The organism is Niallia circulans NBRC 13626 (assembly GCF_001591585.1).
GTDB lineage: Bacteria > Bacillota > Bacilli > Bacillales > Cytobacillaceae > Niallia > Niallia circulans.
In genome coordinates, this window is sequence record NZ_BCVE01000011.1 from 57672 (window position 1) to 115342 (window position 57671).

Sequence of the window (57671 nt, forward strand, 5' to 3'; positions counted from 1 at the left end):
GTCTTGTCGCATTTCCTGGATGATATGCTAACGGAATTTCTTCTATTTCTACAAGTTCAATTGTTTCCACTTTTGCACCAGCTAATATTGCTTGCTGTTTCGCTCTTTCTTCCGCATCTTTTCGCGCCTCATCACGAGGAGTTTGTGAATAGATATATATTTGCTCATATTGTCCGCTGATTTGCGAAATAGATGCGCCTATTGCATTGGCAACCGCACCATTCTCATTATGAATGATCTCTTTTACCCCTTTTAACTGTCTTGGGATAATGATGCTGCCGCCTCCTACTAAAACAACCGTGGCATCATTATTACTTGTTTTCATTTTATCAATTGCTTCTTCCGTCATTGCTGCTATTTTCGCGTATGCTTGTTGAGCGAATTCTTCATCAATATGTTTCACTAATTCTGGATTTCCTATCTCTGCAACTCCTAAGCGTACTGCAATGTCCGTTGTTGTGAGTGTTCCCCCCCCGAAGACAAGTGCTTCTTCAGTAATTCGGTAACCTACGCTGTCTGGTCCAATCGTTACTTCATTATTCACGTTTCGGACAATACTTCCCCCGCCTAATCCAATGGATACAATATCCGGCATACGGAAATTTGTTCGGACTCCGCCCACATCTACTGCAAGCGCAGACTCACGCGGAAATCCGGCTGTTAAGACACCAATATCCGATGTCGTTCCACCTACATCTAATACCATCGCATCTTTAATCCCAGCTAAGTAAGATGCCCCACGAATACTATTAGTTGGTCCACATGCAATCGTTAAAATGGGGAATTTTCGAGCATACTCTATCGACATCAATGTTCCATCATTTTGGCAGAGAAATACTTGCGCATCTGTTATTCCTTCTTCTCTTAATGCATTTTCAAAGCCATTGCTTGTTGCTGCAATAACCTTAAATAAAGCACTATTTAATATAGTTGCATTTTCCCTTTCAATTAATCCAACAGAACCAATTAAGGAAGAACAAGATACTGGGGTTTCTTCTCCCATCACTTCTGCCACTAAATCGGCTACTCGAAGTTCTTGATCGTTTTTCAAGGAAGAAAAAACACCAACAACTGCTATCGCTTCTACTTTTCCTTTCCATTCCTTTAAAATGGAGCGTATTTCTTCCTCTGAAAAGCTAGACAGTACTTGTCCATCATACTCATACCCGCCTCCGGCTAAATGATACTCTCCCGTTAAGGCAGAGACCATTTCCTTTGGCCAAGCAGTATAAGGAAGGACAGAGGCCGTTGCTGGATACCCCAGTCGAATCACACCTACTTTAGCCAGTTTTTTTCTTTCCACAATAGCATTTGTACACTGAGTAGTTCCTAACATCGCATGGGTTACTTTTTTTCTATCAATCCCTGCTTCTTCTAATACTCTTTTTAAGGAAGAGACAATCCCTGACTCGATATCTTCACTTGTAGGCATTTTTACTTGATGGATTAAATTTAAACCTTCATCAAGTATAATAGCATCTGTATTTGTTCCCCCAACATCAATTCCTACTTTATACATCTATCACACTTCCTTTCTCACAAGATCCTCTAATGGTGTATAGGAAATATCGTAACCAAAATACTTTGGTCCTACTGTTTCAATCCCTTTCTCTGTTCTCCACTGGGGATCAGAAGGCAATGCCAGCAGCCTCACTCTTTTTCCATATTTCAGCGCTTCTGTCGTAACTGGATTTAATGTTTCTAAATCTACTAAACAAATGAGGTCAGGAGTCACAGCTAATGGTTTTCCATTTTTTTGGGCTACTAAATTTTCATTTTGGAAAAATACTTGTACTTCTTCTCCGGTAAATTGCTCCAATCCATCTAATGTTACACAGCCCCTATTAAACCCTCCCATTGTGTTTCGTTCAACATCTATAATTTTCCCATCAAACAAATGATATCCACTAGTAGTATCTAAGAGTTCGTGTAGTTTGGTTAATTCATCCTTTGTATTGGAGCGGATAATTTGTCCAATTTTTTCAGATAAGGTAATAATATTTTTCACACTATATTTTTTCAACTGCTCCCCTGTACATGGATATATACTAACTAATGAACTTGCACCCATTTCAACGGTAGCTACTCTAGCAATCCGTTCTGTCCATTTATTATCAATTGTCTCCATAATACCAATATTTCCTTTTTCATCTGTTATAGCCATCGGTGTAGAAGAAACGCCATTTAGATGGAAGGTTACCATTTGTAGTTCTGGAAATGCCCGTCCCATTCCATCACAATCAATGAGCGGCAATCCTAACTGGGCAGCAACTACAATAGGAATCATGGAATTGACTCCCCCTGCTTCCATGGGAAATGTTCCCTTTACTTCTTTATTTAAATATTGACCTAGTTTTTTAAATACACGTACGAATTCATCACCTTTTGGAAATTTCTCTATCAACACAGATGGAGCCCCCATCATTGCCGCTGGGATAAAAAAATCATCATTTTCTACTTCTTCGGGTGACAAAAGTTGAACGGGACCATTTTCTTTTATCGCTGAAAGAGCCATCATTTTTCCTATGTAAGGATCCCCTCCACCCCCTGTACCTAGAAATGCTGCTCCAACTGCTATATTTTCAATCGCTTCTTCATCTAAATATCGCATGTGATTCCCTCCAGTTGTGATTATTGATTAATAGATACTTGTTTTTGAACGATAATATTTCTGGCTACTAGATAACATACAAAGGAAATAACCATTCCAATCAATGGCTGATTTGGCAGCTGTGGTAAGCTTGGAAAAAAAGAGAAGATAACAGGAATGCCTGCAATCGCTGCCCCAACAAGCCAAGAGATTACTCCTAAGAAATTTATTCCTTCTTTACTAGCCCATTTTGATTTGTCCCCTTTTTGAATAACCCAATAAGAAGCAATCATTACCCCTGCGACAGGAGGAATCATGGCAGAAAGCACGGACATAATCGGAACAAAATAATCTAAAATTCCAACCACAGCAAGAAGTGTGCCTACACCACCTGCAATCGCAACTGCTATCCGTTCTTTTTCTTTTGAAATATTAAATACATTGATAATGGCAATTCCACCAGAAAAGGCATTTACTGCATTCGTAGTCCAGGTTGCTAAGATAAGAGCAATAATTCCCAAAACAGGTAGTCCTAGTTCTGTAAATACACTTGTAATATCAGCAGTTCCAGCAGTAAGGGTCAATATAGCCCCAACAGTGATCATTAAGACTCCAGAAGGCAATATCCCAATAAATGCAGCTTTGCCAACATCTTTACGTGATTTCGCATATTGAGAATAATCCCCTGCAATAACTGCACCTAACGCAAATGAACCAATCGTAATAGAAAGTCCAGATAAAAAGGACATGGATCCAGCCGGCATATAATTTTTTATTTGTGCAACACCGTCACCCATTAAAGAAACCGCAACTGCATAGACACAGACTGCAAGCAAAATGGGAACTGCAACGTAATTTAGAATATTCAGTATTTTAATCCCGTAAATGGCTGATAACAGCATAATGATGCCCCATATGAGGGAAGAAAGCGGTACTGGCAGGTTAATCCCATATACGCTTAAAAATTGGGAAAATGCTGCCCCACACACATTTGCTTGTATTCCGAACCAGCCCAGACATGCAACAGCTAATATAATCGAAATTATTTTCTTTGAGCCTTGTTCTCCAAAAACTTGCGAAGCGACACTAACGGTCGGCTTGTGTATATCACTGCTTTGTATTCCTTGAAAGATCATTAAAACAACAATAATTCCATACCCTATTAACCCGACAAGGACAGCTTCCCATAAAGGCATACCACTAACTAGTGTACCGCCTATTAATAAACTAGGTATACAAATCATCGAGCCCGTCCATAGAAAAGCTAGACTCTGCCATGATTGTGCCTCCTGATTTCCGTCTCTGTTATCACTCATTTTCACGCCTCCTTTATGTAATTAAAACTTATTATATCGATAACGAAACTATATGTATTTAGCTGAACCGAAAAATAAAAAGAGCATTCTTTGTTTAATTGAACAAAAATGCTCTTTTTTCTATTGCTCTTTTATTTGTGCTAACATTCGATAAACAGCGACAGCTTTGTATAACTGAAAAACTTCTGGTGATTTCGTAACAGGATATTTGAGAATTTCGGTTATCCTTTGAATTCGATATTTTATCGTATTTTTATGTAAGTAAAGAATATCAGCTGTTTCCTGAAAACGATTACTACCTTCTAATAAATATACCGTAAGTGTACTTAAGAGCTCTTCTGCTTGGTTGCCATGTTCTCTTATAGGCGAAATAGGCTGCAATATTTTCTCAATTGCCAATTCTCCGCTATTAATAATCTGAAAACACTCTAAAGAAAAATTCATTTCTTGCAGGGTAAATATTTTTTTATACGGATAAATAATTTTCGCTATCCGTAAATACTCATTACAGTTCGTATATGCTTGCTGAACCTCTGTTGTATTGTTCATATTTTGACAAATAGTTATCGTAAAGTTCTGTTCCTTTTCATCCAACAAAGCTAACAATCGATTTGCTGACTGAAAGGGATCTTCTTGAATAATAGAATCATCTACTAGGATAATAAGAAAACCATTATAAAAATCAACCAATGAAACATGATAATTCTGTCTGACGTATTCTTTCACTTTCTTCAGCAGTTGCTCTTCCTCCATATTGTTCGTTTCCACAATCCACATCATATGTATAGCTGTGACATCAATATTTAATATATTGGCCAGACGTCGCATCTTTACACTTTCATCGTTCATAATCGCCTTCATTAGCTCTGCTGTACTTATTTCATCGTAGTGTTTTCCCCATAAATTAATAAATACTTGCACGACTTCTGCTAGTTGAACAGCTGTATCAAGAACTAAAGGATCCTTTTCCTTCAAAATATATAAATTTAAAAAAGGGATTCCTTCTTGGGCAATTACTTTTTTTGATATATATAAAGGCTGGTCGCCATTTCTTTTCACCAAAACTTGGTCAACAGACAATTCTTTATATTGCTCAACTGTTTCAAAGATATTCATTGTACTTGTTCTTGGCCATGTGACTGCATGGATGACCTGGTTATTTTTATTGGCTAATACAAGAGAAGAACGAGTACGGTCAGCCAGTATTTTTAAGACAGTGTCCATATTTCTTTGAGGAAGTGGTACTCCAGATATTTGCTCAACCATCTCACTTACAAAGCTAGGGGAAGCCATCTCATTCTTTACAATCGCTTCAATGACTTCATATATAACTTCACTATAACGCAAAGACATTTGCTTTTCAGGCATAACAATTAATGTAAAACCGAGTGTATCTGCTAATTCGATAACTTTCTCATCAATTTTCGGGAGAAAAACACCGACATAATATAAGATTAAGCCAATTTCCCCTACTTTATGCAAATGCTCAATTGTTCTGCATTGTGCCTCAACATCATCTTTAATCATGATCAAGGCAGAAATAACAATTTCACTTCCATAAAACTCATCATTATTAAACAAATCTTCCTTCAGAGAAGCTACATCCGTATATTCTAAAACCGAAATAGAGGAAACTAGCTTTGTTAGTCCCTCTTTCCCTGCAACTACTTTTGCCTCACGCAGGGAAGGGAGCTTTAATAATTCTTCTAGCTTTATACTCATCCAAAAACCTCTTTCTTATTTGGCAAATCTAAATCCTTTATCCATAAGACTGGGCTGCAATCGCATAAAGACTGCCATTTCTCTCAGGAAACGCTTCGCTATTTTTAACCATTACCGGAGGACGATCATTTTCTTGAAAATCTAATTCTACGAGTGCTTTTATTATCTCTTTTTTCCCTTCTACTACGTCCATTCTTATCATCCCCCTATTGTTAGAGATGATTGTTTGTATAAGAAGCATAGCCTGTTCATCATTTTGAGCAACAACTGGACCTATTACGAGATTAGCAGGCTTTTTTACCGCAGCAGCGTAGCCGACAATCAAATTACTTTTCTTTATCACTATTACTTCTTTTGCCTGCTCAAGTCTATTCTTTAGAAGCAGGTCTCTCTCACAGCCAAATGCCTCTTTGTCCAATTTGAGCATTTCTTTAAAATCTTTTGACTGATATGGGCTTATCGTATAACCATTTAGCGATTGTCTGCACTGCTGCCCTTCTCCAAGTAGTTTTGTCACATGACTATAATCATTAAATCCCAATTTTTCATAGACTGGTCTTCCTTCTCGTGTGGCAATTAACATAAGGGCAGAATCTTTTGAAACCTGATTCATACATGTAACTAATAACTCCTTGGCTAAACCAATTCCTCTATAATCTGGATGAACAATAACCATACCGATAGATGCCAAATTGCTTCCATATGGAATAATTGCAGCACAGGATATCACAGTACGTTTATCATTAACATGCCCAAAGACCGTCCCCGAAGCAAGTAAGGTGCGGATTTCTTGCTTATCATAATCCCAGCCGACAATAGTCGCTAGAGAAAGCAGTTCTTCCATATGTATTTGATTTAAAAGCTGCATTGTTACGATTCTTTCCTTGTTCATCAGATTCTCCTTCCAAAACAAATCAACAGAATATTATAAATAATATTTCTATTATAATGGGAATCTACAAAAAGTGGGGATTTTTCTTTTATCATTTCGTTTAAAAGAGTTTCCATTCATAAAAAAATCAGAAATAGCTTTGCATCGTGCCGCCCATTTCTGATACTATCTATATATTATTTAGATTTTCATTTCCCGTCCTTTAAAATCAATAAAACCTAATTCACTCGTTCCGACGATTTTCCCTTCTAAAATATCTAATATCCCATTTGCCGACTCGTCTGGATAGCCTGTTGCATCTTCCCCACCCATATCCGTTTTGATCCAGCCAGGATGAATAGCATATACCGTAATATTCTTTTCATTTACATATCTTGATAATTGAACACTAAACATATTCAGTGCCGCTTTGGAAATACCGTACGGAAAATCTCCTCCATAGGCGTTTTGGATACTTCCTGCTTCGGAAGAAATATTAATAATAGCTTTATCCTCGCCTTCATATATAAGCGGAAGAAAATGCTTCACTACTCTCATTGGTCCTAATACATTGACGTCCATCGTAAATTGGACATGCTTGAAATCTAATTCTTCGATCTTTTTCCCTCGTTCTGTTAACACTCCTGCATTATTAATAATCCCATCAATGGCTCCAACATCCTTGGCAGCAAGTTCAGCCGCTTTGATAATTGATTTTTCCTGAGTGACATCAAGGTAATATGTATGTAAATGATCTGGATATTTTGCTTTCAAGAGATTAATAGGAGAAGTTTCTTGAACCGTTCGAACTCCGGCAAGCACAGTATGTCCCCTTTTCAAAGCAGTTTTAGCTAGATGAATTCCCAAGCCTCGATTTGCCCCGGTAATTAAAATTTTCACTTTTTATCCACTTCCATTCCAATTGAATGTAGTTTTATTGACATTTACCCTTTTTCTGGCTGTATCTCTGTATGAAGTGCTTTAAAAAAATGTTGAATATGTTTATAGCTTGAGCCGAAATCACCCAAAGTTCCTTCCTTTGAGCAATAAACATCCACAGCTGATTGCATTCCTGCTAATTTGTAAACAGTCACAATCATTAAGCTTGAGCCTTTGCTGAGTACGATTTCTCCTCTCTCCATATCTACTTTTTTCAGATCCCAATTTGTCAGTTTTCTTTCGACTACATTCTTAATCGTTTCCATTAAGCGATCGCGGCTTTTTTTATAATAACGAGTCTTCAATTCAGGAACCTTAGGCTGTTCCTTTGTTTCTTCAAAACTTTTAAAAATACCAACTAGTACACGTGATAAAGTCAATTGCTTTTCCTCCTTAAAAACATGAAATCCTCTTATTTTGTTAACCGTTTGTTAGTACTCATCTTCTACTAACAGCCGTTTTTCCCTACTTCTTTTTGGTTATATGATTCGAATGTAAGAGCTTTCTTTTTGTTTTTATTATAGCTTATATACGAAAATCAATCTAGGACAAACTATTTAGATAGCTAGTAAACTATAATCATTTCTATTAATATATTATCCTGCCAATTAGCTTATGCCTAAACGGAGCGTGACTAAATGAAGAAGATGAGGAAGTCTAGTCTCATGTAGCTATTTAGTGAAAACCTGCTTCTTCTACTTTGATTTTTAATAAGGAATTTTTCAAAAAATGAATAGACGGAGTTTAATGCCATCACTTTCTCTGCCTATTCTCTTTTTTAATATATCCTTCTTTCTCCGGCCTTTTCTATGCTAAAGCTGGCGGGACACGATGCTTTGTTGCTTGTTCGTAGCTATAGGCCATTTCAATCAGGCTCGGTTCACTATAAGCTATTCCAGTAAAGGTTAATCCCATCGGCTTTCCTTTCGGAGTATAACCAGCTGGTACAGTAATCGATGGATAGCCTGCTTTTGCCGGCAGCTCACAGCCTACATATTTCGCGAATACTAAACCATCTAATTCATATTTTTCTATCGCTGCATCTATTCCTTCCAAAGCGGATAATCGAATATCTGTATCCCGATGTTCCTTATAGGTAGGGTCTTTTAAATCTCCATTTAACGTTTCGCAGTATTCCAAAATAGTCTGGCCATATTTTACAACATCTAAATGATTTTTATTAAACTCAATTACTTCCTTTAATGAATGGACAGGAACTTCTTCTGCACATTTACGCAGGTAATTATCTATCCCATATTTAAACTCATGATAAAGAACAATGGAGTCAAATTTTTCACGGTGGATCGTCATATCTATTAAAATAGCACCTTGCTGTGTTAATTCTTCTAACCCTTTATTAAATAATGCAACTTCTTCTTCCTCTCTTGGTAAGAAGGAACGATCAACTCCAATTCTTTTTCCTTTCAGACCATCTGCTTTTAAAAATGCAGTATAATCCCTAGGCTGACCAATACTTGTTAATGTCACCTCGTCTCTTTCATCCACTCCTGCCATTATTCCAAGTAAGATAGCGGCATCTTGAACCGTTCTAGTCATCGGCCCTGCCGTATCCTGGCTATGCGCCAGCGGAATAATTCCGGTCCGGCTAATGAGACCTAACGTTGGTTTAATACCAACAAGGGAATTGTTGCTAGCAGGACTAAGAATCGAACCAGATGTTTCTGTCCCTATTCCTACCACAGCAAAATTGGCAGCAATGCTTGCTCCAGTGCCAGAGCTTGAACCACCAACATCCCATACTCCTGGCCCATACGGGTTCATTACCTGGCCGCCTAATGAGCTATAACCATTTGGCATATTTAATTCCGTAATGAAATTGGCAAATTCGGATAAATTAGCTTTGCCTATAATAATCGCTCCTGCTTCGCGCAGCTTTTTTACAATAAAGGCATCCTCACTGGCAAAATTATTTGCTAAAGCAATCGAGCCAGCCGTTGTGGCCATCGCATCCTTTGTATCAATATTATCCTTAATGATGACTGGAATACCGTAAAGGGGGCCAATTTGATCCACTTCTTGTCTTTTTTTATCTAGCTCAGCAGCAATTGCTAATGCATCTGGATTAATTTCTCTAATGGAGCATAATGTCGAATCAAATGTCTTGATTCGTTCTATATATTGTTTTGTTAGCTCCCATGAAGTAATCTGCCCCGAATCCAGAGCCTTTTGTACTTCAAAAATAGTTGTTTCTTCTATATGAAATAGATTTTGATTTTCTTTTTCCATTTGTCTGATGCCCCCTTCTTATTTTCTTAAGTATAGCCTGTTCAACTAGACGAGAGGAAGAATAATTTCTCATTTATCAAAATATTTCTATATGTTATGATTAAAAAAAGAGAGGTTTTTCTTTATGTATTCATTTCAACTTATTACCCAAGAGCAAGCAGAGGAAATTGCTTTTAACTGGCATTATGATGGAAAGTATGCGTTTTATAATATGGAAGCGGATGAAGAGGATTTAACAGAATTTCTTGATAGGGATAAAAGAGCTGACTCAGTTTATGCTGTTACAGAAAACAATCGACTCATTGGCTTTTTTAGTATCCATCAGGAAGAAAACGACACCATTGATATAGGCCTTGGTTTAAGGCCAGACCTAACAGGACAAGGGCTTGGCTATACCTTCTTAGCTACTGGAATCACTTATATAAAGGAACGCTTTTCTCCAGCTTTTATCACCTTGGCTGTTGCCGTCTTTAATGATCGAGCCATAAAATTATACAAAAAGGCAGGCTTTAAAGAGGAAGCTACATTCCTTCAGTATACTAATGGTGGAGAATATGAATTTGTAAAAATGATATATCCGTGCAAAAAAAAGTGTTGATTTCAATTAAATGAAACCAACACTTTTTTTACTGCTATTTAAAATCTATTTCCATGCCTGGATATACCAACTGAACGGGACCACTATAAATTTCTTTTGCTTCTTCCACCAGTTTTTCCTGTTCTCCATAATGGGGAAGATGGGTTAATAAAAGCTGCTTTACACCGGCAAGTTCCGCTAACTTTCCAGCTTCTTCACCAGTTAAATGTCCTCTTACCACGCCGAACTGTTCTTTATATATACTTGCTTCACTTATTAAGAGATCCGCATTTTTCGCAAAAACAACTAACTCATCCTTCCACTCTGTATCTGCAGTGTAAAGAATGGTTTTGCCATTTGCTTGGATCTTCATTGCCAAACAGTAGGCAGGATGAATCGTTTCACAAAAAGAAATAGTAAACGGTCCAATATTAGATATTTTTCCTACAGAAATTTCTCGCCCTTCTGTATAAATATCGTTGGTTAATTCCTCAAACTTGCTATCCTGTTTATGTCCATAAATTGGGAAAGTTGCTGCGCGATTTCCAAGTATAGATTCCACTAACATAGCATATTGCAGCACGCCTACATCTGCGATATGATCATGATGATAATGGGAAAGAATGCACGCATCTAAATCTTTTAAATCCACATAGGATTGCATCTTTGCTAGCACGCCGCTCCCACAATCGACCAATAAATGAAATCCAGCGGACTCCATTAAGAAGGAAGAAGTCGGACTTTCTTTCCCAGGATAACCTCCATATTTTCCTAAAAAGGTAATTTTCATCACACTATTCTCCTTTAAACAATCGATATCTATTTATTATTACCGATTTCGATTGACCATATAATCTACTAAGTACCTCAAAAAATTAGTCTTCTTCGGTATAGCATCGACTATATCTAATGCTAAACTATAATGCTCCCACATTTCCTTTCTGGCACCTTCTACACCTAGCACACTTACAAAAGTGGACGTATTATTGTCTTTGTCCATTCCAGACTCTTTTCCTAATATTTCTTTACTTCCCTCTGCATCGAGTAAATCATCCTTTATTTGAAATGCAATCCCAGCATGATAAGCATATTTCTTCAGCAAATCCTTAACCTCTTCTGGAACTTCCGCTAAAATGGCTGGCATGACAAGTGCTGCTTCGAACCCAATTCCCGTCTTATAAAAACAAAGAGTATTCAGCTCTTGAAGAGATAGTTTTTTTCCTCGCGATTCTAGATCCATTATCTGGCCTTTACACATATCAGCAGTAGCTTTCGTTGTATACTGAATCAGCTGTAATATCCTGGATTCATCAAAACCACGTAAATTAGCTTGTTCTTCTATTGCCTTTTGTGTCAGGAATAGTCCAGTTAATTCTGCTGTTGCAGTATCATACACTTCATGCAGCGTTGGTCGTCCTCTCCTCATTGCGGCATTATCCTGTGATGGCAAATCGTCAAATATTAGAGAAGCTGTATGCATATATTCCACTGACCGCAGCAGGGGGGCGATTTGGGCATTATCTAGTCCCCATTCTTTTTCCCCGATAAAACTAGTAATAACCGGCCGTAATCTTTTCCCATTTCCAGTAAGACTATAATTTGCTGCTTCTGTCACGATATCTTTTTTCAATTGTGCATTTTCTGTAATTGGCAGCATATTATCGATAGATACCCTGCTTGATTGAATCATTTCAGAAAACGCTTCTTGTTCTCTGTGATTTTCCTTTAAAATACTAATCATATGATCACGTAATAACTTATCGAAAAAGTCGACATCATCTGATTTTTCCACTATCTGCTGTAATAATCGATTAAAGACGGGAAAATCTTTTGTGAGAATTCCCATTAAATCATTATATTTCTCACTTCCCAATTTTTCCTTTAGTCGTTTTAATCCGTTAACTGCACGGTCTAATAAGACTTCTTGGGTTTTTAAATCAGAATGGTATACATCGTGAATCAAATAAGAAATGACGGTCCAATACATTTCAAAAGGATTAAGTAAGTCCTTTCTCGTTTGATAATAGGTGAGATAATACGTATAAGGCGTTACAGCACCATCCTTTTTATTCTCAAACATATCGGCTAAATCATCTGCCAGCTGATTATAAATTCCATAATAAAATGTTCTTTGATCATAGCCTACATCCTCAGGTGCATTCATTAACGAGCGAACAATCTGTCGCGAAGCAGAAGATTTAAGGATTACAGGGATATATATTTCTTCATTAGAGTATGTGCTAACCGTCAATTTCTTTTTTCTGTCGACCTCTTGTGAATGAAAAAAGATATAGGATTGATTTAAAAATAGCTCCCATGTTTGATTATCATGCTGTTTTTTCATATATTCAAATGCTTCTTTTAACTCATTATGGATGAAGGAAATAAGCTCTTTATTTTCTCCATGCCACAATCCAAAATGTGGGACTATCCCTGTTTCTAAGGTACTTCGGATTAGAGCAGAATAGCGTTCTTCCTCTTCCGGTGATAAAATATGGGCATCAAGCAAATCATCAATTAAAGGATAGGTCAATCCATAATAGAAGCCTAGTTTAATAGCTTTTTCTAGTCGCAGCTGGCGCTCTTCGTCTGAAAGGTCCATGGTTCTTCTTTCTTCTAATTCGTGCATCAAGACCCCTGCAAGAATCTTCAAGATTTTCCGCTGGGCATGCTCCACGCTCATCCCAGCAGGAATATGTGAAGTCACTCGTTTCAGCTTTTCCATAACCCAAATCATTGTATGTTCAACAGCAGCTTTTTTAGCTAATTTGTATATACTGGAGACACTAAAATTATCTTCCTTTGTTTCTTTCTTTAATAAATAATTTTTCACCTTTCCAACTGCTTCATTAACTCTTTCTTGTGTGAAAGGAGAAGAAAGCGTCTTTCCTAAATCGCGCATATATAGATAGGAAACACTTCTATGCAAATAGTTATCTAGTTTGCCTGCATAGTTTAACCACTCTATATAAGGGCGATATCCTTTTACTCGTGGTTTTCTTTTTTTTCGGGAAAAATAACTAAGGATGGATGGAGAATGAATATGGTTTATTTTCCATGTTTGAAAGTCGCTCGTTAAGCGCAACACATAAGCCTTATCCACTAACTGCTTTTGAAGGGATTCGAAGTAACGAGCAGCTTTGTCCTCTGCCGATCGATATTCCTCCTTTTTTTTATCTTTTACCTTTTTATCCATATGAACATTACCTCTGCTTTTACTTAAAGTTCATTTAACTAATCTAATATAATCAGCTTTCCTCTTTATTATAACTAGAATATTCATTATCTCCTATTAATCTTATATATACCATAGAAAAAAACTCTCCTATTATGGAAGGAGAGTCTTAGTATAAAGAGTTTGATTTTTGGATGCAGCTTTTTATCTGTTCCCTTTTTATTCCCGATTATCTTAAAAATGTCTCTGACAATAGCTAGATTTATTAGCAAACACTTTATTACTTTCCATACAATGCTTCCATATTCCCTTTGCTTTTTTCGCATAAATATCGAAGATTTTATTCATTCTTGCTTCTTCTGTTGGATAAAGCTTTTACTCCATCAGAAGCCAGCAAACCATGGTTCATCGCAGAATACTTTGAGTACGAAACTGTAGAAATTTACTTCATTATTATACAGAAGTTGCTCTATGTTTGGTTACCGGAACTGTATCCCCTGATTCTGCGGCCTTTTCCATCACAGATGGCCTTGCAAGAATGAATACAGATATAATCAATAAGGCACCAGCTATCAAGAGAATCCATTGTGCAGGAACATAATCATATAACACACCAAATATAAGTGTTCCAACCGGCATCATTCCCATTGCAAATGTCTCTAATATAGTAAAAACCCTTCCTTTATATTCATTCGCAATCTTCTTTTGCATTAATACCATTATTGGGATATTAACCAGTATATTAACAGATCCAAACAAAAACATTAGCATAAAGTAAAAGATAAATATAGAGACTGCCGGCATCGGAATGAAGATTGGAATAGCTGCAGCTGCCATTAATATTCCTAGCACTATAATTCCTATTTTACTTACTTGGAAGGGTTGTTTAAATTCCTTTCCTAATGAAAGATAAATAGATAGCAATAAAGTTCCAACAGCAAAAGCACCTTCTACCATTCCAAATTGGACAGATGGCATATGTAGCTTTGTATTCACTACATATGGGAAACCAATATTAAAAGCAGTAAAAATAAAATTGACGATAAGACTAATACTAATAATAGCTACTAATAGCGGCTGATTCTTAACATAAACTAATCCTGCCTTCAAACTCATCCAAACCGTTTCCTGTTGTTCTGCCTTTTCTTTTTCCTTTTCAAACAATGTAAAATTCATCGTGGAATCAAGTACAACAGCAATCAACGAAGCAATCAGAAAAATTGTTAAAAAGACAGACATGGAGACAAGACCGAATAATATTCCACCGATAGCAGGACTGGCAATTTGCGCAATGGAAACGGCAATTTGATTCATGGAAGACGCTTTTTGAATGCGGCTTTCATCAACTAATCCTGTTAAAGAAGAAGTAAAAGCATTGCTCGCAAACATCGAGGTAATAGATAAAATACAAGATGTTGTATAAATAGCAGGTAAAGATAATCCTATCGTGACACTGTAAAGCAGCAATCCACCAATAGATATGGTAGAGACAGTTTGCGCTGTAATCGCAATATGTTTACGAGGATATCTATCAATAATAGACCCAGCAAAAGGTGCTACAAGTGTCCGCGGCAAAATATTGCATAACATATTTACGGCAAAACTCATCGAAGAGCCAGTTAAATGCAAAATATATAAACTAATTGCAAATGTATAAATTTGTGACCCAGCTGTGGCAATTAATTTACTACTGACAAATGTCCATAAATGGTAGGCCGCTCTCTTTTCTAACGAATATTCTTTCACCAAAACCTCGTCCCCCTTCAAAAAGTTTAATTAAATTAAACAAATCATATCACACCAAAACTTTCCTTTCAAGGAAAAGTTTAATATAATTAAACTATCGAAAGAAGGAGTTGTACGATTATGCTAGGCGAACGCATTCGCACATTACGAAAACAAAGAAAAATGACCCTAGAGGCATTAGCTGGAGAGAAATTAACCAAAGGCATGCTTAGTCAAATTGAGAATAATAAAGCGCGCCCTTCTATGGAGAGTTTGGAATATATTGCGGAGAGACTAGGCGTTGATATATCAGAGTTATTAGAAAAGGTAAGTATTGTTGAATTAAGAAAAGTATTAGAGGAAGCAGAAAAGATACATGAAGAATTTCGTATTTATTTTAAACACTCTGAGGAAACCATAGAACAATGCTCCAAACTGACCGCCTTAATTGAGCCCTATATCTCTAATTTGAATGAAAGCTATGAATCAGCTCGCTTATTGGAAATTTATAGCCGCAGTCTATTTTGTCTGAATAAAAAGGAATGGACATTATATTGTGATAAAGCAGCATTAATTTATGATTTGCTTAATCTTACTGCTAATCGGGCAAACATTGCATTCTTCAGAGGAATAAACTTTTATTTGGAACACCGCTATCAAGACGCTTTACAATGTTATTTGGAAGAACGACATCATATTGAAACAACCCATATAAAGATAGATCCTATGACTAAAGTCACTATGGATTATCATATCGCTGCCTTATATTCAGCAATCGGAGACATAAAAGCAACTTCAGAAGCAGTGGAAAGCGCATTGGAATACTCGAGAAAAGAAAAACTCTACTACAAAATAGACGATATCTATAAGCTTGCTACAGTGGTTGCCTTGCTAGTGGGAGATGAAGAAAAATTTCATTACTACCTAAAAAAACTAAAGCAATATGGTGAATTTGTAGAAGATAAAATTTTTGAAGAACTCTGTGATGTAATTTATGTGGAATACTTACTGCATGTAAAGGGAGAATACCATCAAGCAATGCCTATCATTGATCAATATTTAACTTTTGACGAAAACACTCAAAAAGTAACCGGTGATAATTGGAATATGCTTCAAAAGGGAAAAGCGATGTATTTTGCTAAGGCATATTCAGAAGCACTCCACATTTTAAAAACAATTTATGTACCAAAACATACTAACCATCCTGTTGACCAAGCTATTTATTTTAGCAAAGATATATTTATTGCTCTTTGTTATAAGGAACTTAATAATATCGATAAAGCGCGAGATTATGCAAAAATTGCTTATGATTGCTATTTCCCGCTGCCTGACTCTATATTTAAGACTCTATGTAACGAAACATATAAAAACATTTGTTTAAGCTAACTATGTAATATTTATAAAAATAAAAATGGGCGTGAATAAATTCCTTCACACCCATTTTCCCTTTTTTATATGGCTAAAATCTCTTTCGTAAAATGAATAAAGTCGGTGAAATAGCCATCCACTCCAAATTCGTGAACTCGTTCTTGTTCCACTTTTTGTGTTTTCTTATTCGTAAAATAGACATGTACCTCTTTTTCCTTTTTATGTAATTCGTCTACCACCTCTTTTGTAATATCTGTAGACTCTATGCCGATGATAGGAAAATCAACCGTACTAGCTTTTTCTAGGGAAAAAGAGCCTTTGCGAAAAAGAAGTGCTAATTCAGTATCTGGTGCCATTTCTTTAATTTTCAATAAACTCTCTTCTGAAAAGGATTGGATCGTTACCAAATTTTTGTCTAAAAGCTCATACTTTTTTAATAGCTGAATTAGTTTTTCTTCCATTGTTAGTTTTCCATCAACGAGCCTTGTCTCAATATAGTACTTTTGTGTATCTTGAAAAGTATCGATTATTTCCTTTAATGTAGGAATTTTTTCCTTTATCTCTTTCCTATTATCCGATTCGATTGTTTGAAACGCCCTTAGTTCTTCTAATGTGTAATCAGAAACCTTCCCTTTGCCATTTGTAGTCCGATCAATTGTATCATCATGCATGGCAACTAACTCGCCATCCTTTGTCATTCTTAAATCTATTTCTAATGAATCTACGCCAGATTGAGCTGCTATTTGATAGGCAGTAATGGTACTCTCGTTGTACCATTCATTTGCCCCTCTATGTGCGATTACCCTTGGAGTTTCTTCGTGTTCTGTCACAGATGGACTGACCATAGTTTGTACTGACTGATTATTTCCGCAAGCAGAAAGGGAGATAATTAAAATCAGCAGGAGGGTGCTTCTATTTAAGAATTTACTCAACAGACACAGCCCTTTCTTGTCTTATCGCTATGGCCATTTCTGGATAATCAGTAATAATAGATTCTACTTCTGCATCGATAAGATTAGTCAACTCTTCCTTTTTGTTTACTGTCCATACTCTTACATGCTTTCTTAATTCCTGCCAATCTTTTAAGTTATCAATCACCATTTCTTTATGTAGATGCAAAGCCTCTAATTCCAAGCTTTTTATATAATCAAGAGGGTTGGAAATGAATTGATTTAATAGCCAGGCAATCGATGCAGATGGATCCAATCCCTTTATTCTTAATAAAGTCGGCAAATGAAAAGAAGAATAAACAATCTTCCGCCCATTTCCAAATTCGTTCACAAGTGCTAGAGTCTTTTCTTCAATTCCTTCATATGCAAATGTATAAGTTTTAAGCTCAATATTTAATTCGATATCGTATGGAGCAAGCAACTGTAATACCTCTTTTAATGTAGGCACTTTTTCTGCAATCCAGCTTTCTTCATAATCAGGAAGGGAGGAAAATTTACTTCCCGCACTAAACTGTTTAAGCTCTTCTAGTGTATAGGATTTTACAAAGCCAATTCCGTCGGTTGTGCGATTTAAAAATTCATCATGAATAACAACTACTTCCCCATCCTTTGTCAGATGGATATCTAATTCAATTCCATCTACTCCTTGTAGTATCGCTTGTTGAAAACCGAGAAGTGTATTTTCAGGAAACCTGCCTTTTGCGCCTCTGTGTCCGTAAACTTTGGTTTGATTCATGCTTCCCTCTCCTTTTTTAATAGCAAAGAAACAGACTAACTAGTATAAAAATTAATCTGTTTCCTAAACTATCTATTATTTTCTAGCTCGATTCGCCTTTTCAATTGCTTCATTAAATTGTTTTACCATATTGCTATACGTCTCCTCGACATCTCCACCGTTATAAACTGTCTCAAGTGCTGTTTCGCTAATGCGACGTCCCTCTGGAATCATATCCATTAAAGCACCTTGTGTAGCATAAGAAGACTTAGTAGACTGTAATTGCTCCACTGTAACTTTTAATTGTGGCATTTTCTGATATGCTTCTGTTACAACTTGTTCACTATAAGCATCTGGATTAATAGCAAAATATCCTGTGCCAACATGCCACTTCGCTTGAACTTCTTTTGTTTGTAAGTACTTCATGAATTCCCAGGCCGCTTTTTTCTCCTCATCACTCTTATCTTTCATCATCCACAGACTTGCTCCACCTATAACCACACCTTTTCTTTCTACAGCTTCTGGATGGGGAATAAAAGCAACACCTACATCAAATGGCGCATTATCAATGACATCTCTGGCACTAGCCGAAGATTGCATAAACATTGCAACATCTCCTGCAAGGAATCCTGCTACCATGTTGTCACCATTCGTACCATAATTAGCAAAGGTTTTAGCATCAATCATTCGTTTTACCCATTGAAAAATCGATTTTCCTTGTTCATCCGTAAAACCAATTTCTGTTGGTGTTTCTGTTCGTCCATTATCATTATTCATTAATAAAGCACCTTGGTTAGCTAATAATTGCTCATATAACCAACCATATGCTTGGAGGGCAAATCCTTTCATTTCTGGGTTTGCTTTTGTTATCGCTTTTCCAGCTTCTTCTACCTCCTCAAATGTTGCGGGAGCTTTCTCGGGATCTAGACCTGCTGCTTTAAAAGCATCCTTGTTGTAATACATAACTGGTGTAGAAGAGTTAAATGGCATCGAATAAAAAGTGTCATCAATTTTATAGTAGTTTGTGATATTTTCTTCTAAACCGCTCATATCATAACCATCTTCATCAATGAGTGTCTGAATTGGTTCCACAAATCCACTATTAATCATCGATTTTGTGCCGATTTCAAAAACCTGCATCATAGTTGGCGCACTTTCTGTCCCTGCAACTGTATGGAATTTTGTTAATGCCTCATCATATGTACCTTGATATTCTGCATTGATTTTCACCTTATCCTGCGAACTGTTGTATTCCTCTACAATACTATTCAATGCTTCTTGAGCTGCTCCGCCCATGGAATGCCAGAATGTAACCGTAGTCGGTCCTTCCTGTTTTTCACCACTAGTAGAGGATTCTGCATTATTGCTGCAGCCTGCCATAAATAAAACGATTGATAGCATGAATATACTGAATAACTGTTTTGTTTTCTTCATTTTCCCTACACTCCCTAAATATCTTATAGTTAAATATTGTAAAAAAATTATTTTAAAGCTCCTTCTGTTAATCCCTTTTGAAGCTTTTTCTGGCCTAAAAATAATAGGATTAATGTTGGCAGAACCACAATTATTGCTCCTGCCATAATAATGCCCCATTCATTTAACTGTTCTTGTGATTGAAGCTGTCTTAACCCTATTTGAACAGTACGTACACTATCATTTGTTGTGGCCAGTAGTGGCCATAAATACATATTCCAAGAAGTAACAAATCCATACACACCTAGTGTAATCAAACTCGTTTTCGCCATTGGCAGAACAACCGTTAAATAAAATTTAAAATCTCCAATTCCCGCAATTTCACTTGCTTCCTTAAGTTCTTTGGGAATTTGTTTAAAATTTTGCCGTAAGAGAAACGTACCAAAGGCTGTTGCAAAAAACGGAATGGTTAAACCATTATAATGATCCAGCCAGTTTAGATTCCTTATCGTTTGAAAGTTTGGGATGATGGATGCTTCAAATGGCACCATCATGGTTGCAATAAAGATAAAGAAGATTACATCTCTCCCTTTAAACTCTAAAAAGACAAATGCATAAGCAGCTAAACTAGCAAGTATTAATTGTCCGAGCATAATAACAAGGGAAACGACAAAACTATTTAATAAATATTGCATTAAGGGAAAGCGTTCAAACACTTTTATATAATTGTCCAATGTTAATCCGGTTGGAATTATTTTTCCTGTCATAATATCCTGTGAAGACATAAAGCTCATTAAAAAAGCGATTATAGCTGGCGAAAAAATGAGCAGTGCCGAAACGATTAAGAAGATGTAAAAGATAATTTTTTTATGAATTGGCAATGTCACTGATAATGGACCTTCCTTTCTCCAAGCTTAAATTGAATAATAGTGAGAACCAGAATGATGACAAATAGAATAATTGCTTGTGCACTTGCTGTTCCATACTGGTAATTCATAAACGCCTCTTGATAGATAGAATAAACGATTAAATTCGTTTCATTTTGCGGTCCACCTCTTGTTAACATATCTACTTGACCGAATGTTTGAAAGGCATTTATTAATGTTACAGTCAGTACAAAAAATAAAGTGGGAGAAAGCATCGGAATCGTAATTCGTCTCAATTTATAAAAGTAGCCGGCTCCGTCTATATCTGCACTTTCATAGAGATAAGAATCAATCGATTGAAGTCCACCTAATAAAATTAAGAAGGTAAATCCGACATTCATCCAAATGGTAGAAATAGATACAGAAAAAAGCGCCCAATTAGGATCGGTCAGCCACCCAATTGGCTCTAAGCCAAATGTTTTTACAATACGGTTCAGCCACCCAATTGTCGGATGAAATAAGAACATCCAAAATACAGAAGCTGCCGCAACTGAAATCCCCATGGAAGAGGAAAAAACGGTTCGAAAAACACCAATTCCACATAACTTTTCATTTGCAAGAATCGCTAGGAATAAGCTGACGATAATCGATCCTGGAACTGTGTATAAAGCAAAAAGAAAGGTTGACTTTAAACTTTGCAGGAAAATAGCAGATTTGAAAATTTCTAAGTAATTCTCCAGCCCTACAAAGACTGTTGGGTCACCTCGATTATCCGTTAAGAAAAAACTTAAAAAGATAGTTCTTCCTAATGGATAAAATAAGAAAACACTAAATAATAGAATAGAAGGTAATAGAAATAGCATTCCTTTCAGCCAATACTGTAACCGCTGCTTCTTTTTTTCTTTTATAAAATCAATGGAAGGTTCCACTTCCTGCCGATATACAACCTCACTCATAGTCCAACAACCTCTTGTTCTTTGGCTGCAATTGCTGGTCGAATCAATGCTCCCGATTCAGAATCGAAAAAGCAAATATTCTTAGAGGACAACTGAACTGGTACATGATCTCCTGCTTGAATCCGCCATTGCCCTAACCATTTAGCTGTCCAAAGCTCCTTACCCACTTCAAAGGTTAACAGCGTTTCATTTCCTAACTGCTCCACATTGATAACCTCTAAAGTATGTGTTTTCTCTTCTGGAGCTGCTGGCAAAATATGTTCCGCTCTTATCCCCATCGTTAAATTTGGATAGGACAACAGTGCTAACATTTCTTCTTTATCCATAGTAATTTGCAACCCACTCTCCAACACTAATTTATAATCTATTATTTTCCCTTTACTTAAATTAATCTTCGGGGAACCGATAAAAGAAGCTACAAACAAATTGGCTGGCTGATTATATAAAGTAATCGGTTCGCCTACTTGTTGGATTTTCCCATCATTTAAAACCATGATTCGATCCCCCATTGTCATTGCTTCTACTTGATCATGGGTTACATAAATCATCGTTAAGCCCAGCTTCTTTTGTAACCGGCGGATTTCTATTCTCATGTGGGCACGGAGCTTTGCATCTAAATTAGAAAGCGGCTCATCCATTAAACAAATTGGAGCTTCACTGACAACAGATCTAGCAAGAGCTACCCGCTGCCTTTGACCGCCAGATAATTGCTTCGGCTTACGTTTTAATAGATCCATTAATCCCATCATCTCAGCTGTTTCCTGTAGTCTTTTTTGCTGTTCTAACTTGTCTATTTTTTTGGCACGTAAACCAAAGAGAATATTTTGTTCAACCGTTAAATGTGGGTATAAGGCATAATTTTGAAAGACCATAGATAAATTGCGTTCCTTTGGAGGCAGGTGATTGACAATCTTATTATTCATCTTCAATACGCCCCCAGAAATTTCTTCAAGACCCGCAATCATTCGTAATAATGTACTTTTCCCAGATCCTGATGGACCAACTAGCACAAAAAATTCCCCTTCTTCTATGGAAAGACTTATCTGATCAATTACCGATTTTTGTCTATCATATGATTTTGAAATGTCCTTCAATTCTACTGCAATCACTAACAAACCCCTCCCCAATTGAATTACATCCCTATTTAACCATACAAATTTAACGAAATAGCCAAATTTACCAATCATTAACAAACACCTAATAATCCTTTGACAAACTTCAAGTTCGCTTTACACTCTTCATATTTTTTTAATTTTCTTTACTAACAAATACAGGGAGGACGGTTCTCCTTATTTCTATTTCTGCCCTCAGCAGAAACGTCCCCATTTCTCTGCATATAAAAAAGCTCAGAGTTTCTCTGAGCTTTAACGGTTCCTTATAATTCAATTGTTTCGTTAATGTCTGTGTTTTCCGCTTCTTTGCCTGCTAGTCTTTTATAAAAATAAACAATGTTTTTTGTAAAGCTGGTATCCCAATATTCTGCTGCTTCTGCCTTTATTTTAATCAAGACGACATTCGGATCGTCGTAAGACGCTTTCATGATTTTTTCGTAGGCCTTACTCCATAACTCTTTTTTCTTTGCAATATCCTCTACAATTTCCGCTCTACCTCTTATCGAAACATAGGATTTACCTGCGTAAGAAATATTCACTTCATTTTCATGTAGAATCTCTTCATACTTATCGGTATCTTTCTTTGTTATAAACCATAAATCACCATCAAACTCTACTTCCTGCGTTTTCATTGGACGAGAGACTAGCCCTTCTTCAGAAACGGTTGTTAACATGGCTGTATCGACATCTTTAATCAGTTCTCTTAACGTTTCAAGTTCTTCTTGTCTAATTGTGTTTTCCATTATAATCACCTCTTGAACTGTTCTAAAAGTATATTACCCTTATAAAAAACTTTTAATCAAAAGTGATTTAGACAAAATTCGCTTGTTTAAAAAAGCTTTAGAATCATAAACCAAATTGCTGGTATTAACAAAGACGGCAACAGATTTAAGGTCTTGAATTTTTTTACTCCTAGTATGCTAAGTCCTGAACTAAGGATAAGAATTCCGCCAATAATCGATATTTCTGCTAATAAATCAGACGTTAAAAAGTTTGCAAGCAAGCCAGCTGTTATGTAAAAAAAGCCTTGCCACACAAATAAGACGAGAGCCGAAACAGCAATTCCTAATCCAAAGGTCGATGATAGAACAATCGATGTGACGCCATCTAAAATGGCATTTGTAAATAGATAAGTATGATTCCCTCTTAATGCACTTTCAATTGGTCCTAAGATTGATAAAGTCCCTGCACAAAAAAGTAAAATCGCAGTCGATAATCCCTCTGCCAGATTCCCCTTCGAGAATTTGCATACAATTCGTTTAAAAGCATTTTCTATATCTAACCTTTCGCCAATCAAACCACCAATAGCTAGACTGACTATAAACAGAACAGGATATTTGCTGTCTGGCATGTATTGAACAATGGAATGGATTCCAAGTGCAGTTGCAGCAAGTCCCATTGCCTGCATTAAAATATCCTGATACTCCTCTTTAATTCCCTTTTTCAAAAAACTGCCTATCATGCACCCTGCTAAAATCATAAAACAGTTAAATAATGTTCCAATCAATTTCTTTTTCTCCTTGGCTTTATATTTAATGAATAGCATACGGTCACTCACTATATAAGCCATTTTATCTTATCTTGCCTACATTTTGGTCATTTTTTTATCGTACATCACTCTTTTCTTGCGGGTTAGTTCTCTTTTGTGCCAGCCGCTAAATAATCCAGTTAAAATAAGGATAATGACTAATACAATAATGGAAGAGCGTAATAGCAAGATGGCAAACAGGATACTTAACATAATGGCCATTCCTTTTAACAACGGTTTTTTTAATAACTTAATTGCTGCACAGAGACCAATTAGAGCATTAGCAATGAAAAAGGCATTTGCCAAGCTGACAAGTTGTTCTACTGACACTAATTTTAATAAGACTAAAAAGGCAAACAGAAGATGGATAAAAACAAGCAAACCAATTGCTTTATATGGTGCTCCATTAGAGAACTTTTTAGTTAGAAAATGGAGAGAGGAAATAGGTTTTGATAACGATGCTATTAGTCTTGCTACTCCACCAACAACCATTAAATGTGTTGTTATACAAAGTCCTGTTGCGACGATTGCCAATAAGCCAATAGACAGCTGCCCAAACAATGGATACATAATCCCCGTTAAACGAATAGTAAACGTACCTGTATATGTTGTCCACTGAACAGCAGCAGAAAGGACTAAATTAACAACCAAAATGACAGCCGCACTAAAAAAGATCGCTCTCCGAATGGTTGTTTTTGGATTTTTCACTTCACTAGAATAATTCCCAACAATCTCCCAGCCGACTATTGTCCAAAAAAGCAATAAGAGACTATAACCAAAGGAAGAATAATGAAATACAGGAAAGTCCCAAGTGTCAGAAGGATGGTTTATTAAAGAAAAGACACTACCACTTACTAATATCAATACGGCAAATGTAGAGATGATAAAAGACAATTTCCCAAGAAAATTCAGACGAAATAACAGTATCAACCCGTTCATGATGAGTAAAACAAACGCAATCCATTCTACTTTGATATTGCCTGAAAATAGCCAGGTTTGAATATATTCAGCTGCTGTCATCATCACTGCGACTGGTCCCATCAAAGCAGCAATCATAAGAAAAACAGATGAAAGATTTTTTATTTTTGCTCCAAATGCTTTTTCCATGGCAGTACCAAGCCCTTCTTCCCCTGGAAACTGTATCATTAACTCTCCGCAGACATATGCAAAACATATGCCAATGATGGACATAATGAACCAGGCAAAGATTGCATAGTTTCCGATATTTTCATAAATAATAGTTGGCAATAAAATAATTCCTGATCCTAATAGCGGTCCAATGATTAACCCGCTTAAGGTCAAGGAACCAATTTTTCTTTGATTCATTCTTTTTCCCCATTCCTGATGTTTTTTAATTATTTCTCATTTCCTATTGTATTTGTCTTTTATCATTCAGTAAAATAGATATATACGATAAACAATATCGATTATACCGATAACAGGAGGATACAATATGGAAATACGCCATTTACAAACGTTTAAGGCCATCGTGGAAGCTGGTGGTTTTGCCAAGGCAGCTACTCAGCTTGGCTATGCACAATCCTCTATTACTTCCCATATACAAGCATTAGAGATGGAACTAGAAGGCCCACTTTTTGATCGTCTCGGCAAATCCATTGCGTTAACAGAGTTAGGCAAATCATTTCTTCCTTATGCAAATGAAATGCTGCGCCTGCATAAGGGAGCAAAAGAACTGCATCAATCTTCGAGAATGAAAAAAGGAAAAATAACGATTGGGGCTTCTGAATCATTAACTGTTTACCGTCTTCCTACTATCATTCAGGCATATAAAGAGAAATTTCCGGATGTTCATTTATCTGTTCGAATGGGGACATGCGAGGAACTGCAGCATTTAGTAGAGATTGGCGATTTAGATATTGCCTTGCTTCTTAATCTGGAATTCAAGAAGCATCCTTCCTTAGAAACCATTAAAATGTTAGACGAAAATATGAGTATCATTTCCTCCCCTAGTCATATGCAGCCTAATTCTATTCTTTATTCGGAAAGCAACTGCCCCTATCGGACCATTTTTGATAAATTTATAGCGGAAGAAAATATTACTCCAACCTCTTTTCATGAATTTTGGAGTATTGAGGCAATAAAGCAATGTGTACAATGTGGATTGGGACTTGCTCTTGTGCCGGAAATTACCATTCAAAATGAATTAAAGGAGGGACGATTATCTGCACGGCGTTTAGATAAGAAACATGGTCAAGTCGCTTCCTTTCTTTTTTATCATAAAAGCAGATGGGTTTCTCCAATCGTCCATTATTTTATCGAAGAAGCAAAAGCTTATTTTAAACAGGAAGAAGAAAAAAGAACTGCATTTGAAAAAGAAGCCAGCTACTAATTGTAACTGGCTCTCTCTTTTAGACCCCTTAAACAGCGGCTGCTTCTTTTTTATGTTTATTTTTTCTGTTATTTATTTGATTTTTGATATATGGCATTGCATAGCGGTCAAGACCAAATTTACCAGCGTTAGCTCCTGCCACTATTACGAAGATGGCTAGTAAAATCATTTGTCCGTTTGTGCTTACTGTTCCACTGAACAAGAATGCGAAGTTCATGACCATTCCCATTAAAGTTGCAAAGCTTGTGAATAAACCGAGAATTAATGCAATCCCTACTAATAATTCTCCCCATTGAACTAAGAAAGTGAATAAATCCGCATTCGGAAGTGCTACATGTTCTAAGAATGCTGCCCACCATCCTTGCACTGCTGGGTGTTCACCTGTGCTGTTTGCGATCGCCCCTTGTAAAAATCCACTTGCGTCAAAGGCACCACTTGTTATTTTTTCATAGCCTGCATGGATAAATTGATAACCAAGATAAATTCGGATAAAAGCTAAAATTCCTGCAACTACTTTATTATTTCTTAATAAATCTAACATTTCTCTCCATCTCCTTAGAATGATAAATTATTAGTTTGTTCATTGATTCACATTTACTTTTACAAGATCTTGTTTGTTTCTTACTACACTTATATAATAGCACTATTTTCACTATGAGAAAGTATATTGTGATATATTTCACATTTAGTTCACAAAGTTATGGCGAGATTGTGAACTACGGACATGATTATCACTATCTATAAGGAAACATAATTAATGATTAACTATTCCTTTTCTTACCACATAAAGATGGGTACTGTAAACTTCACAGTACCCTTTTCTGATATTCTTTTTTACAACTCATCATACTTAAAGTATGAAAAATAACTTGGTTTCTTTTGCCCGCTTAAATCTTGTGTACATATCCCAACAAAGGTTCCAGTGAAACGTATATAATCTGCATCATCGTCTGATAAATGACTAATATCGATTTTACTGCCGATATTCTTCCATTCATCTTCTTCTGCATAAGCAAATTGTAGCCATTGCTGGTCAACTTTTGCCTTTATCTTAACCTCCCCTGTAGATTTTAATGGTATATCTTGATCGAGTAATTCATCATAAACCCCATGCTTGGATTCAATAATTCCGATACATTTTCCCAATGTTTCATGTGTCGTAATTCGGAGGTACACATAATCATCTGTATCATAATAAAAAATTAATCCCGCCATTTGTTGAAAGTTTTCGGGTGTATATTCAACTGCTGTCTCTACTTCCACCGTGAAACTCTCTAGTCTGCGTGCTAACAGGCTTTGATGATGGAGGGAGCTCATCGATTCTCCACCCTTTAATGTCAAATAACCTGGTCGTTCTGTTAGTGAAATCCAATCCTCTGTAAATGTTCTTCTTAATGAGTTCCAATATTTTTTTAAGGAATTACCTTGGAAATCATCAAGGTTGCTCTCTTGTTCAAAAGGATGTAATTGTAAATCCGGTGCCTCCACAATAGTGGATGGATTTGGTCCTCCTTCAACACGCAGCCAATCATCTGCTGTCCAATAGCATTTTTGGATGGCCGTTTCTCTCCCTAATATACATTTTTTATCGACAACTGGTCTCCCACATAAATGTGCCATATACCACTCACCATTTTGTGTTTCCACCAAGCTTCCATGACCTGCCTTTTGCAGCTGGTCTTTTTTGTTCTCATCTGATGTCAAGATTGGATTGGTTGGATCTATTTCGTATGGACCAAATAAAAACGTTGACCTAGCTATTGTAACCGCATGGGTATACCAAGTTCCTCCTTCTGCTGTTACTAAATAATAATAGCCATTCCGCTTATATATATGAGGTGCCTCTGTTAAACCTATCTCTGAGCCCTTAAAAATATTTTGTACCGGTCCCACTAGCCTTTTTTCTTCTACAGAATATTCCTGCAGGGCGATTCCTGCAAAAGAATTAGTTCCTTTACGAAAATCCCAAATCATATTGACTAACCATTTTCTCCCATCCTCATCATGAAACAAGGAAGGATCAAATCCACTACTATTAAGATAAATCGGCTCAGACCAAGGCCCTTCAATATTTTCAGCTGTCACTAAATAGTTATGTGTATCCTTAAAAGCTCCCATTCTACTTTTTACATCTGTATAGATTAAAAAAAACATCCCTTCTGAATAACTTAAACAGGGCGCCCAAACTCCTCCTGAATTGACATTTCCAATCATATTTAATTGGGATTCTCTTGTTAATGGATATGTTAGCAATCTCCAATTAATCATGTCTTTAGAATGATATATTTGTACGCCTGGAAACCATTCAAAAGTAGAGACCGCTATATAATAGTCATCTCCAACTCGCAAAATAGAAGGATCAGGATGATAGCCTGGCAAGACTGGATTGATTATTTTACTCATTTCATAACCCCTTTTCTTAACATTGGTAAATTCTAAAGTAAATTAGGAAAGGAATCTACAAAACTAGTACGTTCCCAATAGCTTCAACTATTGCTATAACATATTATGTTAGAAATTAGTTTGCGCTTCTAGCTTTTAGATCACTAATAATACGAGGATAGATTTTATCTAAACGATAGAATAGCATGAGGATAATTAAGAAAACAGTAATTGCCATTGGAATGTAAATAAACAGGGATTGAATAGAAAGCAATGCTGCATTCGATTGCGTGCCTCCGCCGCCAACATATCCTCCATAGAATAATACCCATCCTATAATAGCGGTTCCTAATCCACTACCGATTTTGATACCCATGCTTCCGCCGCTATATACCATACCTTCATTTCGAATTCCTGTTTTCCACTCCCCGTACTCGATTGTGTCACCTAGCATCGCAAACATACTTCCATTAATCGGCGCTTTACCGATTCCTCGAATTATCGTACCGGCTACAATTAAAGCTATATTGGTGATGTCAATTAACATAATTAGATAACCGATTAACGTAATTACTTCCCCAACAATAATGGCATTCCTTTTACCAAATCTTTTCGTAATTGGTGCTACAATCACCATTCCTAAAAGGATAAACACTGTATATGCTGTTGTTACAAGTCCAACAAGAAGGGTGTCATCTAAAATATACTGAGCAAAATAAATGACTGCCCCAGAATTTAAGGCGTTAAAAATATAGGTCATAAAGATAAATGTCGTCACAAGTGCCCAATACTTATTTTTCCCAAGCGTTCTTAAGCTGTCTTTTAGTTTTACGGGATTGTGCTGTTGTTCCTTGCTAGCAGGCTTAACTCTTTCAGTAGTTGATTTGAAACAAAAGTAGAAAAGACTACTGCCAATCGATCCAAAAATAAGGAAAGTTACAATCCATCCAAATTGGCCACCTCCAAAGGCATTTGCAAGTGGGAGGGTCAAATTACTAACTATAAGTGATCCTATTAATGCAAGACTCATACGAAAGACATTTAAAACAGATCTTTGGTATTGATCTTGTGTAATTAAGGAATTTAAGGTTCCATACGGTACATTTAGACCAGTATAGACAAGGCATACTAAATTATAGGTAATCGTAATATAAACAACTTGCCAAACAGTGCTTACATCTGGAACGGTGAACAGTAATACAGCTGAGATTGCAAAAGGAATCGCAAGCCATAATAGCCACGGTCTAGCCTTACCATGCTTTGATTTCGTCTTATCTATGACATAACCCATCAATACATCTGTTATCCCATCAAATATCCGGGAAAACAACATAATGGATCCTACAATTCCTGCTGCAATGCCAATGATATCTGTAAAATAATATACAATAAAAATGCTCATTGCTTGCCAGATAAAATTACTAGCTAAGTCACCAGAACCATACCCTAATCTTTCTATTAAACTTATCTTTTCACCAGCTGGTGCACTTTGTGTCGGAGTAACCTCTTCCCTTTGTAAATTGGTCGACATCTTAATCCTCCATCCATTGCTTTGTTCACGCTTACAATTAATTTAAACTTACAACGACAACCAGAGCTATCTTCTACTAAGATACTGTGGAACTATCTTGTGAAAGAACCTTCTTCTTTCGCTAAAGCCTTCTTCCCTGCTTCCAATACTTCAATAATTCGGTCAACATCATATACACTGCCTCTCCATGTCCCGCCACTAACCGCTTGCAGTGCCGCCCAAAGCCTTGTATCATCCGGCAAATTAGGGTCTGGTTTAAGATCTGGATGTGCTTCTCTTGTTTTTAAAACGGATGCCGCCTCTTCTTTTGACAATCGTTGATCTTCTGTACCAATAAAATCAACTGTTCCTATCAAGTTTTCACAATCAACCATAATATCGATTAAATCTCCATTTCGCAGCTTTCCGATTGGTCCATCACTCAATGCTTCCGGACCGATATGACCGATGCAGGCTCCAGTTGAGACACCTGAAAAACGAGCATCCGTAATTAAAGATACATATTTGCCAAAAGGCAAATATTTCAAAGCAGACGTTAATTGATAGGTTTCTTCCATTCCGGTTCCAGATGGACCTCCTCCCATTACGACCATTACATCTCCAGCTTTTATGCCCCCAGTTTTTATTGCAGTAATAGCTGATTTCTCAGATGTAAATACTTTTGCTGCTCCTGTATGTCTATAGATTCCATCTTCTCCTACTACAGTGCGATCAATTGAAGTCGATTTAATAACAGATCCTTCTGGTGCAATATTCCCTTTTGGAAAGGTGATAGTGGAAGTGAGCCCTCTTGCTTTTGCTGTAGCTGGATCCATAATTACTTGCTCAGGATTGACTCCATCTGCTTCTAATAAACGTTTCCTTAATTGCGTTCTTCTTTCGGATTTTTCCCACCAATCTAAGTTCTCTCCTAAAGTATGACCAGTAACAGTTAGGACATCTTCATGTAAAAGCCCTAATTTTCGTAAATGAAGCATTACTTCTGGTACACCACCAGCAAGAAAAACACGAACTGTGGGATGATGATCTGGTCCGTTAGGTAAAACACTTACTAGACGTGGAGTTTTGCGATTTATTCTTGCCCAATCATCTACTGTGGGGATTTTACATTTGGCAGCATGTGCAAGAGCTGGGATATGTAATAAAAGATTAGTTGAACCACCAAAAGCAGCATGAAGAACCATCGCATTCTCGATTGCTTTGTCTGTAATAATGTCCTTTGTTGTAATTTGATTCTTTTCCATTTCTAAAACAGCTCTTGCTGACTGCCTTGCCATTTCTGCCCAAATCTTTTGTCCAGAAGGAGCAAGTGCTGAATGAGTGACTGCTATGCCTAGTGCTTCCGCAATTACTTGCGAGGTTGCAGCAGTACCAAGGAATTGACAGCCTCCTCCTGGTGTAGCACATGCCACGCAGCCAAGCTCTGCCGCTTCCTTCAAACTAATTTCTTTATTCGCAAATCGTGCGCCAATTGTTTGGATTTTTCCTGCATCCTCCCCAATTGCTGGAGGCAGAGTAACACCACCAGGCACAATAATAGTTGGCAAATCATGCATAGAACTAAGCGCAATCATCATGGCAGGTAATCCTTTATCACACGTTGCAACGCCTATTACTGCTTCTCTAGTAGGCAATGAACGAATTAAACGCCGATAAACAATTGCAGCATCATTTCGATAAGGGAAAGAATCAAACATTCCTAATGTTCCTTGCGAACGACCGTCACAAGGATCACTAACAAAACCCGCAAAAGGAACACCTTTATGGTTTCGAATTTCTGCAGCTGCCTCTGCCATGAGGATATCAACTTCCCAATGTCCTGTGTGGTACCCTAGCGCGATTGGCTCACCATTATGATCTCTTATACCACCTTTTGTACCTAGAATAAGGACTTCTGTTCCTAATAAATCTTTCGGTTTCCATCCCATCCCTACATTTTGGCTAAGTCCGAATAAATCCCCGCTCGGCGAATCCTCCAGCATTTGTGCAGTAAGTGGCAGCTTTCCAGTTGGCCCCTTTGCATTCGTTTTTACTTCATAAAGGGATTTATTCTCGTTTTCAAATATAAATGGTAATGTCATCCTATCACCCTCCAATATCTGTTTGTTTAGTAAACAAATAATCATTTCAAAAAAAGCAATCTATCACCTTTTCTTATAATAAATTTGCCTGTTGTAAAATTTCCTTAACTTGCTGCTTCTTCTCTTCATTGAGTGCTTTAGCAGGAGGCAACACCTCGGTTGTAATATCTATATAACATAATTTCGTTGCTTCCTTCACTACATTTACAAACGGGCTATCTATTTTATATAGTTGTGGCAATATAGCTAATTGTTTCTGCAAAGAAACTGCTTTTTCTATATCCCCTGCTAAGAAGGAATTATACAGACCAACTGATAATTGTGGTGCAAAATTTGCACTAGCTGTTATTGCTCCATCTCCTCCAAGCAGTAACGTATTAAATAAATGGTCATCAAACCCACAAAAAACAGAAAAATCAGGATTAATCATTTTTACCTTATCATTCATTTCGCGAATATGTCCGATAGAATCAATCGTTTCTTTAATACCAACTATATTTTGATGATTTAGAACAAGCTCTTTCACAAAATCAGGTGTTAAATCCTGCCCTGTAAGGGTGGGAAAATTATAGAGTAAAACTGGCAGCTTAACGGACTTTGCTATGTCACTAAAATAGGTATATAAATTCTCTTTGGTCAAATTCCAATAATAGGGATTAATAGCAACAATTCCATCTGCGCCTATTTGTTCCGCATGCTGACCGAGCAGAATTGCCTCCCTTGTATTCGTGCTGCCAATTCCAATTAAGACAGGAACTCTTTTTGCAACATACTTAACCGCAAATTCAGCAATCCTCTTTCTCTCCTTTACAAACATTTGCGAAAATTCTCCACCAGTACCTAAAAAGAATAAGCCATTTACTTTTTCCTCAATTAGTTTATCAATTAATAACGCCATTTCGCCTTCTTTCAGATTACCATCTTTATCAAGAATGCTTGACACTGGCGGAATAATGCCTTTAAATCGATTCAGTTCGGTCATTTTTTCTTATCTCCTTTTTGTTTTATATTATAAAACTCAATACTATTATTTAGTCTGTGTGAATTGATTATAACATACAGCCCTTAAAAGTAAACACTTACATTTTGTTAATTTTGAATATTTTCTAATTTACAAATAGAGATTGCTATTTTGAAATGGCTGTATTAATGTAAAAGTACACTATAATGTTTGTTATCCTAGGAAATAGTTAGATATTATAAAACAAAAATGGAGAAGATATTATGCCAATCATTCAATCTGTTGAACGTGCACTTCAAATATTAGATTTATTTAATGATCACACCGTAGAATTAAAGATTACGGAAATCAGCGAACAAATGGGGCTTCATAAAAGTACAGTACATTCTTTATTAAAGACTTTGCAGCAATCTCGCTATATTGATCAAAATTCTGAAAATGGAAAATATCGATTAGGCTTAAAGCTCGTTGAAAGAGGGAATTTAGTTATCAATACTTTAAACATCAGGCAAATAGCTAATAAATATCTCGTTGAGTTAGCACTAAAGACGGGCCAAACTTGCCATCTAGGTATTCTTGATGGGAATGCAGGTGTATACATTGACAAGGAAGAAGGGGCTAATTCTATTATTCGGTACTCTCGGATTGGGAGAAGAATTCCCCTCCATTGTACAGCAATCGGAAAATTATTGTTATCGTATCAACCTCCAGATATAATTCATTCACTACTAGATAACTATCTGTTTACACAAGCAACAAACCGGACTATTACCAAGAAAGAAGATTTCCTTATGGAATTAGAAAAGGTGCGTTATAACGAGTATGCTGTGGATAATCAAGAAAATGAACTAGGTGTCCGCTGTATCGCGGTACCAATTCTAAATCAACATGGACAAATACTAGCAGCGCTTAGCATCTCAACATTAGTTTCTACAGTAAGCGATGATCTCCTTAATGACTATTTACAGCTATTGAAAACAACGGGAAAAGAATTATCGGAAAAAATGCGATATGGAATTACAATGAAATAAGAGACAGGCATTTTTGCCTGTCTCTTATCATTTCACCCGAATAATTACATCTCTTTTTCTAACGCTATCTTCATCCACTTCTTCATTAACATAGCAGCTTTTACTTTCTCTTATCAAATGATCCCCATAAATCATTTACACGGATTAACATTCTTTCAATTTTATAATCAGCATTTACATTCGCTTGCCCAGTTACTTGTTTTACTTTTGGCTCATCCATGCCCTTTTTATGATATGCTAATGATATAGAAAAGTTATAAATCTTTCCTTTCGAATCTGTTCTTTCGAATTCAATATTTTTCACCTTAAGACTATAATCCTTTTTATACGGCTCCATCATTAGGTTCGTTCCATATCTTGTAATGAAATCATTATAGGATTTTTGATTAGAAAAATAATCTTTAAAGACTGCTTCTTCATATTCTCCTAGAGCAGCCTGCTTTTCTTCTCCATTTACTTTGCTTTCCTTTTGTTTGTTCCATATTTCTATTAACTCATCCTTCGGGCCATTTAAAGCATTTTGTAAAACTGCTTCTACTGGTTGTATGTATGGATCTGTGTCCTTAACTGTTTTCTCAGTACATCCAACTAATAAAATAAGAAGAAAAGGAAATAATGCGATTATGAATATACGATGATTACTTTTCTTCACCACATCACCTCCTCAATAAAAAACTATACGAATAGTATTTAAAAAAGTTTCAAATATTTTCCTTTTTCGCGTATTAGCTATAATTAATAAAGAATTTTAAATAAAAAAAGGAGAAATTCTATTCGAAAATCTCCCCAGCTACTACTACAAATATATGAAATAATGGCAAAATAATTAACTAATTAATACTTATTAAATAGAAAATGCATGATTTCCTATATGCTTAATAACTTTTCTTGTAAAAATCCAATCACTTGTTGCTGTATCTGGATTATAGAAGTAAAGAAGCTCTTTATTCTCCTTACCATTATTTAATGCTTCTTCTACTGCTTCCATGGACTCTTTATCCGCTGCTTTATCGATGGAACCGTTCTGAACAGGCTGAAAAGCATTTTTCTCATAGATGACAGACTCTACTGTATCAGGAAACTGCTTATCATCTAGACGATTTAGTACTACATCAGCTACTGCTACTTTACCGGCAAACGGCTCACCCTTCGCTTCTGCATGAACAAGACGGGCCAGTAATTTTTTTTCATTATTTGTTATGTCTGCTGATTCATCAGAAGCTTTTACATTTTCTTTTTTATCAACAGCAAATTTTCTTGTCGCTACAGTTGTTGTTTCTTCCTTACTAATTGTTTCTGCATTTGCAATAGATGGTATATATATATAAGAACCACTAATAAAAGTGAATATAATTGCAATAAATAATAACTGTTTCATTTTTTGTATACCTCCTGTTTTAACAGGCCCATATACAAGGCTAACAGGTTTGGAAACAAAACTCATTGCATAATTGTTGGAAGAACTGTAATATTTGCCGGGGTATTTGGGAGAAATAACTAAATATTTACAATTCCTCTTTCTCCAATTGCTCATATTTCCCCTACATAGGGGATAATTTTTTTTAAAATGGAGATTCTACAATACTAATACAACCCCATTTTCTATCTATAACAATAAAAAAGCTGATAGCAGAAAAAATCTGAAATCAGCTTCCCAAATGTTAATTATTTCTTACTAATATTGCACAGCATTCGACGTGGACCGTATGCGGGAATAAGTCCACTGGCTGAACCACTTTCAACGTGTATCCAAATGGCTCCAGCTGCTTAATATCAGTAGCAAAGGTATCCGGATTACATGATACATATACAATTCTTTCTGGTTGAGAACGTCCGATACGTCTCATTACCTTTCCACCTGCACCCGAGCGAGGAGGATCTAACAGCAACAACTCAGGTCTGCCAAATGTTTCCAATACTTGTGCTAGTCCAGTTCGGGCATCTTGTGCTAGGAAAGTAGTATTATCAATACCATTATCTCCTGCATTTCGTTTAGCTGATTCAATCGAGCTTTCGACAATTTCAATGCCTACAAGCTTGCCAACCCTGCTCGCAAATGGAAGAGAGAATGTTCCGACGCCACAGAATAGATCAATCATATTTTCTGATTTTTTTGGTTCTGCCATTTCTACTGCTAAATCGACTAATTTTTGTGCTTGTGTTGGATTCGTTTGGAAGAAAGTATCAAACCACACGCGGAATCGATATCCATCCATTTCATCGTAAATAAAATCCCTGCCAGCTAATGTATGGCTTTTTTCTGATTGCGTACGATCTGCCCAATCGGTATTCTCTAGCCACATAAAGCTTTTAACTTGCGGGAACTTTTCGGTAATACGAGCGACTACTGTATCCACTGCATCTTTCAAAGAACCATCTGGAGCTTCTGTCGCAAATAGCGCCAACATCATTTCCCCTGTAGCAAAAGACTGTCTCACCATTAAATGACGAAAAAGTCCTTCATGTGTATCTTTATTATAACCTTTTAATGCATGTTCCTGTACCCAATTGGCTATTTCAAGTGCTGCTTCCACCATTTCTTTTCCAGCAATCAGGCAAGTTTCTAAGGAAATAATTTTTCTGAAATTCCCTTGCTCATGCAGACCAAGAGAACCATCCGCAGCAAAGGTAAATTCCATTTTATTACGGTATCTCCATGGCTCATCCATGCCGATAGTATCTTTTACTAAGCTCGGATCAAATCCTTGTTCTTCAATCACCCGTTTTACATGATTGGTTTTTTGTTGTAATTGCCCATTATAATCCCAATGCTGCCAAACACATCCGCCGCATTTTTCAAAATGTGGACAAGCTGGTCCAATTCTTTCCGCATGTGCAGCTAAGATTTCTTCTGGCATCGCTTTTCGATGTCTTCTGTGAGGCTGATCAACTGTTACCTTTACCTTTTCACCTGGTAAAGTTTGCGGAATTGTTAGTTTTAATTTTTTTTTGTTTCCTAATTCATTTTCACGCCAAACAACTGCCTGTCCAGCACCTTTTTCATCAACATTCTTAATTTCAACAATCATTGTTTCTTTTTCAATAGTGGTCAAACGACATTTCCTCCTTACAAAAATTCACTAGCTTAATTTATTTGAAAAGAATCATTTCTTTGAGGGATCTAGCTACTCTATTTTTAACATACTTCCCTAGTATAAAGGACAATCATACAATATGAAAATAATAATTTTTATTTTGCAGATATTAGCAATTTAAAAGGGACGTTGCTTTATTTACAACGTCCCTCCTTAAACCTATTTATCCCCTGATATTCTACTCTAACACAAGCACATCATAACCCTTTAATTGTATCTTCTGATGTATCTTCTCTCCCGTTAAAATATTGGTCATTTCCTCCTTTACCCCCAGTTCCTGCGTCTCATGGGAATAATTTAATAAGAAAACAAATGCTTTTCCTTCTTTCTTGCGTATGGACAACTCTACACTTTCAGGTAAATCAAACTTATTATTATAATTATTAATTTGTATTTCTTCGAGTAAATTTTCAGCAAGCTCGATAGTAAAAACACCTCCAAAATAATAACAAGCTCCCTCTCCATATTGGTGCTTAACCAGGCCGGGCTTTCCTTCAAAATAACAGTCAGAAAACCTCCCTATTACTTCCGTATCTTTTGATTCGACTTTCAAAGTCTCATAAAATCCTCTAGTCTTAATCTCTGTTTTATCTTTGTAGATTACGATTGGAGTAGTTTCAAACGGCGCTTCCCTTGTAAAATCCTCTACCGATATTCCCGTAAGAGCTGCTAGATAACCTGGGAATGCTTTCATATAGACTTGACCTGTTTCATCCTTATATCCAGTTCGGCAGCCTAGTATTAATTTGCCGCCTTGCTTTACATACCTTTCCAGCAAATTCGCTGTTTGTTCTGATACAATCGCTGCATGAGGATACACCAGTACTTTATATTTTTTCAACTCTTCTAGATTAGAGTTTCTATTTAGATTATAGGCATCTACAGGTACATGGTTATACTGCAGCGCTTTAAACCATGCCTCTATGCTAAGGGAAGCAAAAGGTCCAGACCACTTATCAAATTCCGCATCCCACTCATTATCATAATTAGTGACGATCGCTATCTCTGCCTGATAAGTCGCTCCTGCTATCTTCTCTCCTATTAGTTGAATCTCCTTGCTTACTTGCTCTACTTCTTTTATACGGCGGTTAGGCAGATTATGATAGTCATTAATGCCATGCCAATAAATTTCTGTTCCTTTCGTTGCTGTTCTCCAGCGGAAATACATAACTAAATCTGCACCATGTGCAATCGATTGATAGGTCCAAAGTCGAAGCTGTCCTGGATTAGGCGACGGCTGTTCTAGTCGTGTTACCCATCCGCCTGGACCAGACTGCTGTTCAAAAATAGCAAAATTAGGGGAAATGCTGCGGACGACACTTAAGTTCCAGCTCCATTTCCGGTCTCGTAAAGGCTTATCGCTCTTATCTTCTAAGACTCTGCCGAAATTAGGATAGGAATCATAAGCATAGAAGTCTAACACTTCATTCGTCAGCTTATGATTATTGAGATGCTTAAACATCCCATTTGTGGTAACCCACTGATTGCTTGTATATTTCCGAATAATGTCTGCTTGCATTTTTGCATAAGAAATAGCACTATCAGAAATGAACCTCTTTTCATCTAACATATGATGGGGATTCGGAGAATTGGGAACCGTTGTACGAGTTAAATAGACTTGGTCCCAGCTGGTATATGTCTGATTCCAAAAAACAGTTCCCCATGCCTCATTTAATTGATCTAGCGTTTGATACTTTTCCTTTGCCCATTTTCTAAAAGCAAAATGATCGGCCTCGGAATAAAAAACATCTATTTCACAATTTAGTTCATTATCAATCTGCCACCCGACAACCCCTGGATTATAGCTATAATGTTTTGCCATTTCTGTCACAATAGCCGAACTTAGTCTCCGGTAGTTTTCCGAATTGTAGTTATAATGTCTACGAGCGCCATGCTGGTAAGCTATACCAGATTGAGATACATTCAATACATCGGGATATTTATGGGTGAGCCATGCTGGCGGTGTTGCCGTTGGAGTTCCGAGCACTGTTTTCAGGCCTAATTTATGGGCCTTTTCAATCGCCCGATCGAATAAAGCAAAAGAATATACTCCTTCTTCTGGCTCAAAAATCGTCCAGGCAAATTCCCCCATGCGAACATAGGTAAATCCTGCCTCCTTCATTCTTCGAAAATCATCTTCCCACAGTTCCTCTGACCAGTGTTCTGGATAATAGCAAACACCTAGTGTTAATTTTTCCGCCGTCCATTTTTTCGTCATTATTTGCACTCCTATCTATATTCTTTATTCTTTTATCGAACCACCTAAAATACCGGAAATAAAGTGCTTTTGCAGGATAAGAAAGACGGCCATTACTGGGATTACCGAAATAGCTGTCCCTAACATCAATTGTCCATAATCAATGGAATTAAGACCAGCTAAAGTGGACAAAGCCACTGGCAAAGTATAATTTTCCTGTGTTGTCATCACTATTAATGGCCACATAAAATTATTCCATTGATGGGTAAAAAGGAAAATCCCAACAGCCGCTAAAGCAGGCTTCATTGTTGGTAAAGCAATTTTGAAAAAGATAAAGAATTCTCCAGCTCCATCTATTCTTGCTGCTTCTATTAAGGAATCTGGTATTCCCTGCATATTTTGCCTAATCAAAAAGATAGCAAAGGGATAGCATATTTGCGGCAATATAATCGCTTGATACGTATTAATCCAGTCTATCGATCCAAAAATTTGAAATAGTGGAATAATCGTAGCTTGATAGGGGATCATCATCGCCAATAAAAAGGATGCAAAAATCAGATTGCTCCCCTTAAATTTAAATTTCGCAAAAGCATAGCCTGCTGCAGAGCAAATGAATAAACTTACTACGACAAAAACAATGGCAATGATAGATGAATTAGTTACTGCTTTGACAATATCGATAGAATTGCTTAAATTTCGTAGGTTCTCCAGCAAATAATCACCAGGGATCAATTTTGGAGGAAAGGCCAGCACATCGCCTGAAGGATTTGTTGCCCCTACAAGCATCCAATAAAATGGACCAATCGAAATGACAACACCAATAAGTAAAAAAAGATGCATAAATATTTTTTGAATACGTTTCTGTTTTGCCATCAGTCATTCCTCACCACCTTAAATTGAATCCATGATAGAACCGCGATAAAGAGCACAATTACATAAGCAATGGCTGATGCATAACCAAAATTAAAGAAACTGAAGCCCTGATTATAAAGATAGTAAGTAATGGTTATTGTCGCATTATTTGGACCGCCATTTGTTAAATTGTACGGCTCATCAAATAATTGGAAGGAGCCAATTGTTGACATTACAAAAGTAAATAACAGAACGGGCTTAAGCTGTGGAATCGTGATATAAAAGAATTTCTTGATTGTACTGGCACCATCTATACTAGCTGCTTCATACAAACTATTCGGGATGTTTTGCAAACCAGCTAATAAGATAACCATGTTATAGCCAGTCCATCTCCAAGTTGTTACTAGAATAAGGGAGACCTTCGCCCAGAAAGGATCTGTCAGCCAGTGAACCTTCTCAAGGCCGATCGAAGTGAATAAGTAATTAATTAAACCGTAGTCTGTATTTAGCAGCAATACAAAAATAATAGAGGCTGCGACTAATGAAGTAACAGCAGGAGTAAAAAAAGCGACCCGGTAAAAACCTTTCATTCTTAATAAACTAGAATTCAATACACTCGCTAATAAGACGGCTAGGAATAACATAATCGGAACCTGCACTAGCAAAATAATAAATGTATTGCCAAGCGCTTTGTAAAAGAGCGGATCACTGAAAAGCCGCGTATAGTTTGCAAGCCCAGAAAAAGTATAAACACCTGCAACCTTTGTTTGAAAGCTTAATAGAAAAGAAGCAATTATAGGATAAACCGTAAAAGCAATAAACAATAGCAAGGCTGGACCAACAAATAGATAAGGAACGGTCTTAGGCGTGATAAATTGTTTTTTCTTTTTTATAGTTAATGAATTTGTTCCTGTTTCTAGCATTTTATTATCCGACATTCTTCTCCCCCTCCTTTTTAGAGGCTGCATTCAAAAATAGGTTCAAATGCTATTCTCAAAAGTCAGCCTCTAATCCTTTAGCAAAAATGGTTTTTAATTGCTCGATTCCAATCCAGTTTGCTGCTCAGCTTGTTTCTTTCCATCCTCCAATATTTGTGCTGCTGGTTTATTCTCAAGTAAAAATGCTTCCATTTGACTTGTCATAATGGATCTGAGTTCTAACTCTGCACTGCTGTGATTAACAGATGGAATATCTGTTACTGTATCAGCAAAATCTTTAAAGAATGTTTGATTATTAAAGTATTCTTGTTCTTCACTGAAAACCGGCTCTTCATATGCTGCTAATAACGCTGGGAATAATCCTCTATTCGTAAGTGCCTTAATTTGTGATTCTACATCTGTTGATGCAAATTTAGCAAACACATATGCTGCTACTTTATTATCCGATTTACTTGGAATCGCTAAGGCAGATCCTCCATCATTAGAAGCTCTCCCTCCCCCTTCTTCAAAAGCAGGCAGTTGGAACATGCCCCATTTACCTGACAGCTCAGGCATTTGTTCAATCATCGTTCCACTCCACCAGACAGCACCAGGCTGTGTTGCGACCTCTCCATTTTTCATTGCTGCTACTTGGCCATCCCAGTTATTTGTATAGATAATTAATTCTGCATCCTTCATTTTTTGCAAAATATCAATGGCCTTTTTGGCTGCGTCTGAAGTAAGATCTAATTTATCATCCTCTGTAAAGTAATAGCTCCCTTGCTGCTGCAGCATAATTCTAAGCAATCCATCTCCATCTGTTCCAAGAAATGCCTTCCCCGTATGAGCAACAACCTTTTTCCCCGCTTCGATATAGTCATCCCATGTTTTAATAGTCGCTGGGTCAACTCCTGCCTCCTCAAAAATATCTGTCCGATAGATAACACCCACTGGTCCTAAGTCTCTTGGTGCTGCAATAATATTTCCATCCTTATCCTTTAACCCATCTATTTTCGACTTAGAAAATTCATTTTCATGTTTATCAAAGCCAAGTGAACTTAAATTCGTAAATGCATCTGGAAAATCATCTGTAAATGAATGAATACGATTATTTTCTACCTGTACTACATCTGGTAATCCGCTTCCACCTGATGAAAGACCCGCACTAACCTTTTGGTATACTTGATCAACACCAATATGCTCAATCTTCACGTTTACATTAGGATATTTCTTATTAAAAGCAGGAAGTACATCCTTTTCTAAATAATTTGCTTCCAATGCCCAGGCCCAGACGGTGACATCTCCTTTTATATCCTCTGGATTATCCGGAATGGTTAGATCTTCTGTACTCGTTGAGGAGCTCTTGCTGCATGCCCCCAACACAATCGTAAGTAGAAATAATAAAACAAAACCATAGATTTTCCTCATAAAGTTCCACTCCTTTTGATAGAGATTTTTTCTGCTTTCTATAAATCTAAAAAGGAAACAAAATGAATAGAAAGCGCTTACCTAAGTAGTCCAAGTATATACTGATATCAAAGATGGTTATGGTATAATTTCTATTATTTTGGTATTTTAACTACCGTATCACTCTCTAAATTTTGACAACTTTCAATTTAATGGAGGAGAATCTAGTGGGAAATCGTCTAAATATGAATAATTTGGAGTATATATGTAATTTAATGACAGATATATTAAATATTTCAATTACTTTACTTAATAATGAAGGAACTATAATGGCAGAAAAAACAGCGAACGAACTAATTAATCCTCTTTATCCTTCTAAACAATCCTTTTACAGACAGGTCATTCCTAGTAATGGAAAGAATTCTCTATCTCCCGCCATAATAGGTACACATTTTTATGAAAACGTATCCATCATTCCAATTACCAACTTAGGTACCATTATTTTAGGCCCCGTTTTATCTAAACGGCCAAGTAGACTGCTGATAGATAACTTGATCACTGCCTATCGCCAAAGTGGTTTGGAAGATGCTTTAAGCGACTATTATTATTCTCTTCCCGTCATAAGCATTGCGAAATTAGGACAAATCTGCAAACTTATCTATTTTTTATACAATAACAAGATTTATGACAAAGACATTACCTTACCAAAAATGCAATTGCCCAATCATTTAAATGATGAAAAGACTGCAAATAAATACATATTAGAAACACACCAAAATTCCTCCTTTCATCATGATCCTATTGCGGAGAAAAAACTCTATCAATTTATTATAGATGGACAAAAAGAAAATCTGCTTGCATATTGGAAAGCCTTTAAAGAAAGCACTTCCTTTCATTTTGGAAAGCTTTCTAAAAAAAATGAAGTAAGAAATCAAAAAAATTTAACTATTGCAACCATTACCCTTGCAACCCGTGCGGCCATTACAGGCGGTCTTCATCCTGAAATCGCCTATTCTTTAGGAGACCGCTACATTCAAGACTTAGAGGAATTACAAGATTTAAAGGACATTCATTTCTTCACAGAAAATATCTTGTATGAATTTGCAGATAAAGTAGCTAAAACAAATAGGGAAAATTATTCGCGACCTATTTTTCAATGCAGAAACTATATTTACAAGCATATCTATGAACCATTAACCTTACAGTCCATTGCAGAGCATTTATCTATCAGCCCCAAATATCTATCCAATTTATTTAAAAAAGAAGTGGGAATTCCTATTAGTGAATACATACAGCAAATGAAAATTGAGGAAGCAAAAAAACTGATGACTTTTGCAGAACATTCCTTATCTGATATTCATGCCCTTTTAAATTTTACCGATCAAAGCTATTTCACGAAAGTATTTAAAAAGTATACCGGAATTACTCCTAAACAATTTAGAAAGAATACGGTTAATTTTTTATAGAGAATAGAATTAGGGCTTATCCAATAGTTATTTACTTGTGTTAGGATAACCCCTGTCCGTATTAAATATTTCTTATAAATAAATATTGGTAACGAATAGCTTGTAAGATGTTCAATCTAAGATTCTCCAAAATTTAATTACATTATTATTATCCCCTATTTTATTTGATTGAAAATTCTAATTATTATTCCCTTAATCATTCCTTTTCGGTCTTTTTTTTCTAAAAATAATGATATAATAGTAAATGTCTTTCATAAATAGTTTAAAAAAAGGTGGTTAGTTAGTTAGCAAAAACGGGTAATTAGTTTTAAAGAAAGGTCTGGAGGTGTTCGTAGAAATTGATTCAATTTAAAGAAGTAACCAAAACGTTTCAAGATGGATTTAAAGCGCTAAAGAATATTACCTTCGAGGTAAAAGAAGGAGAATTACTTGTTCTAATTGGCCCAAGTGGTTCTGGTAAGACAACTACGATGAGAATGATCAATCGACTTATAGAACCATCTAGTGGTTCCATTACGATCGAAGGAAAGGATATTTCCACAGAGGATCCTGTAAAACTCCGCAGAACTATTGGCTACGTCATTCAGCAAATAGGTTTGTTACCCCATATGACAATTAAAGAAAACGTATCGCTCGTTCCTCGACTCCAAAAATGGAAAAAAGAACAATATTTAGACAAAATTAATGATTTAATGAAAATGGTCGGGTTAGATCCTGATACATTTGGTGATCGTTACCCTTCTGAATTAAGCGGTGGACAGCAGCAAAGGATTGGGGTTATTAGAGCCCTTGCGGCAGAGCCGAAAATAATTTTGATGGATGAACCGTTCAGTGCCTTAGACCCTCTCAGCCGCGAACAATTGCAAGATGAATTAGTCCGCTTGCAGCAGGATATCAAAAAAACAATTGTCTTTGTTACACATGATATGGATGAAGCCCTTAAAATAGCGGATCGAATTTGTATTATGCAAGACGGAGAAATTGTGCAATTAGATCGGCCAGAAAATATATTACGTCACCCAGCAAATGAATTTGTCCGCAATTTTATTGGAGAAGATCGTTTGCAAGAAAATATTTCTTTACCTAAATTAGCAAAATTAATGGTTCCTCCTGTAACAGCCGGTGAGTCTCGCGGTCTTGCAGAATCATTAAAATTAATGAGAAGAAAGCGTGTGGATAGTCTAGTGGTCGTCGACAAATCTAATACCTTTCTCGGAATAGCGAATGTGTGGGAGGTACAAAAACGATATAGAGAAGAAGAATTAACCTTGAAAGATATAATGGATACGAATATAAAAACGCTTCATCTTGAAGAAGCAACTGAAAAAGCTTTTCAACTTGTTAGTGAATCCCAATATGGCTTTATTCCAGTAATTGACCAGCATTCTAAAATTATTGGTATTGTCAACCGTGCAGGTCTTGTGGAATATATTGCTGACCAAATTGGAGAATAAAAAGGAGGGATGAGCCATTCCTAATATAATCACAGACACAATAGATGTCTTCATCAACCGTTGGCCGACAATATGGAATTTAATTTTAGAGCATATGTATCTTTCTCTTATCTCTATTGCCATTGCAATCGTGATTTCCGTTCCACTAGGAATCTATTTAACTCGCCACAGAAAAATCGCAGACTCCATCATTGGAGTAGCCGGCGTATTTCAAACCATACCAAGTTTGGCATTACTAGTATTTCTAGTACCATTCATCGGTACTGGGAAACTTCCAGCCATTATTGCTTTAACTGTTTATGGTCTATTACCTATTTTGCGCAATACATATCTAGGAATTGTCGGAGTAGAAAAATCTGCAATCGAAGCTGGCGTAGGGATGGGTATGACCAATCGCCAAGTGTTATGGATGGTTGAATTGCCACTATCCTTAAGCGTTATTATGGGAGGAATTCGGACTGCAACAGTATTAATAATCGGGGTGGCAACAATCGCTGGATTAATCGGCGCAGGCGGACTGGGAGATTTGATCTTCCGTGGTTTACAAACCTATAATACTGGCCTTATCCTTGCTGGAGCAATCCCATCTGCCCTTTTGGCGATTATATTTGATTACTTATTAAAACTATTAGAAACAGATGTGACCCCTCAAGGTCTTCAAAATAAAAAAGTGAAAAAAAGCAAAATACGAATCTGGATTGTTGCAGGTTTAATCGTACTCCTTCCACTTTCGACTGTGATTGCCAATTTCAGCAGTGGAAAAAGCGGAAAGGATAGCATCACTATTACTGGAAAAAATTTCACAGAACAAGAAATTATGGTGTACATCATGGGGCATCTCATTGAAGAGCACACAGACTTAAAAGTAAACTATGAATCTTTTCTTGGCGGAACCGCCCCAGCCTTTGAGGGAGTTAATACCGGAAATTATGATATGTATATGGAATATACAGGTACTGGATTATTAAGTATCTTAAAGGAAGATATGGTTAGTGATCCTGACGAAGCCTATGAAATAGTGAAAAAAAGATTTAAAGAAGACTATAATTTAGTTTGGCTAGAGCCATTTGGATTTAACAACACATACACATTAACCATGCGCAAAGAAGATGCGGAAAAGTACCAAATAAAGACTATTTCAGACTTAAAAAAGATCGCACCGGACCTAACCTTAGGATCTGAACCGGAATTCTTAGAAAGAGAAGATGGCTATCCAGGTCTTATCGATACCTATGGAATACAATTTAAAAATACGCAAGCAATGGACTCTGGTATTATGTACAGTGCGATTAAAAACGGTGATGTCGATGTTATTGACGCCTTTTCAACAGACGGCCGTATCCCAGCATTTGATTTACAAGTTCTAGAAGATGATCAGAACTTCTTCCCACCATACTATGCAACACCAGTAATTAGAGCGGAAACATTAGAGAAATATCCAGAATTAGAAGAAGTATTAAGCATGCTTGTCGGAAAAATTGATAATGAAAAAATGCAAGAATTAAATGCAAAAGTAGATATTGATAAAGAGCAATATGAAGATGTTGCGGTCGAATTTTTGAAAGAAGAAGGGCTTATTGATTAGTTTATAAGGCTGATATGTTGGGGTTATAGATTTTCTATAACCCCTTTGTGGTCTTTCAATTCAAACTATCTATCATTCTACCAATTTAAGAATTTCTTCTAAATCATGCTGCTCCACATATGCTTTCGTATCATTTAACATATCATCTGTGAACTGTATTCCTCCAATAACTATATACGTTTTTCCCATACTAGTTAATCGAGCAAGGTGCGTTGCCGCATCACCTTTAAATAGGTCAAGTGGCAGCTGCCGTTTAGTTTCCGTATCATAGATTTTTAATTCTCCACTAGGAATCGTTCCATACAAATTACTATTCATATAAAGTATATATCGCTCATCTAGCCAAACAGCTCCACTTGGATATTCTTGTTCACCAGAGGTAGCGTTCACATTGATTATTTCTTTTAATCCATCTTCTTTCGAATAAACATAGAGCGCCCCACCTGCCTCCCACCCATATTGTGGAGTTAACAAAACTTTTTTTCGAGTAGGTGAATAATCAACAGGCTTCATTTCGCTTGATGCACTATCATGATTAAATGATTCTATAGATCCATCCTCCTTTTTTAATAGCAAAACATATGGTTCGATACTGTAGGATATTCCTTCACTCTCGTTATTTCCGTCTATTTTGCTAGACTTTTCCTCTTTACTATTCCCCTCCTCTGTAATTGATTGAGATCCTGTTTTTATTTCCTTTTGAACAGAATAATCCCCAATAAAGATAATTGCTAATCCGATGCCAATGGTCACTGCAATCCCCAGAATAAATCCAGCCCATAAATTCTTATTCACTCTTCCTCCCTCTTTTCACTAAAATACAGATTCTGTCTATATTCTCTTATTATAATGTACGACTAGATTTTTGTTTATAATTGTATGGACTGTTTAAAAGCAACTAAAAATTTACTTATTCTACTTCCCTTAACATATTATACACTGTTTGATTTATGACTATTTTATAAATAATAAAACTTCCAACTATTAATAGAAGCGACATATATATAATAACGAGAAGATAATAATATAAATAGTAAGAGAGAGGAAAGGTTAAAACTGCGCCCATTAAATACAAAAATATAATAATAAAACTCATTAAAGCAGCAATTAAACAATAAACTACCATTTCTGATGTCAGAAAATAATATAATTTTCTTTTTGACATTCCTAAAGACAGATAAATCCCCCACTCCTTTTTTTGGAGTTGGTATTTACTAAATACGATTATAAACATACTAGTAACTGTAAGAAGAAAAGTAATTATGAAAGAAAATTTTGCAAGGAAACCTAACAACGAAGTTATCTTTGTATCATTTTGGATAAATTCTGGTATGTTCTGTAACAAACTACCAGGTACAGTAGCAATCATCTGATTAACATAATCATCAATCTTCTTTAATTCATTTTCTGTAATATTAGTATCAAGAAATATTCCGAGTTCCATATAACCGTTGAAGAGTTTAGAATTCTGCATTGTATCTTTATCAAAAATAATAGTAAAACCATCATAACTTATTTTGTTTTTGTTATTAATTTGTTTTACATATGTTTCATTGTTAACACTATATACTTCGAACTGTTCTTTTATTTTCTGCAATTTCCCTTCATGCTTTTCCTGTTTAATGAATTCGATTGTTTCTCCTTTCAGATTATTTAAATTTGCATCTTTTCTACCATCCTTATTAGGAACAAAGATCATGATTTTGCCTCGAAATGCTTTATAATCATCCTCTGGGAAAAGTTGTGAAAATTCCTCTTTATCAATAATTTCATATTTAACATTTGGCACAATCCATTTTTGATTATAAGTGATTATTTCTCCCTGATTATCCAACCATTGAGTAATATCTTTTGTTTTTTGCTGTGATGTGATTAATGGAATTACATCTACCATAAAAGGATTCTTCTCAACATATTGAACACCAGGCAGAATCTTTAGATTCGTAACTTGTTGTTCTGAAAAAGTTAACCCCTTCCTTAAAAGGATAGGCAGATTATCTTGCGTGTCAAATCCGTAAACCTCCTGGGAATTTAAATAATAATATTCATCTATATCCCATATACCTTCCGTCTCTTTTTGAAAAATGACAGAAAACAATAAAATAAGTATAGACAAACTTATCATTGCTACAGTTAAAATAAATTGTTTAGGAAACAAAAATAATTGTCTTGTTAACTGTTTTATCTCAAATCTTTTTATATTTTTATTAATTAGTATATTCACAATCGGTATTTTTTCTACTCCATTAATTAACATTTTTATAGATAGATTTCTAGAACGAAATATCTCCCAAAAAGATAGAAATAAAACCATGAAAAAAAGAAAGAGAATCCAACATATACTAAAAGTATAAGTCTGATTTTGATATGTACTTATACCTTCTTTAAAACTCTTATTTATTATTAGGAATTTAAAAACATAATTTAGGGGAACTGCTAAAATCAAACCAGAAAAGAAAAGAATAAATGTTTGAGAAAAGTAAAAAAAATACAGCTGCATTCTTTTTATTCCAAGTGCCTTTAATACCCCAATTTTTCTCCGTTGCGATTTATTAAAATAAGCAAATAAACTGCTTATAGAAAATATCGAAATGAAAAGAATAACCGTTTGATAAAAGATTGAAATATTACGAATAGTATCATAATCTCTTAGGCCTTCCAAAAATAGCTTTTCATTTACAAAACCCTTATCATCATACTCAGCTAATAAATTTTCTGTTTTTTTGAGAGTAGTATTTTTGCCGTCTTCATAGTTAATTAGATAATTCCTTTTACTAGAATTGTCTTTATATTGCTCGCTAATAAAAATATTGGGGAAAGCTAATTCTTTTTGAAATTGAAAAGGTATATACCTTTTCGAGGAATAATTTGAAATAATCCCAACAATTTTTACTTTCCATTGCTTTTCTTTACCATCTAGTGTTATCATGTCTCCAATAGCCCAGCTACTATTAAATAATTTTAAGTATGCGGATTCAATGGCTACTTCATTTTTTCCAATTGGCAACCGTCCCTCCATTACTTTAATTTTCGATAAGTCTACAGCTCCCTTATCCATCCATCCAATTGTAGCGGAATTGGAATTCTCTAAAGGAATCCAATCAATCAATTGGAATTCGCCTATATTTTTTACTTCCTTATTTATTTCAGATTTAGACTTTTCAATACCAACCAGAACTCCACTATTTTTCCCATATTGCAAATAAGATTTTTCCATTAGAGCAGCTCTAATAGCCTCAGATGCTGTAAATATAGAGAGAACAGAAGAAATAATGAGACACAATGCAAGGACTATCAATATAGTCCACTTTCTTCTAGAACATAGAAATTTAAATCCTAATGTAAACACTTAACTCATCTCCTCTAATACACCGTTTTTCATGGAATATAAAAAGTGAGGAACTTGAATTAAATTCTTCTCATGTGTGACTATAATTAAAGAAAGTTCTCTTTCCTTATTAAATTTAGTTAATAAGCTAGTAATACTTTTAGTTGTAATTTGGTCTAAATTACCTGTTGGTTCATCCGCAAATAATATATCTGGTTCAGTTATTAAAGCCCTGGCAATAGCCACTCTTTGCTGCTCCCCACCTGATAGAAAAGTTGGAAGCTTGTTTAAATAAAAGTGAATTCCTAATTCTTGCGAAAGCTCATCAATACTATATTTCAATTGTTTCTCCCTTTTTTTTAATAGTTTCAATGGAAGTTCAATATTCTCTCGAACTGTCAATTCTGGTATTAAATGAAAGGATTGAAATACAAAGCCAAATTTATGCCCCCTTATTTCAGCTTGTCTTTGCTCAGGCAAATCATAAAATGATTCATTATTATAATAAACCTTTCCATTTGTAGGAAATTCCAATCCACCTATAATACTTAAAAAAGTCGATTTCCCAGAACCACTTTTTCCTTCGATGACATGAATGGTTCCCTTTTCTACAGTAAAATTCTTTATTTTGATAATTTCCCTATCATCTGAATATTTCTTTGTCATATTAACTACTTTTAAACTTTCCACCATAAAGTTCACCTCCAATATTTTCTATAAATATACTACAATAAATCTAATAAATTGGCAAAAAAATCCCAATTTACATCTTGAGATTCCCAATATTATCCTTTACTATATTTATAGAAAACTATTATTAATTGGAGGAATTTACAATGGAAAAGAAAAAAAGTAAATTAGTTTTATCAGGAGCTTTAATACTAGGTTTATCTTTCCCAGCAGTAGCAAGCGCATACAGTAGTTCATATTCCTTTGATGTCGGTTATAGTCTTGAAGGAACTAAAAAATATTCATTATCTAACAAAACTACAAAAACAACAGCCAAAGCTAATACATATAATTCAGCTGGTAATGTGCAGTCAAATAAATCAAATTATAGAGTAAGTTTATATAAAAGTTTGCTAACAAACTATTCTGTAAGTATGCCAGCTGATGGGTACAGTTATACAAAATCATTTGGAAAAGTTAGTAAAGGTAGCTATACTATCAATATTAACAAATCGGATAATACAGGATATGGTAGTAGAGTTAAAGGATCTGGTACCATTAACCAATAAAACAATAATATAGTATGAATTAAATACTAATACTTAAAAAGAGCTAATATACATCAACCATAAAGAAATAATTTAGAATAAAAAAAGAGCTAGTCTAAAAACCGAGAGTATGGATTTTAGATAGCTCTTTTAGTTATTTTGTTTTTTAAAAGGAAATATCTACTATTTATCTAGCAAAACGATGGTTTCCAATAGTAACCGTTGCTTCTCGTGAGAAAACCCAGTCACTTGTAGCTGTTTTTGGATTAAAGAAATAAAGAGAACCATTTCCTTTTCCATCTAATGCAATTGCTTCATTAACTGCTCTTTTTGACTCCGCATCAGCTGTCTTATTAATTTCCCCATTTTGAACAGGGGTAAAAGCATAATATCCATTCGATTTTTCATAGATTACATCACGAATAGTATTCGGAAATTGATTACTTTTTACTCTATTCAAAACAACCACTGCTACTGCAACTTTTCCTGCATATGGTTCACCAACAGCCTCAGCGCGAACTAATCTCGCCATTAAATCTTTATCGGCTGGTGAAACAGTGGCATTTGGTAGAATAATATTTTGACCTGTAATTAAGGCTTTGCTATTATTTGCTTTCATTAAATCACCGATTGGAATCCCAAAGCCCTTAGCCACTTTCCAATAAGTATCCCCAGACTGAATCGTTCGATTCGTTGCTGCATCTGCTTTATCGATTAACATAAATGCTGAAATAGATAGCACTAATCCAGCGGCTACTATTAATTTTTTCAAAAATCTTACCTCCTAGTAGTCGTTGTTTCTGGTGTCTTCTATTAGGCTAGCAGATGTAATATTTCGATTCATCGTCCAAAAAGTGGTAAACGAAAGATTGATAGGTTGATAGCTTACTAGAAAAGAGATTTACAACATGGTGGAAGTATTAACCAATCTAGTTAGTTAGCAAATAACATCTAAATTTAGGAAATTTTAGGCAAGATTGTTACAAACCATTTTTATCTGTAACAAAAAATAAGAAGGTACTAAAAAAAATTTAGAGACTCATTTAATGACAAGAAAACTGCTTTTTTAAAAAATCAAGTGCTGGTCCAATTTCTTCTGCAAAATTCCGCCAATTACATTCAATGGAGATTCTGCCATCATAGTTTGCTTTATGTATGTTTCGCACAAACTCAGGATAGGGATACATTCCTGTACCAGGAGCCAGCCTATTCGTATCAGCAACATGGATATGCTGGATAAAATCTCTATATTCATAGAGATTCGTAAGTGGTTCCTTTTCTTCTTCCATATGATAGAAATCAGCCAATGTTTTTAACGAATTTTTATTAAATTCCTTTGACCATGCAGCAGCTTCTGAAATACTATTAATAATATTTGATTCTTTTTTGTTGAGCGGTTCTATTACAATTGTTAAGCTTAATTGGTCCGCCATATCCGATATTGTCGATAAAAAGGCTGCCATTTGTTCTCTGCCCTTTTCTTTCGACAGTCCTTTCGGAAAACTTCTTGCACCACCACTTCCGAATACAATTGTGTCCGCACCTATTCGGCAAACACGTTCTAATGCAGATTTTAAATAATCTTTCACTCGCTGATTATCTACCTTATCTCCCACTATTTTTAAGTCACTTGGCAAAAGAATATTAAAAGCTTCAATAGGTAAAGGTGATGCTTGATATTTTTCTAATATTGTTTTAAATACCTCTTCCTTCTCTTCTGGCATCAAGGAAATAACCGTACATTCGATAAAATCATACCCCGCTTTATCCAATGCCTCTGCCTGATCAATAGCAGCACAGCATCCGAACCTCATAGGATTTCCCCCTTACACAAGAATATTTTTCATATACTTACTAAACTGCTTAAAGGCTATTTCCGGCTCCTCCAATTCAGGACACCACTTTTTTTCCCATTCCAATGTATAGTAGCCATCATACCCGTTCCTTTTTAATAAAGTGTATATGTCTTGTAATGGTATATCCCCATCTCCTAAAAGACAAAGCTGATAGCCTCTTTCTGCTTCCTTTTTTAGATAAGAATCCTTCCAATGGGTATAGGCAACCCATTCCCCAAGATTCTCCCAAGTAACATCAGGCTTTTCGCCAATTGTTCGATAGGGATGATGGATATCCCATAATACTTGCAAATAATCAGAGGAAACTCGCTGAACTAGCTCTTTCACATATCTGCTATCTGTCCAATCATCATGTGTTTCTAGGAGAAGTTTGACATTAATATCCTCTACAATCGCCAAATAATCATGAACATTTTTCTCAGCGATTTCCATTGCTTCTTCTCTCTTCCACTTTCCAACCGCTCCGCCAAATACACGAATATAAGGAGTGTTGAATTTCTTACAGAGCAATGCGTATTCTCTTAATTCCTCTACATACTTCTCATATTCTTCTTGTGATTGAGTAACCAATTTGACTGAACTAGAAAAACACGGAATCTCTAAAGAAGCTTCCTTAAAGAGACGTACCGTTTCTTTTACGTTTGTTGAAAATTCACGAAGCTTATATAGATCAAGTTCTCCTAGCAGCCCACGAAAATCAATGCCTGAATAACCATTTTCCACTGCATGTTGGATAATTGTTTCTAAATTCCAATGAGGACATCCAAGAGTAGTAAAAGCTAATTTCATCTTCTGTACCTCCCACATTTTTCTTATTCTTGAAAAAAAGGACAGACTAATCTGCCCTGTCTTTAATGAGAACCTTTCACATCTAATGTGATCGATGCATGCTTGTTCTTTTTAAAAGTAGATGTCTTAATTCTTTCTTGTAATTTAGCATAAAAAAGATCTTCGTTAATAGGGAGTTCAACCCAATCATCGATCCATGCCGATAAATGCATGGCATTCGAGATTTCCAATCCCTTTATGCCTTCTACACCAGGTCCAAGCAGCTCTGTCCCATTGCGGATAGCATTTACCCAATTTGCTGTGATCCCCTTATGCTGTGTTGCTTCTCCTTTAATAGGAATATCAATTTTCCAGCATTCCGGTTCGCCAAATCCCCCTTTATATTCTTTATTGAATTCCCTTTCCGATTGTCTTAGTCGCCAGAAGGTTAACTTTCCATCCTCTATGACTACTTTTCCGCGATCACCCGATATTTCATAGCGATTCGTTCCAGGAGAATCACCTGTAGATGTAACAAAGACGCCCGTTGCTCCATTTTCATATTCCACATATGCGGTCACATCATCTTCTACTTCAATATCATGAAACTTCCCAAATCCACAAAATGCGCGGACTCGTTTAGGCATTAATCCACTTGTCCATTGCCATAAATCGAGTTGATGCGGATCTTGATTTAGAAGAACTCCGCCTCCTTCCCCAGCCCATGTCGCTCTCCAGCCACCTGAATCATAATAACTTTGTGAACGATACCAATCTGTGATAATCCAGTTTGTTCGTTTAATTTCTCCCACTTCGCCACTTTGCACAAGCTCTCTCAGCTTTTGATATAAGGGATTGGTTCGCTGATTAAACATAATCCCAAATACCTTATCGCTTTTGCTTGCAGTCTCGTTTAATTCCCTTACGTTTTTTGTATATACACCTACAGGTTTTTCAACTAAGACATGAAACCCTTGTTCTAGTGATTGAATCGCCAATGGTGGATGATCATAATGAGGTGTTGCAATAATAACTCCATCCATATCCGAACATTCAAAAAAGCGGTCAACATGATCGAACTGCTGAACATGCTCTCCTAATGTTTCCTTTGCCCATTTCAATCTTTCTGGATTGCTGTCACACACAGCAATTAATTCCGCTCCCTCAATTTCGCCATTATTTAAATACATTGCATGCGAACTTCCCATATTACCAATACCGATAATGCCTATTTTGACTTTAGCCAATCTTCTCCGTCTCCTTCCTAACCTCTCTTTTTCATTTCTAAAGCTTTACTGCAAAAGTCTTGTTAAACGTTTAAGATTTTCTAAACTTATTCGGAGACTATCCATCGGATCTCCTGGACAAATATCTTGTTCAACTGCATACCATTCAACCCCAGCTTTTTTGCACCAATTTAAAATAGGGGGAAAGTCGATCAGCCCTGTACCAACCTCTGCAAAAGTTTGCCTTTCATCATTTGTCATATCTTTTAAATGAATGATTGGCATTCTATTTGCATAGGGTTTAAGAAATTGCAGCGGATCTTTTCCAGCCTTTTTTACCCAGAAAACATCAATTTCCGCAAAAATCTTATTATCGGAAGTAGGCTCCAATAAATATTCCAGCGCTGATTTCCCATCTATGTCTGTATCAAATTCAAAGGCATGATTATGGTAGCTGATGCGAAATTCTGGTGTTTTTTCAGCTACTTCATTCAAAAGCGCCTTTACCCCCTCATACCCGTCTTGATTTCTTACATCCTCTGGTAAAAATGGGCAGACAATATCTTTTGTGTTATATAGCTTTACTTCCTCCACTACTTGTTCTAAATCGTTTTCTAACCGATCAAGCGGGATATGTATTCCAGCTGTGCCTAGGTTATTTTCCTGTAAGGCCTTTGCAACTTCATGCGGATCATAGTCAGCAGGTAATGCAGATAGCTGAACCCCGTCCCAGCCCATCTCCTTCAACTCTTTAAATACAGGGGAAATTCCTCTCTTTAATTCTTCTCTTACTGTAAACAATTGGGCAGCAAACTGATTATGCATCGAACTCGCTCCTTTTTTTGTAAAATAAAAGTCGATACCTCTATCTTAATCGCTAAAATGAGAAACACATCAGCTAATCTTGTTCATTATTGGCAATTATTTTACCCCTATTGCTTTTTCAATGTCTTAACGCAGACGATTTGCTCAATCGTGCACAAAAATAAAAAAGGTATCATTCTTAAGTAAATATAATCTCCTAAAAAACTACATATCTCCTAAACTTCGATTGGAAACAAGGACTTCATCGATTCTGATTTCCCTCTTCAGCATAGATGATTGGATGATCGCATCAATCATTTGTAAGGAAGGCAGGGCATCTTTGACATGTATATAGTCCCTTCTATTCTCTAGAATACAAGCATAAAAGCCGTCAATCAGTTTTTTATGACTTGCTCCATAATAAAACTTAGAACCATAAAGCTTAGTATCTTCTTCTATCACTATCTTACCGCCATTATCATCTAGCATCGTTAGCCTATTGTCCTTAATGGTCAACTTTTGATTTTCGCAGACGATTTGAAGCTCTACACTTGAGTTATTTCCATTCGCGTTTGTAGCAAAAAAGAACCCATTAATCCCATTTTTGAAAACTATTCTGGCTGCTGCCGTATCTTCCGTTTCAATGCCATAATCAAGAAGCTGGTCAACAGTTCCTCTTATTGTCGCTATTTCCCCTCCCAAAAGCTGCATTAAATCTAAAGTGTGAATCGCTTGATTAATCATGACTCCCCCACCAGCTAAGTCTAATTTCCCGCGCCACGGCTTATTGTCATAATAGGATTTTGTCCTTGCCCAAGTGACGATCCCTTTGATCCCTACGATTTTTCCATACTTATTTTCTGCGATAATCTGCCGTAGTTTTTCAACCGTTTCATTCAAGCGATTTTGAAAACAAATAGCGATTTTCACTTGTTTGTTGTCCTCTTCAAGTTTCAGTAGTTCAAGACCTTCTTCTGTGTGTAAAGCCAGTGGCTTTTCTTGCAAGACATGGATGCCTTTTTCCACACAAGCTTTTGTCACTGGATAATGAAGATAATGTGGTAAACAAATATGTACACAATCTAACGTTTCC

At 36.1% G+C, this 57671-nt stretch carries 49 protein-coding genes (2 of these 49 cut by a window edge); 8 read left to right on the forward strand and 41 right to left on the reverse strand.

Annotated features, from left to right (window positions below; genetic code table 11):
• From BCI01S_RS14680 to BCI01S_RS14715, 8 genes are all read right to left on the reverse strand, one after another.
• Positions 1–1519, reverse strand: the 5' portion of a protein-coding gene (locus BCI01S_RS14680) for a hydantoinase/oxoprolinase N-terminal domain-containing protein (protein ID WP_061799660.1). 32 nt of this gene lie to the left of the window's left edge; only the first 1519 of its 1551 coding nucleotides appear in the window; its start codon is at positions 1517–1519; its stop codon lies beyond the left edge, outside the window.
• Positions 1520–1522: 3 nt separating this feature from the next.
• Positions 1523–2611 carry an S-methyl thiohydantoin desulfurase family protein gene (locus tag BCI01S_RS14685; RefSeq protein ID WP_061799667.1) on the reverse strand — a complete coding sequence of 363 codons (1089 nt, stop codon included), beginning with the start codon at positions 2609–2611 and terminating at the stop codon, positions 1523–1525.
• Between the two features lie 20 nt (positions 2612–2631).
• Positions 2632–3906, reverse strand: a complete 1275-nt coding sequence (locus BCI01S_RS14690) for a cytosine permease (protein WP_047941537.1) — start codon at positions 3904–3906, stop codon at positions 2632–2634.
• Between the two features lie 120 nt (positions 3907–4026).
• A complete protein-coding gene (locus BCI01S_RS14695) occupies positions 4027–5628 on the reverse strand; it encodes a PucR family transcriptional regulator (protein ID WP_047941536.1) in 1602 nt (533 codons plus the stop codon).
• Positions 5629–5665: 37 nt separating this feature from the next.
• On the reverse strand, positions 5666–6520 hold the full coding sequence (locus BCI01S_RS14700; RefSeq protein WP_053215632.1) for a GNAT family N-acetyltransferase: 855 nt from the start codon (positions 6518–6520) through the stop codon (positions 5666–5668).
• Positions 6521–6700: 180 nt separating this feature from the next.
• A complete protein-coding gene (locus tag BCI01S_RS14705) occupies positions 6701–7399 on the reverse strand; it encodes an SDR family oxidoreductase (RefSeq protein ID WP_061799672.1) in 699 nt (232 codons plus the stop codon).
• A 44-nt stretch (positions 7400–7443) separates the two neighbouring features.
• Complete coding sequence (locus BCI01S_RS14710; RefSeq protein ID WP_047941533.1) at positions 7444–7818, reverse strand: hypothetical protein; 375 nt, start codon at positions 7816–7818, stop codon at positions 7444–7446.
• 427 nt (positions 7819–8245) lie between these two features.
• Positions 8246–9685, reverse strand: a complete 1440-nt coding sequence (locus BCI01S_RS14715) for an amidase family protein (RefSeq protein ID WP_047941531.1) — start codon at positions 9683–9685, stop codon at positions 8246–8248.
• Between the two features lie 124 nt (positions 9686–9809).
• On the opposite strand from BCI01S_RS14715, the gene BCI01S_RS14720 reads away from it, so the two are divergent.
• Positions 9810–10283 (forward strand): GNAT family N-acetyltransferase, encoded by a 474-nt coding sequence (locus BCI01S_RS14720; protein ID WP_061799677.1) that lies wholly within the window; start codon positions 9810–9812, stop codon positions 10281–10283.
• Positions 10284–10317: 34 nt separating this feature from the next.
• On the opposite strand, the gene BCI01S_RS14725 is transcribed toward BCI01S_RS14720, so the two are convergent.
• The 3 genes from BCI01S_RS14725 to BCI01S_RS14735 all read right to left on the reverse strand — a co-directional run bounded on the left by BCI01S_RS14725 (position 10318) and on the right by BCI01S_RS14735 (position 15183).
• Positions 10318–11052 carry an MBL fold metallo-hydrolase gene (locus tag BCI01S_RS14725; RefSeq protein ID WP_061799683.1) on the reverse strand — a complete coding sequence of 245 codons (735 nt, stop codon included), beginning with the start codon at positions 11050–11052 and terminating at the stop codon, positions 10318–10320.
• A 39-nt stretch (positions 11053–11091) separates the two neighbouring features.
• Positions 11092–13458 (reverse strand): polyprenyl synthetase family protein, encoded by a 2367-nt coding sequence (locus BCI01S_RS14730; protein WP_061799690.1) that lies wholly within the window; start codon positions 13456–13458, stop codon positions 11092–11094.
• 432 nt (positions 13459–13890) lie between these two features.
• Positions 13891–15183 (reverse strand): MFS transporter, encoded by a 1293-nt coding sequence (locus tag BCI01S_RS14735; protein WP_061799812.1) that lies wholly within the window; start codon positions 15181–15183, stop codon positions 13891–13893.
• A 120-nt stretch (positions 15184–15303) separates the two neighbouring features.
• On the opposite strand from BCI01S_RS14735, the gene BCI01S_RS14740 reads away from it, so the two are divergent.
• Positions 15304–16548 carry a helix-turn-helix domain-containing protein gene (locus tag BCI01S_RS14740; protein ID WP_061799696.1) on the forward strand — a complete coding sequence of 415 codons (1245 nt, stop codon included), beginning with the start codon at positions 15304–15306 and terminating at the stop codon, positions 16546–16548.
• 65 nt (positions 16549–16613) lie between these two features.
• Here BCI01S_RS14740 and BCI01S_RS14745 read toward each other — a convergent pair whose 3' ends face one another.
• The 9 genes from BCI01S_RS14745 to BCI01S_RS14785 form a co-directional block, all read right to left on the reverse strand.
• Entirely contained in the window at positions 16614–17462 is an 849-nt protein-coding gene (locus tag BCI01S_RS14745) for a glycerophosphodiester phosphodiesterase (protein ID WP_061799699.1), read from the reverse strand.
• The gene (locus BCI01S_RS14750; protein WP_061799703.1) at positions 17455–18216 is read right to left on the reverse strand and encodes a glycerophosphodiester phosphodiesterase; all 762 of its coding nucleotides are present in this window, start codon (positions 18214–18216) and stop codon (positions 17455–17457) included. Before BCI01S_RS14750 ends, BCI01S_RS14745 begins: the two co-directional genes overlap by 8 nt.
• Positions 18217–18291: 75 nt before the next feature.
• Positions 18292–19629, reverse strand: coding sequence for an ABC transporter substrate-binding protein (locus BCI01S_RS14755; protein ID WP_061799706.1), 1338 nt, complete (start codon positions 19627–19629; stop codon positions 18292–18294).
• A gap of 47 nt (positions 19630–19676) precedes the next feature.
• Positions 19677–20495: a carbohydrate ABC transporter permease gene (locus BCI01S_RS14760; RefSeq protein WP_082810071.1), complete on the reverse strand. Its 819-nt coding sequence runs from the start codon at positions 20493–20495 to the stop codon at positions 19677–19679.
• Positions 20492–21430 (reverse strand): carbohydrate ABC transporter permease, encoded by a 939-nt coding sequence (locus BCI01S_RS14765; RefSeq protein ID WP_061799709.1) that lies wholly within the window; start codon positions 21428–21430, stop codon positions 20492–20494. Before BCI01S_RS14765 ends, BCI01S_RS14760 begins: the two co-directional genes overlap by 4 nt.
• Positions 21427–22539: an ABC transporter ATP-binding protein gene (locus tag BCI01S_RS14770; protein WP_061799818.1), complete on the reverse strand. Its 1113-nt coding sequence runs from the start codon at positions 22537–22539 to the stop codon at positions 21427–21429. Before BCI01S_RS14770 ends, BCI01S_RS14765 begins: the two co-directional genes overlap by 4 nt.
• Before the next feature lie 266 nt (positions 22540–22805).
• Positions 22806–23285 carry a pyridoxamine 5'-phosphate oxidase family protein gene (locus BCI01S_RS14775; RefSeq protein ID WP_047941520.1) on the reverse strand — a complete coding sequence of 160 codons (480 nt, stop codon included), beginning with the start codon at positions 23283–23285 and terminating at the stop codon, positions 22806–22808.
• 86 nt (positions 23286–23371) lie between these two features.
• Positions 23372–24049: a DUF554 domain-containing protein gene (locus BCI01S_RS14780; RefSeq protein WP_061799714.1), complete on the reverse strand. Its 678-nt coding sequence runs from the start codon at positions 24047–24049 to the stop codon at positions 23372–23374.
• 78 nt (positions 24050–24127) lie between these two features.
• The gene (locus BCI01S_RS14785) at positions 24128–25396 is read right to left on the reverse strand and encodes an APC family permease (protein WP_061799720.1); all 1269 of its coding nucleotides are present in this window, start codon (positions 25394–25396) and stop codon (positions 24128–24130) included.
• Between the two features lie 127 nt (positions 25397–25523).
• On the opposite strand from BCI01S_RS14785, the gene BCI01S_RS14790 reads away from it, so the two are divergent.
• On the forward strand, positions 25524–26420 hold the full coding sequence (locus BCI01S_RS14790) for a LysR family transcriptional regulator (RefSeq protein WP_047941517.1): 897 nt from the start codon (positions 25524–25526) through the stop codon (positions 26418–26420).
• A gap of 28 nt (positions 26421–26448) precedes the next feature.
• On the opposite strand, the gene BCI01S_RS14795 is transcribed toward BCI01S_RS14790, so the two are convergent.
• The 5 genes from BCI01S_RS14795 to BCI01S_RS14815 form a co-directional block, all read right to left on the reverse strand.
• Positions 26449–26961 (reverse strand): DoxX family protein, encoded by a 513-nt coding sequence (locus tag BCI01S_RS14795; protein WP_047941516.1) that lies wholly within the window; start codon positions 26959–26961, stop codon positions 26449–26451.
• A gap of 293 nt (positions 26962–27254) precedes the next feature.
• Positions 27255–28823, reverse strand: a complete 1569-nt coding sequence (locus tag BCI01S_RS14800; RefSeq protein ID WP_061799722.1) for a glycoside hydrolase family 43 protein — start codon at positions 28821–28823, stop codon at positions 27255–27257.
• Positions 28824–28938: 115 nt separating this feature from the next.
• Positions 28939–30333, reverse strand: coding sequence for an MFS transporter (locus BCI01S_RS14805; RefSeq protein WP_061799725.1), 1395 nt, complete (start codon positions 30331–30333; stop codon positions 28939–28941).
• Positions 30334–30425: 92 nt separating this feature from the next.
• On the reverse strand, positions 30426–32414 hold the full coding sequence (locus tag BCI01S_RS14810; protein WP_061799726.1) for a YjhG/YagF family D-xylonate dehydratase: 1989 nt from the start codon (positions 32412–32414) through the stop codon (positions 30426–30428).
• 73 nt (positions 32415–32487) lie between these two features.
• Positions 32488–33396, reverse strand: coding sequence for a dihydrodipicolinate synthase family protein (locus BCI01S_RS14815; protein WP_061799728.1), 909 nt, complete (start codon positions 33394–33396; stop codon positions 32488–32490).
• Positions 33397–33638: 242 nt separating this feature from the next.
• On the opposite strand from BCI01S_RS14815, the gene BCI01S_RS14820 reads away from it, so the two are divergent.
• On the forward strand, positions 33639–34406 hold the full coding sequence (locus BCI01S_RS14820; RefSeq protein WP_061799730.1) for an IclR family transcriptional regulator: 768 nt from the start codon (positions 33639–33641) through the stop codon (positions 34404–34406).
• Between the two features lie 100 nt (positions 34407–34506).
• On the opposite strand, the gene BCI01S_RS14825 is transcribed toward BCI01S_RS14820, so the two are convergent.
• The 7 genes from BCI01S_RS14825 to BCI01S_RS14855 form a co-directional block, all read right to left on the reverse strand.
• Positions 34507–35058, reverse strand: coding sequence for a hypothetical protein (locus BCI01S_RS14825; RefSeq protein WP_047941510.1), 552 nt, complete (start codon positions 35056–35058; stop codon positions 34507–34509).
• 192 nt (positions 35059–35250) lie between these two features.
• A complete protein-coding gene (locus BCI01S_RS14830) occupies positions 35251–35784 on the reverse strand; it encodes a cell wall hydrolase (protein ID WP_061799735.1) in 534 nt (177 codons plus the stop codon).
• 283 nt (positions 35785–36067) lie between these two features.
• Positions 36068–37435 (reverse strand): 23S rRNA (uracil(1939)-C(5))-methyltransferase RlmD, encoded by a 1368-nt coding sequence (gene rlmD / locus BCI01S_RS14835; RefSeq protein ID WP_082810074.1) that lies wholly within the window; start codon positions 37433–37435, stop codon positions 36068–36070.
• Positions 37436–37679: 244 nt separating this feature from the next.
• Positions 37680–39719: a beta-galactosidase gene (locus tag BCI01S_RS14840; RefSeq protein ID WP_061799743.1), complete on the reverse strand. Its 2040-nt coding sequence runs from the start codon at positions 39717–39719 to the stop codon at positions 37680–37682.
• A 24-nt stretch (positions 39720–39743) separates the two neighbouring features.
• The gene (locus tag BCI01S_RS14845) at positions 39744–40571 is read right to left on the reverse strand and encodes a carbohydrate ABC transporter permease (RefSeq protein WP_172885229.1); all 828 of its coding nucleotides are present in this window, start codon (positions 40569–40571) and stop codon (positions 39744–39746) included.
• Positions 40571–41488 (reverse strand): carbohydrate ABC transporter permease, encoded by a 918-nt coding sequence (locus BCI01S_RS14850; RefSeq protein ID WP_082138282.1) that lies wholly within the window; start codon positions 41486–41488, stop codon positions 40571–40573. The genes BCI01S_RS14845 and BCI01S_RS14850 overlap by 1 nt, the downstream gene beginning before the upstream one ends.
• 93 nt (positions 41489–41581) lie before the next feature.
• Positions 41582–42895 carry an ABC transporter substrate-binding protein gene (locus BCI01S_RS14855; protein WP_061799745.1) on the reverse strand — a complete coding sequence of 438 codons (1314 nt, stop codon included), beginning with the start codon at positions 42893–42895 and terminating at the stop codon, positions 41582–41584.
• Between the two features lie 206 nt (positions 42896–43101).
• Here BCI01S_RS14855 and BCI01S_RS14860 point away from each other — a divergent pair, with 206 nt between their 5' ends.
• The 3 genes from BCI01S_RS14860 to BCI01S_RS26300 all read left to right on the forward strand — a co-directional run bounded on the left by BCI01S_RS14860 (position 43102) and on the right by BCI01S_RS26300 (position 47379).
• Positions 43102–44340, forward strand: a complete 1239-nt coding sequence (locus BCI01S_RS14860) for a helix-turn-helix domain-containing protein (RefSeq protein ID WP_061799751.1) — start codon at positions 43102–43104, stop codon at positions 44338–44340.
• A gap of 338 nt (positions 44341–44678) precedes the next feature.
• Entirely contained in the window at positions 44679–45794 is a 1116-nt protein-coding gene (locus BCI01S_RS14865) for an ABC transporter ATP-binding protein (protein ID WP_047941506.1), read from the forward strand.
• A gap of 94 nt (positions 45795–45888) precedes the next feature.
• Entirely contained in the window at positions 45889–47379 is a 1491-nt protein-coding gene (locus tag BCI01S_RS26300) for a glycine betaine ABC transporter substrate-binding protein (protein ID WP_082810073.1), read from the forward strand.
• A 72-nt stretch (positions 47380–47451) separates the two neighbouring features.
• Here BCI01S_RS26300 and BCI01S_RS14875 read toward each other — a convergent pair whose 3' ends face one another.
• From BCI01S_RS14875 to BCI01S_RS14885, 3 genes are all read right to left on the reverse strand, one after another.
• Positions 47452–48174, reverse strand: a complete 723-nt coding sequence (locus BCI01S_RS14875; RefSeq protein WP_061799758.1) for a hypothetical protein — start codon at positions 48172–48174, stop codon at positions 47452–47454.
• A gap of 115 nt (positions 48175–48289) precedes the next feature.
• On the reverse strand, positions 48290–50728 hold the full coding sequence (locus tag BCI01S_RS14880) for an ABC transporter permease (protein ID WP_061799762.1): 2439 nt from the start codon (positions 50726–50728) through the stop codon (positions 48290–48292).
• The gene (locus tag BCI01S_RS14885; protein ID WP_047941501.1) at positions 50729–51400 is read right to left on the reverse strand and encodes an ABC transporter ATP-binding protein; all 672 of its coding nucleotides are present in this window, start codon (positions 51398–51400) and stop codon (positions 50729–50731) included.
• Between the two features lie 143 nt (positions 51401–51543).
• Here BCI01S_RS14885 and BCI01S_RS14890 point away from each other — a divergent pair, with 143 nt between their 5' ends.
• Positions 51544–51945, forward strand: coding sequence for a hypothetical protein (locus BCI01S_RS14890; protein ID WP_061799765.1), 402 nt, complete (start codon positions 51544–51546; stop codon positions 51943–51945).
• Positions 51946–52111: 166 nt separating this feature from the next.
• Here the strand turns inward: BCI01S_RS14890 and BCI01S_RS14895 are convergent, their stop codons facing one another.
• The 6 genes from BCI01S_RS14895 to BCI01S_RS14920 form a co-directional block, all read right to left on the reverse strand.
• Complete coding sequence (locus tag BCI01S_RS14895; RefSeq protein ID WP_061799820.1) at positions 52112–52645, reverse strand: cell wall hydrolase; 534 nt, start codon at positions 52643–52645, stop codon at positions 52112–52114.
• Positions 52646–52967: 322 nt separating this feature from the next.
• Complete coding sequence (locus BCI01S_RS14900; protein WP_061799770.1) at positions 52968–53738, reverse strand: sugar phosphate isomerase/epimerase family protein; 771 nt, start codon at positions 53736–53738, stop codon at positions 52968–52970.
• 12 nt (positions 53739–53750) lie between these two features.
• Entirely contained in the window at positions 53751–54569 is an 819-nt protein-coding gene (locus tag BCI01S_RS14905; RefSeq protein ID WP_047941499.1) for a sugar phosphate isomerase/epimerase family protein, read from the reverse strand.
• 62 nt (positions 54570–54631) lie between these two features.
• Entirely contained in the window at positions 54632–55795 is a 1164-nt protein-coding gene (locus BCI01S_RS14910; RefSeq protein ID WP_061799774.1) for a Gfo/Idh/MocA family protein, read from the reverse strand.
• A 45-nt stretch (positions 55796–55840) separates the two neighbouring features.
• The gene (locus BCI01S_RS14915) at positions 55841–56599 is read right to left on the reverse strand and encodes a sugar phosphate isomerase/epimerase family protein (RefSeq protein WP_047941497.1); all 759 of its coding nucleotides are present in this window, start codon (positions 56597–56599) and stop codon (positions 55841–55843) included.
• Positions 56600–56803: 204 nt separating this feature from the next.
• Positions 56804–57671 carry the 3' portion of a Gfo/Idh/MocA family protein gene (locus BCI01S_RS14920; protein ID WP_047941496.1) on the reverse strand. 170 nt of this gene lie beyond the right edge of the window, so 868 of the gene's 1038 nt are visible here — the last part of the coding sequence; the start codon falls outside the window, past its right edge — the gene reads right to left on this strand; the stop codon is at positions 56804–56806.

Excerpts from the sequence above, each read along its gene's own strand:
- BCI01S_RS14700 (WP_053215632.1), bottom strand. The coding sequence starts at position 6,520 with ATGAACAAGGAAAGAATCGTAACAATGCAGCTTTTAAATCAAATACAT.
- BCI01S_RS14730 (WP_061799690.1), bottom strand. The coding sequence starts at position 13,458 with ATGGATAAAAAGGTAAAAGATAAAAAAAAGGAGGAATATCGATCGGCA.
- BCI01S_RS14775 (WP_047941520.1), bottom strand. The coding sequence starts at position 23,285 with ATGGAAAACACAATTAGACAAGAAGAACTTGAAACGTTAAGAGAACTG.
- BCI01S_RS14740 (WP_061799696.1), top strand. The coding sequence starts at position 15,304 with ATGCTAGGCGAACGCATTCGCACATTACGAAAACAAAGAAAAATGACC.
- BCI01S_RS14810 (WP_061799726.1), bottom strand. The coding sequence starts at position 32,414 with ATGACATTACCATTTATATTTGAAAACGAGAATAAATCCCTTTATGAA.
- BCI01S_RS14830 (WP_061799735.1), bottom strand. The coding sequence starts at position 35,784 with ATGAAACAGTTATTATTTATTGCAATTATATTCACTTTTATTAGTGGT.
- BCI01S_RS14750 (WP_061799703.1), bottom strand. The coding sequence starts at position 18,216 with ATGAATCAAACCAAAGTTTACGGACACAGAGGCGCAAAAGGCAGGTTT.
- BCI01S_RS26300 (WP_082810073.1), top strand. The coding sequence starts at position 45,889 with ATGTATCTTTCTCTTATCTCTATTGCCATTGCAATCGTGATTTCCGTT.
- rlmD (WP_082810074.1), bottom strand. The coding sequence starts at position 37,435 with ATGATTGTTGAAATTAAGAATGTTGATGAAAAAGGTGCTGGACAGGCA.
- BCI01S_RS14915 (WP_047941497.1), bottom strand. The coding sequence starts at position 56,599 with ATGCATAATCAGTTTGCTGCCCAATTGTTTACAGTAAGAGAAGAATTA.
- BCI01S_RS14765 (WP_061799709.1), bottom strand. The coding sequence starts at position 21,430 with ATGAGTGAGGTTGTATATCGGCAGGAAGTGGAACCTTCCATTGATTTT.
- BCI01S_RS14695 (WP_047941536.1), bottom strand. The coding sequence starts at position 5,628 with ATGAGTATAAAGCTAGAAGAATTATTAAAGCTCCCTTCCCTGCGTGAG.
- BCI01S_RS14890 (WP_061799765.1), top strand. The coding sequence starts at position 51,544 with ATGGAAAAGAAAAAAAGTAAATTAGTTTTATCAGGAGCTTTAATACTA.
- BCI01S_RS14900 (WP_061799770.1), bottom strand. The coding sequence starts at position 53,738 with ATGAGGTTCGGATGCTGTGCTGCTATTGATCAGGCAGAGGCATTGGAT.
- BCI01S_RS14840 (WP_061799743.1), bottom strand. The coding sequence starts at position 39,719 with ATGACGAAAAAATGGACGGCGGAAAAATTAACACTAGGTGTTTGCTAT.
- BCI01S_RS14850 (WP_082138282.1), bottom strand. The coding sequence starts at position 41,488 with ATGTCGGATAATAAAATGCTAGAAACAGGAACAAATTCATTAACTATA.
- BCI01S_RS14685 (WP_061799667.1), bottom strand. The coding sequence starts at position 2,611 with ATGCGATATTTAGATGAAGAAGCGATTGAAAATATAGCAGTTGGAGCA.
- BCI01S_RS14785 (WP_061799720.1), bottom strand. The coding sequence starts at position 25,396 with ATGAATCAAAGAAAAATTGGTTCCTTGACCTTAAGCGGGTTAATCATT.
- BCI01S_RS14845 (WP_172885229.1), bottom strand. The coding sequence starts at position 40,571 with ATGGCAAAACAGAAACGTATTCAAAAAATATTTATGCATCTTTTTTTA.
- BCI01S_RS14855 (WP_061799745.1), bottom strand. The coding sequence starts at position 42,895 with ATGAGGAAAATCTATGGTTTTGTTTTATTATTTCTACTTACGATTGTG.
- BCI01S_RS14885 (WP_047941501.1), bottom strand. The coding sequence starts at position 51,400 with ATGGTGGAAAGTTTAAAAGTAGTTAATATGACAAAGAAATATTCAGAT.
- BCI01S_RS14720 (WP_061799677.1), top strand. The coding sequence starts at position 9,810 with ATGTATTCATTTCAACTTATTACCCAAGAGCAAGCAGAGGAAATTGCT.
- BCI01S_RS14815 (WP_061799728.1), bottom strand. The coding sequence starts at position 33,396 with ATGACCGAACTGAATCGATTTAAAGGCATTATTCCGCCAGTGTCAAGC.
- BCI01S_RS14895 (WP_061799820.1), bottom strand. The coding sequence starts at position 52,645 with ATGTTAATCGATAAAGCAGATGCAGCAACGAATCGAACGATTCAGTCT.
- BCI01S_RS14805 (WP_061799725.1), bottom strand. The coding sequence starts at position 30,333 with ATGTCGACCAATTTACAAAGGGAAGAGGTTACTCCGACACAAAGTGCA.
- BCI01S_RS14800 (WP_061799722.1), bottom strand. The coding sequence starts at position 28,823 with ATGAGTAAAATAATCAATCCAGTCTTGCCAGGCTATCATCCTGATCCT.
- BCI01S_RS14905 (WP_047941499.1), bottom strand. The coding sequence starts at position 54,569 with ATGAAATTAGCTTTTACTACTCTTGGATGTCCTCATTGGAATTTAGAA.
- BCI01S_RS14820 (WP_061799730.1), top strand. The coding sequence starts at position 33,639 with ATGCCAATCATTCAATCTGTTGAACGTGCACTTCAAATATTAGATTTA.
- BCI01S_RS14690 (WP_047941537.1), bottom strand. The coding sequence starts at position 3,906 with ATGAGTGATAACAGAGACGGAAATCAGGAGGCACAATCATGGCAGAGT.
- BCI01S_RS14715 (WP_047941531.1), bottom strand. The coding sequence starts at position 9,685 with ATGGAAAAAGAAAATCAAAATCTATTTCATATAGAAGAAACAACTATT.
- BCI01S_RS14755 (WP_061799706.1), bottom strand. The coding sequence starts at position 19,629 with ATGAAGAAAACAAAACAGTTATTCAGTATATTCATGCTATCAATCGTT.
- BCI01S_RS14795 (WP_047941516.1), bottom strand. The coding sequence starts at position 26,961 with ATGTTAGATTTATTAAGAAATAATAAAGTAGTTGCAGGAATTTTAGCT.
- BCI01S_RS14790 (WP_047941517.1), top strand. The coding sequence starts at position 25,524 with ATGGAAATACGCCATTTACAAACGTTTAAGGCCATCGTGGAAGCTGGT.
- BCI01S_RS14725 (WP_061799683.1), bottom strand. The coding sequence starts at position 11,052 with ATGAAAATTACCTTTTTAGGAAAATATGGAGGTTATCCTGGGAAAGAA.